The sequence below is a fragment of the Nocardiopsis sp. CC223A genome (assembly GCF_030766825.1).
Classification (GTDB): domain Bacteria; phylum Actinomycetota; class Actinomycetes; order Streptosporangiales; family Streptosporangiaceae; genus Nocardiopsis.
Map to the genome: position 1 here is coordinate 1 of NZ_JASFDV010000039.1, position 57,103 is coordinate 57,103.

Here is a 57,103-nt window from a genome sequence, read left to right on the forward strand (position 1 = left end):
CTATGACGGACGCCGGTTCGCCGTGTGCGGTGAAGGGGCCTCCCCGTGCGGCCGGAACACCAGTTGCACGTGGTCCCCGTCCTCCAGGACGCGTACCGAGATCCGGTAGACGGGTTCGAGTACCTCGGGGGTCAGGACTTCGTTGGTGGGCCCGGCCTCGACCACCCGGCCCTGGTCGAGCAGCACCAGGCGGTCGCAGTAGCGCGCGGCCAGGTTGAGGTCGTGCAGCACGACGACCGTGGTGATGTCGAGAGCACTCACCAACTGGAGGATCTCGTGCTGATACCGGATGTCCAGGTGGTTGGTCGGTTCGTCCAGGAGCAGGTGGCCGGTCTGCTGGGTGAGCGCACGGGCGATGAGGGTGCGCTGCTTCTCGCCTCCGGACAGGGCGGCGAAGTTGCGGTCGGCCAGGTGGCGGATCCCGACCCGCCGCAGCGCGGCGGCGGCGATGCGGTGGTCGTCGGCGGTGTACGCCTGGAGCGAAGAGCGATGGGGGGACCGTCCGAGCAGGACCATCTCGGCGACGGTGACCGGTAGTTCCGGTGGCGCTTCCTGGGCCACCACCGCGATGCGCCGGGGCAGCTCGCGCCCGGACAGTGCGCCCACCGCCTCGTCGTCGACGAGCACCGCTCCGTGCCTCGGGGACAGCGCGGCGTACAGGATGCGCAACAGGGTCGTCTTCCCGCTGCCGTTCGGGCCGATGAGCCCGAGGACACGGCCGGAGTCGGCGCGGAGCCCGACCCCGGCGAGCACGGGGGTTCCGTCGTAGGCGAACGTCACGTCGGCTGCGCTGATCATGATGGGAGACTCTCATGGGGCGTTGGCGGTGAAAGGTCCGCGGCTGTCACAGGGAGGGCTCGGACCGTGTGACGGCCCGGGGGTCGGCGAGGCGTCGGGTACCCGGCACGGCCAGCGCGCCCAGCGCCGCGGCCACGGTCAGCAGTCCGCACACCAGCAGCACCGGGGCCTGGCCGACCGTGGTCAGTGCGAGGGGCAGCAGGATCAGGCCCAGCGGCGCGGCACCGTGGGAGACCATGAAGTCGAAGGAGAAGAGCCGGCCCATCCGCTCCGGCGGCACCTCCCTCTGGATGGCGCTGAACCAGGGGATGTTGAACGCCTCGATCCCGACCCCGCCGGCGAAGTAGGCGAGCAGCACCAGGGCCGCGCCCCACTCCGGCGATACCGATGGCACGGTGAGGGCCAGCGGTACCAGGCCGTAGAGGCCGAGCCCGAGGAAGGCGACGGTCCCCGGCCGGCTCGGAGTCCACCGCGACAACAGCAGCGCCCCGGCCACGGCCCCGGCGGAGTAACAGCCGAGCGCGATCCCGAGGAACGTGTCGCCGCCCAGTTCGCTCCGGCTGACCACGGGCAGGGTCAGCTGCTGCACCGCGAACCCGAGCGCCAGCCAGACCACCAGTGCGCAGAGTCCGGCGACGAACCAGCGGTGTCTGCCCACCTCGCGGAGCACCTCGGCGTAGTCGGCGAACGGGCGCCGCCGCGCGTCGTTGGACGGCGGCCGCTCGCCGCGCGGAAGGAGGAACGCCAGCCCTGCCGAGCCGAGCCAGAGCAGGCCGGCGGCCGCGAGCGTGACCGAGCCGCCGACCGTCGCGTAGAGAAGGGCCGCCAGGGTCGGCCCGCCGACCAGCATCAGCCGATTGCTCAGTGTGGACAGCGCGTTGGCCCGCTGCCGGTCCGGTTCGGCCACCACCTCCCCGATCAGGGCCTGGTACGCGCCGCGGAAGACGCCCTCGCCGATCCCGGCCACCAGGATCGCGGCGCAGATCGCCGGCACCGACACGGTGAACGCGGCGACCGACGCCAGGATCGCCGTTCCGCGCACGGCGCTCGCCACGGTGAGCACGGTACGGCGCGGGTGGCCGTCGGTGATCATGCCGCCGATGATCGCGCCGACGACGAAGCCCGCCGTGCGCGAGCCGAGCACGAGCCCGAGGACGGCGACCCCGCCCTGTGTGTCGAGCAGGAACAGGGTGAGCGCCACCGGGGTCAACGAGGTGGCCGTGCTGGAGGCCGTGTAGCTCAGCCAGGCCAGCCGGAACCGGCGGTCGTCCAGGATCGAGAGCATCGCGGCGCCTCAGACCGTGACCGAGGGGCGCCAGCCGGTGCGCGCCCCGTGGAAGTCGCTGGCCGCGGAGACCAGGAAGGAGGCCAGTTCCAGCAGAGGCACCGGGTCCATGTCCAGCTCTCGGAAGGTGGCGGTACAGGTGGGGCAGGTGTTGACCTCGTAGACCCGCAGTTCGCCGGTCCGCTCGTCGCGGGCGACGTCCACACCGGCGAACAACGCGTCCATCGCCTCCGCCGCCTGCTCGGCGATCACGCGCAGCTCCTCGGTGAGCTCGGCGCGGTGCCGGGTGTTGCCGGGGGCGTTGGATATCCAGGTGCCCTGGGGTGCGACCCGCGTCACCGCGGCCACCGCCTGGTAGTTGACGCACAACACGCGGATGTCGCGATGCCCCGCCGGGACGAAGGGCTGGACGTAGTACTGCTCGGGCGCGGGGTCGAGCGAGCGGGTGTACTCGCGTACCGACGCCTCGTCGGCCAGCCGGTACATCCCGCGACCGCGGGAGCTCATCAGCGGTTTGGTCACCACCGGGTATCCGCGCTCGGCGGTCCAGGACACCAGGGTCTCCTCGTCCCGGCCCCACAGCACCGGCAGGTGCCGCACGCCGGCGCGGTGCAGCAGCGCGGAGTTCAGGTACTTCGACTGCCCGCGCAACAGCGTCATCGCCGAGTTCACCACGGGTATCCCGGCGAGCCGTGCGGTCTCCAGCTGGTTCATGCCCAGGATCAGGTAGTCCTCGTAGACCCAGCCGAACATCAGGTCGGGCGCCAGTTCGACGCCGTCGACCAGGAAGCGGGTGCCGTCCGCGGTCACCTCGGTGACCAGTTCGTCGGGGTGCACCCGTCGGGCGTCGCCGCCCAGGCGGCGGATCTCGGTGAACAGGGCACGGTGGTCGTCGTCGTCATCGTCGTTGCCGAGCAGGACGATCAGCGGCGTTTCGGCCATTGTGGACAGAGCCTTCCTCGTGGGGGTGCGGCAGTGCGATACGGGATCAGGCCGCCGACCTCATTCGGCGTACCAGGAACAGCAGGAACGGCGCGCCCACCACGGCGGTGACGATGCCGATCGGCAGCTCGCGGGGGACGAACGCCATCCGGGCCACCACGTCGGCCCAGATCAGGAAGGACGCCCCGAGCAGCGCGGCGACCGGCAGCAACCGCCGGTGCACGCCGCCGACGCAGAGCCGGGCCACGTGCGGGACGACCAGGCCGACGAATCCGATGCCGCCGGACACCGCGACCGCGGCGCCCACGCACAGGGCGACCACCAGCAGCACCTGAACGCGCAGCCGGGCCGGCGGGCTGCCCAACGCGTGCGCGGTGTCGTCACCGAGGGTGAGCGCGTCCAGCTTCCGCGACCAGAGCAGCAGGATCGCCAACGCGAGCACCATCGCCGCCCCGGCGGTCGCCACCCCGGACCACTGGGCCCTGGCCAGCGAGCCGAGCAGCCAGAACAGCACGGCTCGGGCGCCTTCCGGCGTGTCCGAGGCGAAGATCAGGAAGCTGGTGGCGGCGTGGAGCACGTAGCCGACCGAGACGCCCGCGAGCAGCAGGCGCACCGACGTGATCTTTCCTCCGATGGTCGCGAGCGCGAACACCACGGCGGTCGCGACCATCGCGCCGACGAACGCGCTGCCGGTGAGCGAACTCGCGCCGATCGAGGCGCCGACACCGAACAGGATGGTGAGCGCGGCGCCGGTGGAGGCCCCGTAGGTCACGCCCAGCAGGTAGGGCTCTGCCAGCACGTTGCGCACCAGGGCCTGTAGCGCCGCCCCGGAGATCGCCAGTGCCGCCCCGACCGCGGCGGCCAGCAGTACCCGGGGTGTGCGCACCAACCAGACGATGCTGTCCTCGGAGGCGTCCCACGTCGCCTCCGGCGTGCCGAGGACGTGGCCGCCGATGATGCGCGCGACGATGTCGGGCGTGATCGAGACCGGGCCGAGCCCGATCGCCACCGGGATGCTGACCAGCAGCAGCACGGTGAGGCCGCCGACCCACAGCAGCGTCCGCCGGGTGCGTCGGCCGTGGTCGAGATCGTCGGGTGGCACGTCGCCACTTCCGCCGAGCGTGTCGTCCTGGTCTGCGGTCAACGTCATCGCGGTACCTCTTCGCCGGCCGCCGGGCGGGTGGCCGGCACGCTCGGTCGGCGCCGGCCACCCGTCCGTCGGTGGTCACGGTGTGTCATTCGTTGATCAGTTCGGCCAACTGCTCCAGGCCGTCGACCGCGAGCGTTCCGTGCCCCGAGTAGTAGAAGTCGAGCACCATCACCTCGCCGGCCTCGATCGCCGGGACCGAGCCGAGCTCCGATCGGCCGGTGAGCGTGTCGCGCACCTCCTGCTCGGAGGTGTCCCCCGGTTCGTACAGCGCGATCAGCCGTTCCGGGGCGGCGTCGATCAGGGCTTCGGTGTTCGGCTCGAAGTACCGTTCGTCGGTGTCCTCGAAGACGTTCGACAGGCCCGCGTACTCCATCTGCTGGTGGATCATGCCGCGTCGGCCGTACGCGCCGAGCCCGCTGTCCGGACCCGCGACGAACAGCGCGGCGGCCGTCCCCCCGGGCGGCGGCGACTGCTCGGCCTGCTGACGCACCGCGTCGACCCGGCCGCGCAGGTCGGTCACCGCCTGTTCGGCGGTCTCCTCGGTCCCCAGGACCTCGCCCAGGGTGGTGATGTCGTCGTAGACGCCCTCCAACGGGTCTTCGACGTCGGACTGCCCGGCGCCGAAGCCGCCGCAGTATCCGCTGATGATCAGCGTCGGGATGCCGGCGTCCGCGAGGTCCTCCGGGCCGAACTCGTTGAGCCCGTAGGTGACCACCAGGTCGGGCCCGGCACCGATGATCACCTCGCGGGAGATGTCGTCCGAACTCTGGATGGGGGCCTGCTCGGCCTCGCCGAGCGGACCTTCCGCGTCGCCGAGCGGCTCCCCGATCAGGGGGGAGAACGTACCGATCCGGTCCGTGCCGCCGGCGGCGTGCACCAGCGTCCCGGCCTCGCCGCCGATCACGTACAGGTTCTCCGGCGGCGCCTCGATGGTGACCTCACGGCCACAGTTCTGCACCGTCAGCGGGAATCCCTCGCTGCCCGCGCCGGCGGCCGTTTCGTCACCGCCGCCGCCACCGCCACCGCACGCCGTGACGGCGATGATCCCGGTGGCGGCCACGAGGGCGAGACCGGGACGCCGGACGGGGCGCCGCATGGAGTGCTGCTCATCCTGCATGGAAGGGGGATCCTTTCGGTCGATCAATGGTCACGACGGACACGCGGTGCCGTCGCCTCGGCGCTGGGCCGGGAGAGAGGGAAGAGGGAACGGCTCCGCCGACGGGGGCCGCGGTCAGGTCGATCTGCTCGGGGCGTGAGCGGGTACCGGCACGGCGTCGTGCGGGGAAGGTGAGGGGGCCACCCAGTCGGTGACGGACCAGGGCAGCGCGATCCCGTCGCTGTCGGCCACCTCGTGCGGTGCCAGACCGGCGATGCCGGGAACGTGCGCGTGCGCCGCGAACGCCGCGCGGACGTAGCGGTGACCGGTGTCCGGAGCGAGGAACACCACGGTGCGCCCCTGCGTGCGCCCGCGCTCCCACTCCGCGGCGAGGTAGGCCGCTCCGGCGGACAACCCGGCGAACACGCCGCTGTCCCTCAGCAGGGCCACCGCGCCGGCCCGCGCGTACTCGAACGAGACCCAGTGGATGCGGTCGTACAGCTCGTGGCGCACGTTGCGGAACTCGATCGAGCTGCCGATGCCCGCGATGATCATGTCCGGGTCGGCGGTGTGCCCGGCGTCGAAGGTGACGCTGCCGAACGGCTGGATGCCGATCAGCTGCACGTCCCGGCCCGCCGCCCGCAGATAGCAGGCCAGGGCGCCGGTCGAGGAGCCGGTTCCCACACCGCTGACGATGGTCAGCGGTCCGGTCGGCACCTCTCGGTCGAGCTGTTCGGCCACCTCGCGGTAGCCGACGTAGTGGATCGCGTCGTGGTACTGGCGCATCCAGTGGAAACCGGGGTTCTCCAGCAACAGCTTCCCGACCCGCTCGACCCGCCGGTTCTGGTCCAGCATCAGGTCGTCCGACGGCGGCATCTGTTCGAGGGTCGCGCCCAGGATCTCCAGCTGTACGCGCAACGTCTCGTCCACCGTGGTGGAACCCACGATGTGGCAGCGCATCCCGTACCGGTGACAGGCCAGTGCGAGGGCCAGCGCGTAGATGCCGCTCGAACTGTCCACCAGGGTGTCGCCGGGGCGCACCGCCTCCGTGGCCAGCAGATGCCGCACGGCGCCCAGGGCCGAGCGCACCTTCATCACCTCGAACCGCAGGCACACCAGGTCCGGGGCGAGCCGAATGCAGTCGGGATCGGCGATGGCGTCCGCGTAGTGCTCGTGCACCGCGCTCAACCCTTCCCGCCGGGACGGCCGTCCGAGCGGCGCAGGGCGAACAGGTAGGTCTGCACGTCGTCGCCGGGCCAGTCCTCGACGTGCACGACCTCGGCGTCGAACCCGGCCTGTAGCGCCAGCGCCACGATGTCGCGCAGCGGTGCGGTGTTCGACACGATCAGGTACACGACCCCGTCGGCGGCGAGCAGGTCCCGGGCCACCAACTGGTCGAAGAACCGGGCCGCGATGTCGCGGCCCAGGCACAGGTTGCGCACGATCTCCGGGTCGTCCGACAGCGGCAGTTCGATGGCAGGCGGGTTGAACGTCACGACGTCCACCTGCTCGCCGTCGGGGAACCCCTCCCACACGTCGGCCACGAGCGGGACCAGCGTCGGCCCGTCCGCGCCGACGATCCGCTCGTAGTGCCGGGCGGCGGTGCGCACACTCTCCGGGTGTACGTCCAGCGCGTAGACGATGCTCGCACCGCGAACGCCGGCCACCACGGCCTCCACGCCCAGACCCGCGCCCATCGCGGCGTAGCGCAGTCCGGCGACCGGCAGCGTCCCGTCGAGCAACCGGGTGTGCACCAGTCGACTGGTCTCACCCGGGTGGAACACCCCCGGCGGCAGCTCGAAGTCCCAGCCGTTCCAGGTGTAGGTGCGGTGCTCGTGGATGGCACGGCCGGGGTTGTTGATCGCCCGGATCTCATCGGCGGACAGCGTCTGAGGCAGCAGCCCGTGCAGCTCCCAGCCGGTGGCGGTGCCCGGTTGGACCGGTGCGCGGGTCCTGCTGGCCGCAGAGGACGGTCGATGCACGGTGTCTTCCCTTCGTTCGGTCACCGGGGCCGCTGACGGCCCGGTGAGCCTCGCGTTCACACGATCCGCCCCGTCGGCATCCGCACACGGGGCGGGTGGGCAATGAACAATGAAAACGATTATCAGTATTAGCACACGGGGCGCGGACAGTGAATGCACCCGTGGTCACGCCTGTGGCACGCTCCGTGTTCATGCCCGGTGGCCAGGGGTGATGGCCGCTTCCCCTCGGTTCAAGAACGCGCCTCTCCCGACGATGTGACGGTCTTCGCGGACCGGACGGGGTCACCGTGGTCCGTTTGGTCGAGGGTGTCCTGCCGAGCGCTGTGGCGGTCCGGGTTCGCTCTCGGCCTTGGAGGCCATGGCACGGGTCCACGCTGCCGACCCGGACCCGATGGTGATGCGCAGCCGGGCGGGGTCACCGCGGTCCGTTTGGTCGGGGGTGTCCTGCCGGACGCTGTGGTGGTCCGGGTTCGCTCTCGGCCTTGGAGGCCATGGCACGGGTCCACACCGCCGACCCGGACCCGACGGTGGTGCGCATCGAGTCCACGGACGCGATCCGCGACCTCACAAGAGCGCCGACCACGGGCATGCCCGCGCTCCCGCGCCCCGACCCCGCCGCGCGGGGGCGTCAGGTGGCGACGGTGCGGTGGGGCACGATGACCGGGGCGCCGGTGCGCGGGTCGGTCAGCACCGACGCCTCCACCGAGAACACCTCCCGCAGCAGCTCCTCGGTCACCACCTGCGCCGGCTCGCCCTGGGCGACCACCTCCCCGGCCCGCATCGCCACGATGTGGTGCGCGTACCGGCAGGCCAGGTTGAGGTCGTGCAGCACCATGACCACGGTGCTGCCCCGGTCCCGGTTGAGCGCGGCGACCAGTTCCAGCACGTCCAGCTGGTGGGCCATGTCCAGGTAGGTGGTGGGCTCGTCCAGCAGCAGCAGGTCGGTGCGCTGGGCGACCGCCATCGCGATCCACACCCGCTGGCGTTGCCCGCCCGACAGCTCGTCCACGTCGCGTTCGGCCAGCTCCAGGGTCCCGGTGGCGCGCAGCGCGTCCTCCACCGCCGCGGCGTCCTCCCCGCCCCACTGCCGCCACCAGCTCTGGTGCGGGTGGCGCCCGCGCGAGACCAGGTCGCGCACGGTGATCCCCTCCGGCGCCACCGGCGACTGCGGCAGCATCCCCAGCACCCGGGCGACCTCGCGCGAGGGCGTCCGGGCGATGTCCGCGCCGTCCAGCAGCACGGCGCCGCCGCGCGGCGCCAGCAACCGGGCCAGCCCGCGCAGGAACGTGGACTTGCCGCAGGCGTTGGCGCCCACCACCACGGTCACCCGCCCGTCGGGCACGTCCAGGGACAGCCCCGGCACGACGGTCCGGTCGCCGTAACCCAGGGACAGGTCGAGCGCGCGCAGGCGCGCGGGCCCGGGGTCGGTCGCGGTCATGCGGCACCTCTCGTTCCACGGCGTCGCTGTAGCAGGTACAGCAGGTAGGGCGCGCCGACCAGGGCGGTGAGCACGCCGACGGGCAACTGGACCGGCAGCGCGGTGCGCGCCGCCGTGTCGGCGGCCAGCACGATCAGCGCCCCGGTCAGGGCGGACAGCAGGGGCGGGATGTCGGGGACCCGGGCCAGCCGCCGGGCCACCTGCCCCGACACCAGGGCGACGAACGCGATCGGCCCGCCCGCCGAGGTCGCCAGGGCGGCCAGGCACACCGCCACCGCCAGCAGCGTTCCGCGGGCCCGGCCGGTGCGCACGCCCCAGCCGGTGGCCACGTCGTCCCCGAACAGCAGCGCCCGGTTGGTGTGCGCCAGCGCCAGCGCCGCCGGGATCAGCAGGGCGCACCCCGCCAGGACGGGGGCCGCCTCCGCCCACCCGCGGGCGTTGAGGCTGCCGGTGAGCCACACCGCCGAACGCTGCGCGTCGTGCACGTCGATGAGTGTCAGCAGGTACTGCGTCACCCCGGTGAGCGCCGCGGACAACCCGATGCCGACCAGCAGCAGCCGCCGCCCGCGCACCGCCCCGTCCCGGGCGAGCAGGGCGATCAGCCCGGCCGCGCCCAGCCCCCCGGCCAGCGCGGCCACCGGGATCGGCACCAGGCCGATCGGGCCGCCCAGCGAGCCGACGGCGATGACGCCCACCGCCGCGGCCGACGCCCCGGCGCTGACCCCCAGCACGTCGGGGCTGGCCAGCGGGTTGCGCAGCACGCTCTGGCCGATCCCGCCCGCGACGCCGAACGCCGCGCCCACCGCCAGGGCCAGAACGATGCGGGGCAGCCGCACCTCGTGCACGGCGTACAGGGTGTTCTCCGCACCGTGCCCCCGCAAGGCCTGCCACAGCTCCCCGGGCGGGGTGGCCCGGTCGCCCAGGCTCAGCGCGGCCAGGGTGGTGAGCACCAGCACCAGCAGCGTCCCCAGCACGGCGACGGCCACACGCGGCCGGGGCCGGGGCCGGGGCAGCCACCGCAGCGGCGAGCGCGCGGGCGCGGGGGAGGGCGAGGGGGAAAGGGTCGCGGTCACAGGGCACGCTCCTTGGCCCGCCGGGTCAGCCAGATCAGGAACGGGGTGCCCACCAGCGCCGTCACCACGCCCACCTGAACCTCGGAGGGGCGGGCGATCAGTCGGCCCACCACGTCCGCGGTCAACAGCAGCAGGGGCCCCAGCAGGGCGGCGCAGGCCAGCATGCGGCGCACGTCGGCGCCCACCAGGGCCCGCGCGAGGTGCGGGATCACCAGCCCGACGAACGCGATCGGCCCGGCCAGGGACACCGCGGTCCCCGACAGCAGCACGACCGCCGCCCCGGCCAGCAGCCGGGTGCGGGTCACCCGCACGCCCAGGGCCGCCGCGGTGTCGTCGCCCAGCGCCAGGGCGTTGAGCGCCCCGGACACCACCAGCGCCACCACGGCGCCCGCGACCCCGAAGGGCAGCGCGGCGGGCAGCATCACGGGGTCGGGCAGGCTCAGCGCGCCCACCACCCAGAACCGGTACTGGTCCATGGTCGAGGCGCTGACCAGCACCACCCCGGACACGATCGCGCCGAGGAACGCCGTGACGGCGGCCCCGGCCAGGGTCATGGTGACGGGCGTGAGACCCTCGGGCGAGCGCCGGGCGAAGGTGTACACGACGGCGGTGGCCGCCGCGGCCCCGGCCAGTGCCAGCAGCACCCGGGGCGTCCCCGCGCCCAGGCCCAGCAGGGCGCTCCCGGCGACGACGGCCACGGCCGCTCCGGCGGAGATGCCGAGCAGGCCCGGGTCGGCCAACGGGTTGCGGGTCACCGACTGGGCGAGCACCCCGGCAGCGCCCAGGCAGGCGCCCACGAACAGGCCCAGCAGCGACCGCGGGAAGCGCATCTCCCAGATGACGGTCCCGGCGACGCCGTCCCCTGCGGCCAGCCCGGCCAGGGTCTCGGCGGGGGTCAGGACACGGGTGCCCACGGCGATGCTCACCAGCGTGACCGCGGCGAGGGCGGCGAAAGCGGTGAGGAGCACGGCGGAGGTGCCCGCCGCGCCCCTCACCGCGGTGGGGGAGGTGCTCAACTCAGGTCGTCGGCGATCGCGGCCAGGTCGTCCAGGACCAGGTCGGCGCCGGTGACGCCCAGGCCCAGGTACCAGACCTCGTCGTCGATCTCGCGGACCACGCCGCCGTCGGCGACCGCGGGCACCCGGTCCCACAGGGGCCCGTCGACCACCGCGGCCTGCTCGGTGGCGTCGGGGTCGCCGTAGGTGCCCCACAGCACCCACTCGCCCTCGGCCAGGGTGATCTCCTCGGCGGAGATCTCCACCGCGAGTTCGTCGATGTCCTCGGCCTCGGGCCGGGGCAGCCCGGCGTCGGCGAGCACGGTGCCGATGAAGGATTCGTTGCCGTACAGGCGGATGCGCCCGGCCATGAACCGCAGCATCGTCACGGTCGGCGCCTGTCCGCCGTTGGCCGCCACGACGGACCCGCCGATCTCGTCCGCCCGCTCCTCGTAGGCGTCCAGCAGCTCCTGCGCCCTCTCCTCCTCGCCGAGGGCGGCGGCGTTGAGCAGGAAGTTCTCCTTCCAGATCAGGCCGGGGCGGGGCGCCAGGACGGTGGGGGCGATCTCCTGGAGGCGCTGCTTGAGCGCGTCGTCGTCGATCCGCAGGGTGGTGCCCAGGATGAGGTCGGGTTCGAGGTTCTTGATCTGCTCCAGGTCCAGCGCGTCGTAGGCGCCCAGGTCCACGGCCTCGCCCGCCTCCAGGTATCCGGGGGCGATGGCGGCGTCGGCCGGGTGGGCGATGCCCACGGGCTCGATCCCCAGGGAGAGCACGTTGTCCAGCTCGCCGGTGTCGAGCACGATGACGCGCTCGGGCTTGGCGGGGATCTCGGTCTCGCCGACCTCGCCGTTGGCGACGAGGTTGCGCACGGTGCGGGGGAACTCGCCGGGGGCGGCGTCGGTGCCCAGCTGCGCGGCGAGCTCGCGGACGTCGTCGAAGCCCTCCTGGCCGGTGGCGACGTTGGACCGGTTCGAGCCGGTGTCGGTGGGCTCGTCTGCGCCGCAACCGGTGAGCAGGAGCGCTCCGGCGGCGAGCGCCGCGGTGAGGGTGGTGATGCGATTCACGGAAAGACCTCGGGGTGTGAGCGGGCGGTTCGCGGCCCTCGTGGCTGGTGAGAGGGGTGGGGTTGGAGAGTCGAACCTCCGGAGATCGTACACCGGATTTAGGCAAGCCTAACCTTCACGAACATCCTTGTTCGTGCCCCCCGCCACACCTTTCGGGACGCACGGCCGCCCCGGCGCGGGCGGTGCGCCGGGGCGGTCCGGGGCGGTAGGGCGGGGTCAGAAGAGCTGGCCCCGGACGGCCCCGTCGGGGAACTCGCCCGTGTGCAGGTTCAGGTAGTAGTCGTGCGGGGCCGCGCTGATCCGCTCGGTGACCGCCGGGTCCACGTGGGCCACCGTGCCCGACACCGCGAACACCGTGGCGGGCAGCTCGCCGGCGAACAGCTCCACCGCCACGTCGCCGTTCTCGCCCGCCACCCCCCGGTGCAGGTGGCCGATGGTGGGCGGCGCCACGTTGGTCCACGCCGTCGAGAACGCGACCGTGTCGCCCTCGGGCCGGAAGAACCCGGAGGCGCGCCCGTCGGGGTCGCCCACCTGCGGCTTCTCCTCGGTGAACACCTCCTGGGCGCCGTCGGCCACCGCCACCAGCCCCGACCCCTCGATGATGCCCAGCACGTTGAGCCGCTGCCCCGACGGCGTCAGCTGCCCGCGGACCGCCCCGCCGGGGAACTCCTCGGTGTGCAGGTTGACGTAGAACCCGGCCGGGTCGGTCAGCAGTCGCAGGGCCAGGTCCTCGTCGGTGATCGTGGTCTGCCCGGCCACCGCGGTGACGGTCTCGGGCAGCGCGGTGTCGAAGAAGGTCAGCCGCACGTCCCCGTTCTCACCCGCGGCCCCCTGGTGGATGTGGCCCAGAGTGGGCGCCTGCGTGCCCTCCCAGTCCAAGGCGAACGTCACCCGGTCGCCCTTGACCGAGATGATCGCCCGGCCGTGCCCCTCGGGGTCGCCGACCGAGGGGCCGTCCTCGACGGGTACCTCCTCGGCGCCGCTGAGCTCGGCGGTGAAGAACACGGCCTGCTCGCCCTTGGTGGAGTTCAGCGCCGGGGTCTTGTTCCCGCCCCCCGCCGGGGCCGCCCCGTCCCCGTGGCCGCCGTGCTCGTCCGCGTGCGCGGTCCCGGCGGCGGCGATCATGGCGGCCGCGGCGGCGACCGCGAGAATTCGTGTGCGCATGGAGGTTTCCGTCCCCGTTCGTCTGCGTTCGGGCCGCCGCTCCGCGTGGGTGCGGCGGCGATCAGTGACGGATACGGCGGCCGGTCCCCGACGGTTCACCCGCTCCCTCCGCGAATCCGGGGTGAACCGCGGACGGTTCCCCCGCGTATCCGCGTGGGTGCGGCGGCGATCAGTGACGGATACGGCGGCCGGTCCCCGATGGTTCACCCGCTCCCTCCGCGAATCCGGGGTGAACCGCGGACGGTTCCCCCGCGTATCCGCATCCGAACGACGCACGACGAACACGACGGGGAGAACCTGACCATGCGCATCCGAGTGACCCTGGCGGCCGCCGGCACCCTGCTCGCCCTCACCGCCTGCTCCGCCGACGGCTCCGGCGGCGCGGCCGGAGACGGGGCCGAGGACGCGGCGCCCACCGCCCCGGCCCAGGCCGGACCGGTCGAGATCACCCTGGTGGAGAGCGAGGTCGGCACGGCCCTGGCCGACGCCGAGGGCCGTGTCCTCTACGGGTTCACCAAGGACAAGGACGCCGAGAGTGTCTGCGAGGCCGGCTGCATCGCCACCTGGCCCGCCCTGACCGGCGCCGACGGGGTCGAACTCGGGGAGGGGCTGGACGAGTCGCTGCTGGGCGCCACCGAGCGGACCGACGGCGTCACCCAGGTCGTCTACAACGACTGGCCGCTGTACTACTACGTCGGTGACGCGCTGCCGGAGGAGAGCAACGGCCAGGGTCTGGACGACGAGTGGTTCCTCGTCGCCCCGGACGGCACCCTCATCAAGGACGTTCCGTAACCCGCCGGGCCGCCGGTGCCCTCCGGACGGGGGTACCCGCGGCCCGGTCCGCGGTGGTACATGTACAACGGCAACGGTGACGGCCCCCGGATCCGGGCGGGAGAGACGATGTTCGAGGAAGGCTGCGGTGCGGACGCGGTCGGCGCCCACCTGCTCGGCGCCGGCATGCCGGGCGCCCTGGACCCCGGCGAGCGGGCCGCCGCCGAAGCCCACCTGGCCTCCTGCCCCTCCTGCCGGGACGAGGCGGGGGAGCTGGCGGTCGTCCCCCGAGCCCTCGCCGACCTGCCGCTGGACGCGTACCTGACGGACTTCCTGCTCACCCCCGGCCGGATGGGGGACCTCGCCCTCCGGGTACTGGAACGCGCGGCGGACGAGGACCCCGCGGCGGGCGGCCCCCGCGTTCAGCCCGGGTAGCCGCGGGCGATCAGCTTCTCCCGCAGGGCCCGCACCGCCTTGTGGGTGCGCGACTTGACCGTGCCCTCCGGGATGCCCAGGAGCTCTGCGGTCTCGTGGACGCTGAGCCCCAGGTAATGGACGTGCACCAGGATCTCCCGCTGCCTCGGGGGCAGGTCGCGCATGGCCTGCGCGACCACCTGGGCGTTGACCACCCGCTCCGACTCGTCGGCGATCGGCGCGTCCTGGGCGTCGCCCGGGGGGACCTCCGCCGGACGGACGCTGCGGGCCCGGTGGGCGTCGATGGCCAGCCGCCGCACCACCGTGAACAGCCACGGCCGCAGCCTCCCGGGGTCGGCGTCCAGGTTCTCCCGACCGCGCCAGGCGCGCAGGACGGCCTCCTGGACCAGGTCCTCGGCCCGGTGCAGGTCCCGGTCCACCAGGGTCAGGGTGTACCGCAGCAGGACGGGGCCGTGCAGGTCGCACACGGCGCGTACGAACTCCGCGCCGGGCGCGGGCGCCCCCGCCCCGCGGGGGGCGGCGTCCACGGTCGCGGTCGCTGTCGCTCGCTGCGGTTCGGTGATCGTCGTCATGGCGGTTCGCGGCTCCGGATTCCGGGTGACGTGTCGGGTGGACGTCAGCCATGAAACCGGTCGCGTACTAAGGTGTCTGCGTACTCTTCTACACAAGGCGCCCGCTTCACCCGATGTGTCGCACCGCACACCGCGGGCCGGGGCGCCCGCCCCTCCCGGAGCGACAGAGATCCCCTCCATGGCTGAGACCCCCCTCCCGGTCCGCACCCCACCGCCCGGGCCCCCGCGCTCGGCCCGCCCGGTGCGCTTCCTCGTCTGGTTCCTGCACCTGGCCGCGCCCCTGGCCGGCCTGTGGCTGCTGCTGGCGCGCCCGCACCTGGACGTGGAGTGGCACCACAACCCGAGCCACTTCTGGCTGGTGCTGGTCGTGTCCCTGCTCAACGTGGCCATGGGCCTGTGGATGGGGGTGGCCGCCCGCCGCCGCGACGACGGCCGCCTGTTCCTGGTGTCGCTGGCGTTCCTGTCGTCGGCCGGGTTCCTGGCCGTCCACGCGCTGCTCACCCCCGGCATGATCACCGCCGACGCCGGGATCGGCTTCGACCTGTCCCACCCGGTGGGGCTGGTCATCGCCTCCGTTTTCGCGTTCGCGTCCTCCCTGGACCTGACGGCCGAGCGCGGCGCGCGGGTCATCCGGTTCGAGCGCCTGCTGTGGATCCTGCTCGTGGCCCTGATGGTCGCCTGGACCGTCGCCGGACTGCTGGAGATCCCGCCCCTGCACCTGCCCGCCCAACAGCGCGACGTCGAGGGTGTGATGGTGCCGATCGCGGCCGCCTCGGCCCTGCTGTACATCGTCGCCGCGGTCCGCTACTTCCTCATGTTCCGGCGCTCGGCCTCCGCCGTGCTGCTCAGCCTGGTCACGGCGTTCGTGCTGCTGGCCGAGGCGATGGTCACGGTCATCCTCGCCGACAAGTGGCACCTGTCCTGGTGGCACTGGCACGTGCTGCTGGTGGCGGCGTTCGGGTTCATCGCCTACAGCGCCTACGTCCAGTACCGGCGCGAGGGCGCCACCGCCGGGGTGTTCGACGCGATCGTGCTGGAGGAGACCGCCCGCCGCATCCGCGCCGAGTACGAGGAGGCCATCGAGGAGTTCGTGGCCCTGCTCGGCGAGGGGGAGCGGGGCGACACCGCGCCCAAGGGGGCCGACTTCGCCGCGTTCGCGGAGCGCTTCCGGCTCTCGGAGGGGCAGGTCGCCGTGGTCGAGCGGGCCGCCGCCGCCCTGGCCGCCGAACGCGACACCTCCCGGCGCCTGGCGGCGCTGGCCGAGGTCGCCCGCCGCACCCGGGTCGGCGACCAGGACGAGGACGCGTTCGTGCGGTCGGTGCTGGAGGCCGTCCGCCCCGCCTACGGCGACGTGAACGTGGGCCTGGCCTCCGACGGGCGGGTCCGCATCGAGGACCGCGTCTACCCGGTCGACCCCCGCCCGCAGGCCGGGACCGTGTTCGAGGGCCGGTCGGTGCGCCCCCTGGTGGTGCGCGGCGGGACGGCGGGCATCCTGGAGGGTCCGCTCCAGGGGCGGGAGGACGACCCCGCGTCCCTGGCGGCCCTGGCCGGACAGCTGTCCATCTCCCTGGAGAACGTCCGGCTCTACCGCGAGCTGGGCACCCTGTTCCGCCAGTACATGTCGCCGGACGTGGCCGCCTCCCTGCTGGCCGACCCCGACCAGGCGGCGCTGGGCGGCCGGGTCGTGGAGGTGAGCGCCCTCTTCGCGGACCTGCGCGGGTTCACGACCTTCTCCGAGGCGGTGGAGCCCGCCGAGATCGTGCGCATGCTCAACCGCTACCACGGCGCCGCCGTCCCGGCGATCCTCTCCGACGGCGGCACCATCGTGCAGTTCGTCGGCGACGCCCTGCTGGCCCTGTTCAACGCCCCCGCCCGCCAGGCCGACCACGAGGTCCGGGCGGTGCGGGCCGCGCTGGCCATGCGCGACGCCTCCGAGCGCATCGCGGACCAGAACCCCGGCTGGCCCCGGTTCCGCATCGGCGTCAACACCGGGCCCGCCCTGGTGGGCAACATCGGCAGCGAGCAGCTGCGCGGCTTCAACGCCATGGGCGACGCCGTCAACGTGGCCGCCCGGCTGCAATCACTGGCCGAACCGGGCCGGGTGGTGGTCGGCGACGCCACGCTCCGGGGGCTGGGGGAGGGCGTCCGCTCCCGTTCCCTGGGCGACCTGCCGGTCAAGGGCAGACAGGGCACGGTGACGGCGCACGAGATCCTCTCCCTGGGCGACGGAACGGCGGTGCACCCGTGGTGAACGACGAGGACCGTGCCGTGGAGCGGACCGAGTTCTGGCACCAGCTCACCGAGGAGGAGCGTGCGGACCTGCGTGTCTCGGGCGCGCTGCGCCGCTGGTCGCGCCGGGAGATCCTCTTCCACGAGGGCGGGGCCTCCGACCAGGTGCTGATCGTGCTCACCGGGCGGTGCAAGGTGTCCTCCCACACCGCGGGCGGAACCGAGGCGGTGCTGGCGGTGCGCGGGCCGGGGACCCTGGTCGGGGAGCTGGGCGTCATCGACGGCAGCCCCCGGTCGGCGACCGTGCAGGCCCTGGACGACCTGACCGCGCTGGCCCTGACCCCGGACCGGTTCGAGGCCTACCTGCGGCGGTGGCCGCGGGTGTCGCTGCTCCTGCTGCGCATGGTCACCTCCCGGCTGCGCGACGCCGACCGCAAGCGGGTCGAGTTCGGCGCCCTGGACGCGGGGCGCCGCGTGGCCTCGCGCCTGGTGGAGCTGGCCGAGAAGTTCGGCCGCACCGAGGAGGGCGACGACGTGCGCCTGGACCTGCCGGTGTCCCAGGACGAGCTGGCGTCCTGGACGGGGGTGTCGCGGGCGGCGGTCAACAAGGCCCTGTCCCTGCTGCGCGCCCGCGGGTGGATCAGCACCGGCCGGATGAGCATCACCCTGCACGACGTCGCCGCCCTGCGCGGCTACGCCGAGGACGCCTGACCGGCACGGGTGCGCACCGCCCCGTCGCCGCCGATGGCGGGCGGGGCGGAAGGCCGACCGGGTCCACCCGGCCCACCCGGTCGTAGCCGTGTCCGAGCATGGACAGCGGCACCGGGCGCACGATCCCCCACAGGGGCGAGCGCGGCCAGGTGCCCGGGGCCTGCTGCGGCGGCCCCCGGAACGCGTACTCCTCGGCCGCGCACCGCAACGGGACCGGTGCGAGGCGGACCGCGATCCCGGCGAGGAGCAGGGGCTCCGGCCGCGGCACGGAGGCGTCGGCGGGCGGGTCGAGCAGGAAGGCGCCCCGGTACACGATCGCGTAGAGCGGTACGAGACCCTGTACGCGAAGCCGCACGTCACCAACCGGGTGCAGTCGGCGATCCGGGTGCTCGGACTGATCGCCCGCACCCCGGAGGACGGCGCGACGCGCTGACGGCCCGTCCGGGTGGGACACGGCGGGCCCCCGGACCCCGGTCCCGATCAGAGCACGTCCCACTCAGAGCACGTCCCACTCCCGGGTCGACCGCACCGGGCGCCCGGCCGTGTGCCGGAGCGCCGTGCCCGCAGGGGTTCCGCTCCCGGCCGGCCCCTGTTGCGCGAGCGTGGAACACCTTGACGGCACATGCAGAACATTCATAAAATCAACTGAACCAAAAGTAAACGGATACATTCCAACATCCACATGGTGGAGGGGCGCCCGGGAACCCGCGGTGCGCCGCCTCGCGGTGCGCGGTCCCCGCCCCGGAACCACCACCCCCCATGGGCCTTCCCCTGCTCCGGAGAGGCCGTCCCGCCGTGCTCGCCGGTATCCCCGGCACCTCGACGGGGCGCCCGAACCGGGTCGCGGCGGACCCCCGGCGCCGGCGGTCGCTCCCGAGCGCCGGGCGGCCTCGCCCGGCCGGCGCCCCCGCACCGCCGTTCTCCCCCTCGTCCCGGCGGGCGGGCGGCGCCGACCCCGCTCCAGCGACCCCCGACCACGCCCGGGCCCCGCCGGGCCCTTCGCCGTGCGTGCGACCGCCCCACCCCCCTCGGGCCCAGGCCGTCCCCCGGGCCCCGACACGTCGTCCCCTGGAGAGAACGTGGCACATATCGCCTCCCCCCTTCCGGCCGGCCACGCCCCGACGCCGACGGGATCGGTCCTCGAACCGGCACCCGACGCCGGGGACACGGCGGTCCGGCTGCTCCTCGACGTCAGCGGGGAGGCCCTGGAGTCGACCGCGGTCGACGAAGGCGACGGCGTGGGGCTGCTCCGCACCGAGTTCCTGTTCCGCGACCGCGCGGAGCCGCCCACGCGGGACGAGCAGACCGCCGCCTACGCCGGGATGTTCGCGGCGGTCCCGGGACGCCCCCTCACGGTGCGCGTGCTCAATCCCGGTGCGGGCGGTCCGGTGCCCGCGCGGCCGCGGCACCGGGCGGGCACCCGGTCCGCGGGACACCGGGACGGCGGTACCGTCCACCTGTGCCGGGAACTGCTGGTGGACCAGCTCGCCGCCATCGCCGCGGCGGCCAGGGAGACCGGGGCCGACGTCGGGGTGATGGCGCCGATGGTGTCCACACCCGGGGAGGCGGGGGAGTTCGCCGACCTCGCCCGTGCCCAGGGCGTGACCCGTGCCGGGGTGATGATCCAGGTCCCGGCGGCTGCCCTGCTCGCCGACCGGCTGCTGTACGAGGTGGACTTCGTGACGGTCTGCGCCACCGACCTCGCCCGGTACACGATGGCCGTCGACCGGGCGGCGGACTTCCCCCCGGGCCTCCTGGACCCCTGGCAGCCCGCCCTGCTGTCGCTGATCGGCGCGGTCGGGCTCGCGGGCCGGAGCCTGCACGTTCCGGTGGGGGTGTGCGGGGACGCCGTCACCGATCCGCTGCTGGCCCTGGTGCTGGTGGGCCTGGGGGCCACCGGTCTCTCGATGGCCGCCCCGGCCCTGCCCGCGGTGCGCGATGCCCTGAGCCGCCACACCCCCGGGGAATGCCGGCGCCTGGCAGGCCTGGCCCTGGGGGCCGGCTCGGCCCGTGCCCGACAGGCGGTCCGGGCGGCCGCCCGGACCGCGGCCGCGGGTGCCCGATCCCGCGGTTCAACGGCCGGGGGACGGACCGTGACGGGGGGACCGCGCCACGCCCGCTGACCGGCCCCGCGGTGCTCCCACCGCCCGCCCGCCACCGGACCGCGCCGTCCCGGCACGGGATCCGCGGACGGCGGCACCCCCGTCACGGGATGTCGGCCGGCAGCAGCGAGGTGAAGTCCTCCCGCGTCGGGGAGCCGCCCACCTCCATCAGGCGTCCGGCCTGCCGGGTGATCATGCGCTCCAGGATCTGGCGCGCGTAGCGCGCGTTGCCGAACGACGCGTTCCGCTCCACCGTCGAGAAGTGCCGCCGCAGCGCCGCCCGGGTGTCCGGGACGCACTCGTACCCCGAGGAGGCGGCCATCCGCGCGACGATGGTGACCAGTTCCTCGTCGCTGTAGGACGGGAACTCCACCCGGTGGTTGAACCGGGAGGCCAGGCCGGGGTTGGAGTCCATGAAGCGGTCCATCTCCGTCGGGTACCCGGCGACGATGACGGCGACCTCGTCGCGGTGGTCCTCCATCAGCTTGAGCAGGGTGTCCACGGCCTCCTGCCCGAAGTCGTTGCCCTCCCCGCGCGGGGTCAGGGTGTACGCCTCGTCGACGAAGAGGACGCCGCCCCGGGCACGCTCGAACACCTCCGCCGTGAGCTGCGCGGTGTGGCCGATGTAGCGGCCGACGAGGTCGGAGCGGGCGGCCTCCACCACGTGGTCGGCCGGCAGCACGCCCAGGGCGTGCAGCAGGCGGCCGTAGAGCCGCGCCACCGTGGTCTTACCGGTACCGGGAGGGCCGGTGAACACCAGGTGGTGGCTCATCGGCGACACCGGAAGGCCCATGGACCGCCGCTGCTCCGCCATGAGCAGCAGGTTGGTGAGGTCGTTGACGGTGTCCTTCACCTGCCCCAGCCCCACCAGGGCGTCCAGCTCCCCGCGCAGGTCGATGATCTGCTGCCGGCGGTCGTCCGCGGTGGGGGGAGCGTCCGCCGCCGCTCCCAGGTCCTCCGGGAGCAGCAGGCTGAAGGAATCGGGGTCCTCGTGCGACGAGGAGCCGAGCCGGGCCGCCTGCCGGTCGATCATCTCCTCGAACAGCTTGCGGGCCTCGCGGGCGTTGCCGAAGGTCGGCCCCTTCGGGATCTGCGCGAAGTGCCGCAGCACCGCCTCCTCGGTCTCCGGGGCCAGCCGGTAGCTGTTCCCCTCGCAGAGCCCGCGGACGATCTCCACCAGTTCGGCGTCCTCGTAGTTGAGGAACTCGATGGTCTTGCTGAACCGCGAGGCCAGCCCGGGGTTCGCGGCCAGGAACCGCTCCATGTCGTCGGTGTAGCCCGCCACGATGACGGCGACCTCGTCCCGGTGGTCCTCCATGAGCTTCACCAGGGTGTCGATGGCCTCCCGCCCGAAGTCGGGACCCTTGCCCGAGTCGCCTCCGCTGGACAGGGTGTACGCCTCGTCGATGAACAGCACGCCGCCCTTGGCGCTCTCGAACACCTCGGTGGTCTTGATGGCCGTACCGCCGACGTACTGGGAGACGAGGTCCGCGCGGGCGACCTCCACCACGTGGCCGTACTTGAGCACGCCCAGCTCGGAGAGGACGCGCCCGTACAGGCGGGCGACCGTGGTCTTGCCCGTGCCCGGCGCGCCCCCGAAGACGAGGTGGCGGCTCATCGGCGGTGTCGGCAGGCCCATCTCCGCCCGGCGCTGCGCCATTCGGTTCCGGGTCATCAGTGTGCGGACCTCGTGCTTGACGTTGGCGAGACCGATCAGGCCGTCCAGCTCCGCGAGCGGACCCGCCCCCTCCTCCCCGGCCCCGGCCTCGTCCTCGTCGTCGAGCGGCGCGAGCGGTACCGCGGTGCCCGCCGTCTCCCCGTAGGCGTCGGGGGAGCCGTTCCCCTGGCTGTACAGGTCCTCGGTGCGGGCGTTCTCGCTGGCCACGGTCTGGCGCAGACCCGAGCGGCCGTTGTCGCGCACCGTGCAGTTCTCCACCACCACCTCCTCCGCGGAGTGGACCAGGACGCCGTCCGTCCGGTTCCCGAACACCTCGCAGCGCCGCAGGACGGCGCTCGCGTTCGCGGCCACCAGCACGCCGTTGCGCCGGCCCTCGCGCACCCGGGACCTGAGCACGGTGGCGCGGCCTCCCCCCTGGACCGAGACGCCGTCGCCCGAGGACTCCGCGATCTCGCAGTCCCGCACGTCGGCCTCGCCCCCCGAGCCCACGATCACGCCCGCGTCCCGGCTCTGGACGATCCGCGCGCCCTCCAGCTCGACCCGGCCCCCCTCGTGCACGGCCACGGAAGCGTTCTTGGTGCGTTCGAAGGTCATCTCCTCCAACCTGCCCCGGGCGGAGCCCTCCAGGAGCACCCCGTGGCCGCCGGTGTCCTCCACCGCCATCCCCCGCAGGAACGGCGCTCCCCCCGTGACGACGATGCCGTGCCCGCGGGTCTCGCGCACGGTCCCGCGGTCGAACTCCGCCACGCTGTCCCCGGCCAGCAGGAGTCCTCCGCCGCCGCTCACGGTCAACTGGAGGAAGGTGGTCGAGGCCCGGCCGCCCGAGCGCAGCGCGTCCCCGCCCGCCTCCTCCACCGCGCACGAGTCGAACAGGCCCTGCGCGCGTTCGGTGACATGGATCCCGGTGCCCTTGGCCCTGACCACGCGGAGGCCGCTCACCTGGGGGTCGCAGCCGGCGCGGACCAGCACGCCGTCGCCCCCGGTCTCCTCGACGACGCAGTCCTCCACCACCGGGCGCGCCTGGCTGGAGAGCGCGATCCCCTCCTTCTCCGTGCGGTGCACGCGAAGCCGCCGCAGGGTGGTGGCCGCCCCGTCCTCCAGGGCCACACCGGGCTTGCCCGTGGCCGTGATCTCGCAGTCCTCCAGCGTGCCGCCCGCGCCCCCGCTCGCGAACAGCCCGTTGCCCCCGGCGTCCCGGAGCACGCTGGAGCGCACCCACGGCCGCCCCTGCTCACCGATCACCAGGGCACTGGTCTTGACGTCCTCGACCACACAGTCCTCGATGGTCGTGCTCCCGGCGGACACGACGACCACGCCCGCCCCCTCGGAACAGCAGACGCGGCTGTCCCGCATGGCGAGCCCGCCGCCGCCCCTGACGGCGACGGCGGCCCACGCCGTCCCGTAGACCTCGCAGCCCGCCATCTCGACCTCTCCGGCGGGCACGTCCACGGCGGGGCGCTCCTCGTCCCGGCAGCGCAGCACGAGGCCGTCGAGCTTGACCGCCTCGGCCCCGGAGAGCACCGTGCTGCCCGAAGCGCTGGTGATCTCCACGCTTCCGCGTCCGTCGCGCGCCACCAGGGTGACGACCTCGCGCAGGACGAGGTTCTCCTCGTAACGCCCCGGCGCGATGGTGATGACCGCATCGCCGACCGCCGCGTCCAGAGCGGACGTGATCGTGTCGTGCGCTCCCTGGACGTCGGGGTTGACGGTGAGGAGCTGCCTGCTCATCGGTTGCCTTCCTTGTGTTCTGCGGGCTGTGGCCGCGAAGGCGGGAGGGCGGCCGGGGCCGCCCTCCCGCGGGGGATGTCAGGAGCAGTCGGCGCGCATGGCCGAAGCGGCCACGTGGGCGTTCTGGTGCTCGTCGTCGGGGAACGGGTCTCCGCCCGCGTTGGTGAGGCGCACCGTGAACACCTCCGAGGGGGACACGAAGCCCGTCACCTGGACCCACCCGCCCCGCACCTGGGACTGGTCGAACCCGAAGACGGCGACCGCCGCGTCCTCGGTGCGGTCCCCGGGGTGGAGCCGGTAGCGGGCCTCCCCGGACGCGACCCACAGCGGGCTCTCGTCGTCGGGGACGTGGACGTAGATCTCGCAGACCGCGCCCTGCCTGCCGGGGGTGAACGTCCAGGAGGCGGACTGGTGGTCGCCCCGCTCGGGGTCGCCCGACACGGGGACCGCGTCGTAGGACCCCTGGCAGCCCTCCTGGTCGTAGCCGCCGGGGCGCGTCGCCCAGCTCGCCGAGCCCTCGGCGCTCTCCCACCTGCCCTCGCCGGTGTAGGAGGCCCCCTCCGAACCCGCGCAGCCGGGGCCGGCGAGTGCGATGTAGCGGTCCTCCACGGCGACGGTCCGTTCGGTGGCGTCCTGGAGGATCGAGGAGGACTCCGGGGGGTCGGACCCGGTCAGCGGGGGTTCGGGGGGAGCGTCCTCGGCGGAGAAGGCCGTGCCGTCCGGAGAACCGGTGCCCTCCGGGGAGCCGGTGCCGTCCGGGGAGCCGGTGCCGTCGGCGTCCGCCCCCTCCGACGCGCCCGTGCCTTCTGACGTGTCCGTGCCCTCCGACGCGCCCGTGCCCTCTGATGCGTCCGTGCCCTCGGACGCGTCCGACGCGGCGGCGGTGTCCGCGGTGTCCTCCGGTGCCGTGTCGCCGGTCTGCGACCCGGTGTCCTCGGGGGGCTGCGACCCCGCGCTGGAATCGGTCCCCTCAGGTGCGGTGTCGGCATCCCCGGACCCGGCGCCGGTGTCCTGGGTCCCTTGTGCGCCCTGGGCTTCCGTGTCGGCGGTCCCGACCCCTTCGGCGGTCCCCTCCGGAGCGCCGTCCCCGGCAGCCCCCTCGGTCCCGCCCGCCTCGTCCCCGTCCGGGCCCTCCTGGGCGGCCGGCGCGGAGGTCTCGACCGATCCGTTGCCCCCGACGGTCCCCGGGTCCGGCAGGGAGGGGTCGGCGCTCCCCGAGCGCACCTCCGGAACGAATCCCGGATCGGCGGCGCTCTCGGTCACGGGCGAGCCGTTGCCCCCCTCCGGGACCCCGGCGGCGCTGTCCGCCGTCACCTGCGACGACCGCCCCTCGCTCTGCCCGCCGACCGCGTCCGTCAGGAGGGTCTGCTGGGACGCGGTGTCCAGACCCACCGTCGACGCGCCCGTGGTCACGGCGAAGGGCGCGATGACCAGGAGCGCCCCCGCGATGGCGGCACCGGCCAGCACGGGCGCCCCCGGCCGGTCCAGGGCGGGTCCGGCCTGCTCCTCGTCCCGCGCGCCGCTCCCCACGACCCCGCCCAGGGTCCGGGGCGGCTCCGGTTCGGCGACCGCTTCCGCTTCCGCTTCCGCGCCAGCGGGCTCCGGACGGTGCTCCACCTCGGGCAGCGCGTCCGCCGCCGCACCGGGATCCGGCCGCTCGGGGGCCTGCTCCGACAGGGCGGTACGGAACGCGTGGGCGGTGTCCTGCCCCGCGGCTTCCCGGGAGGCGTCCTCGGAACCGACGGGGCCGATCCCGTCCGCGGCGGGCCCGGTCACCGCCTGCCTCCGTGGGTACGCGGGTCGAACGAACCGGACACGTCGACGTTCACGCCCTCGGCGTTGGTGAAGTTCCGTGCGGTCTGGAGCGTTCCGTCGGCGGCCTGGCGCTGGGCTATGGCGATGTAGCGGAGCAGTTCCCACAGGAAGATCTCGGCCACGCCGAGGATCTCCTGCATCTGCTTCGAGTAGTCCCCCTTCTCACCCCAGGGCACCCCCAGGGCATCGCGGCCGGTGCGCGCGTGGGTCACGATCTGGTCCGTGTAGTCGGCGGCCTCGTAGATCCGCCTACCGTCCTGGTTGATCCCGTCGGGGTTGACGGAGAGGTGGTCACCCGGTCCGGACATCGTCCTCCTCCTTCGGTCTGGCCTCGGTCTGGTCGCTGCGAACGGGTGGTCACCGGAAGTCGTCGAGGGAGACGCCCATGGAGCGGAGGGTCTGTTCGACGTCCACTTCCCCGCGCATCACCGCAGCCGTGTCGACACCCTCGGGGGCGAAGGCGTCGTACGCCTCCGCGACCCGGTCCGACATCTTCCGCTGCGCGCGGTCGATCACCTCGACCAGCGTCGCACCCAGCTCCGCCGGGGCCATGCCCCGGTAGCCGTCGGTGTGGAACTTGAGCTCAGTCAGACGACCGGTCGCGTCGACCGTCGCCGTCACCAGCCTGTTCTTGGCCGTGACCTCTTCTGTTGCCGATTCCAGGCTTGCGCTTGCGTCCTCGATTTCCCTCATCGTCGTGTGAAGCCGTTCCAGTTCGGCCTCCATCTGCTCCCGCATCGATGAACTCATGCCGCTGGGCCTCCTTCTTGGGCTGTCCCGGTACCGGCCGCCCGAGGACGGACCGCTGTTGACTGTTGTCGGTTCCCCAGACCTTCTCGTCCTCGGAGAGCCATGTGGTCCTGTTGCGGTCGCGGTTCTCGCCACCGCCACCGCCGCCCATACCGCCCGGCGGCATCATGGGCGGCATCATCGGTGAACCCATGCCGCCGGCGCCGTAGCCGCCCGCTCCGCCGGTGCCTCCCGCCGCCCCGCCCGCGCCGGCCTGGGCCTGCGTGCCGCCCGCGCCGGTGGGCGACGCGAACATGGCCGTGCGGTCGGAGGAGCCGCCACCGCCGCCGGACCCCGATCCGCCGCCGTCCGATCCGCCGTCCCCCTCGTACCGGGGGTAGTTGAGCCCGTTCGGCCCGCCGCTCTCGTACCGGGGGTAGTTCAGGCCCTCGGGCGGGGCGTCGAAACCGGTCTTGATCGCCTCGCCGGTCTCGGGGTCCACGGGATAGGGCAGACCGGTGTCGGGGTGGACCTCCGCAGGCCCCCCGGTGACGGGGTTGATCGGGTCGATGTCCTCCCAGGACGGGAAGTTGGTGTCCAGCCCGGGGGACCTGGGCGGGGTGAAGTCGGGTGTGACGGCTTCCCCGGTGATGGGGTCGATGGGGGCGACCTGGCCGGTGACCGGGTCGTAGTTGACGGGGAGCCCGGTGTCGGGGTTGTAGGGCCGCCCGGTGTCGGGGTCCACCGGGTAGGGCTGCCCGGTGTCGGGGTCGATCGGCAGACCCGTCGCCGGGTCCATGTCCAGCCGTGTCCCCCCACCGTCGGTGATCGGCTCCCCGGTCACCGGGTCGATCGGGTAGGGCAGGCCCGTCTCCGGGTCGTAGGTGATGGGCAGCCCGGCCTCCGGGGAGGCCGGCTGTCCGGTGATGGGGTCGATCGGCGCGACCTCTCCCGTCCCGGGGTCGAAGTTGATGGGGAGCCCGGTGTCGGGGTCGTAGGGCTGCCCGGTGTCGGGGTCCACCGGGTAGGGCTGCCCGGTGTCGGGGTCGATCGGCAGACCCGTCTCGGGGTCGATCTCCAGGCGTGTGGCCCCGTCGGGCGAGACGGGTTCGCCGGTGACGGGGTCGATCGGGGTGACCCGGCCCGTCTCGGGGTCGAAGTTGATGGGGAGCCCGGTGTCGGGGTCGTAGGGCTGCCCGGTCCCGGGGTCCACGGGGAAGGGACGGCCGGTGTCGGGGTTGATCGGCAGACCCGTCTCGGGGTCCACCGTGAGGCCCGTGGGGGGCGGGAAGTCCGTGCCGGTGCCGTTCCCCCTGCCGCGGCCGTTGCCGGACCCGCCCGACCCGGGGCCGTTGAAGCCCAGGGGCGGCGGGACCACCCCGTTCGGTCCGTTCTCGCCCGTGACCGGGAAGTCGGTGTCCATACCCGGGGGAGGGGAGACGCCATCGTTCCCCGACCCGGGGCCGGTGAGGTCGAGCGGCGGATTGGAGAATCCGCCGGGCGGGATCTCGCTGCCGGGAGGCGGGTCGCCCGCCCCCGGGAAGTCCGTGCTGAGCACGGGCGGGTTCTCGACGACGTCCTCCGGCCCACCGATGATCTCGGGGCCGGGACCGCCGCCGCCGTAGTTCGTCTCGTCCTCGGGACCGCCGGTGTACGTTTCGGGGCCGTCGCCGGGGTCCTCGTAGTTCAGCTCGGGCGGGCCCTCGCCGGAGGGTCCGTCGCCCCAGTCGAAGTCGATCTCCTGTGGGCCGGGCGGGCCGTCGCCCCAGTCGAAGTCGATCTCCAGCGGATCGGGCGGGCCGTCGCCCCCGCCGCCGTAGGGATTGTCGATGTCGTTGATGTCGGGGATCATCTCGAAGGGGATGTCCCCCTCGGGCGTCTCGATCGGGTCCAGGCTGGTGAACGCGCCCCCGTACCTGGCGTTCATGCTGTTGTACAGGTCGTTGGCGGCGTCGATGACCCCCTGGAAACCTTTCTGCCAGCGGTGCTTCAGCTCCTGGTTGACGTTGTAGTCGGTGATGGAGTCCCCGACGATCCCCATGACCGAGTCGTTGATGCGGATACGGAACTGGCCGCGCGGGGAGTACCACTCCTCGCTGCCCGCGGACACGTGGAAATACCAGTCGTCCAGGATCCGGCCCATCCCGGTCGCGGGGTTGCCGAGTGCCTGTTCCACCGCCAGTTGCAGCTTCTCGGCCGCGCTCTTCACCGGGGCCAGGATGTCGTCGATGGCGTCGTGGTTGTTCTTGACGTCGTCCCTGAGCTGCTCCAGCCGGGCCCCGAAGTCGTACAGGCGCGCCGCGTAGGCCGAGGCCGCGGCCCCCGTCATGGGGCCCTCGGGGACGTCGAGCTCGTTGTACGCCTTGTACATGTTCTCGCTCTGGTCCCCCAGGACCGTGATGAGGCTGTTGAGGTTGCCGATGAGTTCGCCGACGGGCTGCCAGTGGAAGGTGGACGATCCCGCGCCGTTGATGGAGTTGGGGATGACGGTCGCCAGTTTGGCCAGCGCCTCCCGGAACTTCCACTCAACGGATCCGGGGCCGCTCCAGAGCTCCTCCTGCATGGTGTATCCGGCGTAGTCCCAGCCGTCCCAGGCCCAGAACCCCGGGTCGGGCGACAGGTAGCGCCACCAGCGGTTCATCTCCCCGAACTCGAAGCCGACGAACCATTTCGTGGTCCTCGCGAAGTGGTACCGGCCCCCGTCCACCCATTTCACATCGGGGCCGATGATGGTGTTGACGCTGGGCATCGGGGGATAGGTACCGTCTTCGTCGGCGTCTGCGACGATGTTCATGATCTGGTGAAGCGGTGGCACGAGTCCTCCTTCGATCCGGGGGCCGACAACACGGGGCGGGGTTCAGGGGGTAGGTGTGTCGGATCCCCCGGCGGAGGGGCTTCCGATGAGGTAGATGACCTGGCTGGCGGTCAGCGCCTGGCCCTCCTCCAGCTCCTTGAACGCCTCCGCGTTCCTTTCGAGGCGTTCGATGATCTTGTCGAGTTCGTCCTGGAGGTCGTCGAGGATCCCGTACAGCTGGCCCATGGAGCCGTCGAGCTTGGCAGGCAGCCCGTTCCCCGGTGTCGGCAGGAGGGAGGTGTCGCCCAAGCGCGTGACGCTGGCCCCCTGCCCACCCGAGCTCTCGTAGGCGGCGTACTTGGGGCGGTGCGTCTTCAGGGCGTTGCGCAGTGGGAGGACGTAGTTCGACTGGAACTGGTTCAGCTTGTCGACGTCGATCCGGGTGCCCTCTTCCGAGGAGTTCCCGCTGCCGCCGCTCTGGTCTCCGGAGTCCTCGCCTCCGTCGCCTCCGGTCCCCTCGTCCTCTTCGTCCTCGTCCTCGCCCTCTTCATCCTCGTCCTCTTCGTCCTCCTCGTCTTCGCTCCCTTCTCCGCCGCCTCCGGACTCTTCGTCCTCGTCCTCGTCCGTGTCTTCTTCGTCCGTGTCCTCCTCGTCCTCCTCGTCTCCGCCGCCGCCGTTCCCCTGGCCTTGGGTGCCCTCGGGTTCGGGTGCGGGGCGTGGGTGGTATTCGGAGGTGTGGTCGTCGGTGATGAGGTCGTCGGGTGTGTCCTCGTTCTCGGTGTCCTCTCCGCTGCCTTCGCCGCCGCCTCCGCCGCCGTTCCCCTGACCTTGGGTGTCCTCGGGTTCGGGTACAAGGCGTCTGTGGGGCTTGGAGGTGTGGTCGTCGTCCTCGGTGTCCTCTCCGTTGCCTTCGCCGCCGCCTCCGCCGCCGTTCCCTTGGCCTTGGGTGTCCTCGGGTTCGGGTGCGGGGCGTGGGTGGTGCTCGGAGGTGTGGTCGTCGGGGATGAGGTCGTCGGGTGCGTCGTCGTCCTCGGTGTCCTCTCCGTTGCCTTCGCCGTCTCCTCCGCCGCCGTTCCCTTGGCCTTGGGTGTCCTCGGGTTCGGGTGCGGGGCGTGGGTGGTGCTCGGAGGTGTGGTCGTCGGGGATGAGGTCGTCGGGTGTGTCCTCGTCCTCGGTTCCCGCCTCGTCCCGGTCCGTGCCCCCGGGTACCGAGCCGACCGGCACGCCTCCGGAACCACCCGAGTCGCCGCCCGGGCGGTCGTGCTCACCCTCCTGGTCCGGACCGGTGCCCTCTTCGTCTCCGGCGGGGCGGTCGGTGTCCTCCTCGCCGTCCTCCTCCCCGGCGGGGCGGTCGGACCCCTCTTCGTCCTCCTCGTCTCCTGCGGGGTGGTCGGCGTCCTCCTCGCCCTCTTGGTCCTCGTCCACCGGCTCGATGGTGATCAGGCCGGTCTCGGGGTCGACCGAGACGGTGCCGTCCCCGGGGTCGACCGAGACCTCCCCGGTCTCGCCGTCCATGACGATGTTCAGGTCGCCGATCTCGATGGTCACGTCCGCGAACTCGCCCTTGACGGGGTTCACGTCCAGAGTGCCCGTGGCCGGGTCGATCACCATCGTCAGGCCGCCGGCCTCGACGGTGATCGGCGGCGAGTCGGGGCCGAGGGGGACGTTCTCGTCGGACGGCTCGATCCGGATCGCACCGTTCTCGGGGCCGACCGTGATGTGCAGGTCCTCGGCGAGGATGACGGTCTCGCCCGTCTCGGGGTCCACGGTGACCACCGGGCCGACGGCGCCCGCGGCGTCCCCGGTACCGGTGTTGACGAGTTCGCCCTCGACCGGGGCCGAGATCGGCATCGCTTCGATGGGCTCGATCCCCTCCTGGACCGGTTCCAGGGTCGCGGGCAGCGACTCGGCGAGGGGGATCCCCTCCGACACCGGCATGGGCTCGGCGAGATCGGAGGGCTCGGGATCGCGGACGGACACGACGTGCACCACGGGCTGGAGGGGCTCCGAGAGCGGTTCGGTGACCACACCCTCGGTGGAGCCCTCCACGGACGCCGGCACGTTCTCGCCGGCCGGTTCGATCAGGCGCTCCTGCACCCTCTGGCCCACCAGGAGCGGGGAGCCCTCCGTCGAGGCCCCCATCACCACGACCCCGTCCCGGACGGCCACGGAGGAGGGCGCCTCGGGGTCGATGAGGACCCGCTCGTCCGAGGTGTCGACCTCCATCGTCCCGGACCGGTTGGTCATCGTGAGGAGACCGGTCGCCAGGTTGAGGCTGAGCGGTGCCCCCACCGAACCGGTCGTCGAGGTGCTCTCCTGCGCGGTCAGTGTGGTGAGGAGTTCCGCCTGCTCCTCCTCACCCTCGGCGGGGTCCTCCGGCTCACCGGAGAGTGCTGAACGGAAGTCGTACTGCGATGCGGACACGTTCACTGTCTCCTTGCCGCCCGTACGGGGGCGTCAATCCGAACTCGGGAGAGGGGCCGGACCCGGTGACGGTCGGGCCCGGCCCCGGGACGGGGCAGGGGACGGGGCCTGCCCCGCCGACAGGAGGGGCCTCGCCGGGCCGACGGTCGCATCCGTACCGGTCCGGCTCACGGCCGGGGGGTCACAGGAGCGCGGACCAGTTCATCGCCTCGTTGCGGTCCGTCCCCGAGTAGTTGTTGCGGATGTCGTTCAGGGCGTTCTGCGCCTTGCCCAGCAGGAGGCGCATGTCGGCGACGTTGAGGCGCCAGGACTTCACCTTCGCCTCGTAGCTCTCCTTGGCGGCACCTTCGAGGTCGTCGAGGACGACGCGCATCTTGGCGTCGAGTTCCTCGATCCGCCGGGCGACCGCCTCGGTCTGCTGCCCCAGCTCCATGGTCGCGTCGTCGACAAGGCCGTAGCTGACATCGAATCCGTTCATGGATCCACCTCTTCCCTGTGGGGGTTCGTCTGGGGGACTGCTCCGCCCGCGCGCCGTCTCGCGCGCGGGCCGCCCCGCGGCCGCGGCCGTCCGGTCCGGCACGGCCCGCGGCCCGGGGTCATCCGGCCTGGTTCGGGTTCAGGTCGTCCATCCAGCGCGAGCCGGTCAGGACGGCCTCGTCCTCGACGTTGTGCATGGCCTGCACGGTGCCGCCGAAGGTGCCGATCATCTGGTTCATGTCGTTGGTGATGAGCCGCAGCTCCTCCAGCCAGCCCACCAGCGCCTCGCTGTAGCGGTTGGAGGCGGCGCCCTGCCAGGAGCCGCGGAGCTGGTCACGGGTGTTGTCGACGTTCTGGTAGATGCTGTTGCACCCGGTGTGGGCCTCCTGCATCGCCTCCTGGGCGATCCGGTTGGCCTCGTCTGTACTCCGTGTTCTCGACATGTTCCTCTCCTTGGTGATGGGGTCGTCAGGGGCAGGAGCTGCCCCCGCTCGGTGGGGAGGCCGCCAGGGGGAGCGATGCCGCCTCCTGGCTCAGCAGGGGTCCGGTGGGCAGCAGCCTGAGCAGCGAGGTCGGCAGCGGGGCCGCCTCCTCCTCCGTGTAGCCCAGCGCCGCCAGCGCCTCGGTGTCCGCGACCGGGTACTTGGCCGCGTTGTCGGTCACGACGTAATAGGTGGGGGTGGTCGCGGTTCCGGAGACCGGGACCGCGGCCACCACCCCGCCCTGCCCGGCGGGGATGCCCACGAGGTCGGGGGTGGGGCAGCCCGCCTGCACGAAGGGGCGGTCCGCAACGGGCCACGCCGCGATCCCGGCCGGGGGCTCCATGGTCATGTCCATCGATCCGTCCCGGTCCCAGCGCAGGCAGGGCACCCCCGGCCCCACCTCCAGGGGCTCGGGCGGGGCCGCGGGGAGTCCTTCGGCCTCGGCCGCCATGACCGGTTCCGGGGCGAGGTTGTCGTGCACCTCGGCCGCGGGGAGCGCGACGGCCTCGGGGGGCGAGCCGTCGTAGGCGGGGCCCGACACCTCCTTGTCGCCGAGCAGCAGCAGGGACTGGGTGAGCGTCAGGGCTTCGAGCCCGTCCCGGGTGAGGAGGTAGTGCTGGTCCTCCTGGCCGGGGGTGGAGACGGCGAAGACCTGGCCCACGGTCCGCGGGGCGCCCGCCAGTTCGGGGCCCTGCTCACCGGCACCGGACACGGCCGGGGCCACCAGGTCCGGCCCCTCGGGGACGGCGTTGAGGAAGGAGGGGTTCACCGGCAGCGCGGGGGTCGTGCCGTAGCCCAGGGCCTGGAGGCCGCCGGCCTCCTCGTCGAGGCGCAGCCGCGTGCCCATCCACAGCAGGTGCTCCGTTCCGTCCGGGGCGACCAGGAGGACGCCGTCGCGGGGTCCGGTGGTCCACGGCTCGGGCGCCTCGCCCACCACCAGGGCGGTCCTGCCCCTGCGGTCCTCGCCGTCCCCGGAGGGTTCCACGGCGCACAGCCGCCACGTCCCCCACGTCCCGCTCTCGGGAAGGGCGTCGGGGGCCCCGGAGATCCCGATGGGCCCGCCCATGGGGACCCCCTCCAGGGACCGGGGGGAGACGAGGCTGGTCGTGGCCCCCTCGCCGAGCACCAGCCGCGCCGACGCGAGGTTGGCCACGGGGCGCAGCTCGCCGCCGGAGTACAGGTACGTCGCGCCGCCGTCGCGGGCGACCACGATGCGCCCCTCCTGCCGCCAGGACGTGGCCCCGCCGGGGAAGATCAGGCCGAAGACGAGGAATCCGATGCACAGCAGCGCGCCGATGGCCAGGCCGATGTAGGAGCCCGTGCGCGTGCGGCGCATCGGGGCGTCCACCGCGTCGGGGTCCGCTTCCAGCATCGCCGTGCCCAGACGGCCCACGGTGAAGTTGTAGGCCATCACCCGGTCGCGTCGCGACTGCATGTCAGCCCCCGATCCCGCGCAGCAGGCCGAACACCCCGAACTCGGCCAGCACCAGCGGTATCAGGGCCGTGGACAGGATCAGCTGGATGATCTCCGCGGCCCGCCCCCAGTGCGGCAGGGCGCGCCGCCCGGGCAGGCTCCACGAGAGGACCGCCAGGATCGTCGTGGCCGCGAACAGGCCCAGCACGGCGAGGAGGCGGCCCAGGGGGTCCGAACTCCAGGCGAGGGCGATCGCCAGCACGGCGAGGCCGATCCAGGGCGGTGCGACCATGAGGTAGCGCTGCCAGGCGCTGCCCAGACCGCGGGCCTGGAGCAGCATCACGAGGCAGAGGACGACCACCAGCGTCCGGGGGATCCAGCCCGGCGCCAGGGCCAGGACCGCCGCGCACAGGGTGAGCACGGCACCGGTCGAGGCGTACAGGGCCGTCTGGAACCGGTCGGCCAGGGCGGTCCGGTCCAGGACCCGGCGTGCCGGGAACGGGTCGATCTCCTCCTGGAGCTGGTCGGTGTTGGACGGCAGCGCCGGGAGTTTCAGACCCGCGAGCCGGAACGCCAGCTGGGGGGCGTAGGTACCGGTGAACAGCGCGATCATCCCCACCAGCGCCGCGGTGCTCGGGAGGTCGGCCCCCGGCAGGAACATGAGGGTCAGGCCGCCGATGGCGCCGAGCACCTCGACCACGAACAGGCCGGTGAAGAACGGCATCGAGCCCGCCACCGCCGCCACGCCGAGCACGCTGGCGCCCGCCGCGGTCACCGACGCCGTCAGGATCACGGCCCCCGAGAACACGGTTCCCGGTTCCCCCGACGGGACCAGCGCCCCGGCCAGCCCCATGGCCAGGGTCGCGCAGCCCGCCAGCCCGGTGGCCGCGGTCAGGTCGGACATGGCGCGGGAGGCCGCCCAGGCCGACACCAGCATCAGGACCGCCGACGCCGCGCAGCCCAGCGCGGTGAACAGGTTCCGGCCACCGCCGACCATCACGCCCAGTCCGACCAGCAGGACCGTGATCCCCAGCACCTGGAGCAGGACGCGTGTACGGTCCGCGGACCACAGGTCGGGCCGTTCGGCCATGCCGGTGGAGACCCCGTCGACGATGTCGTCGAAGTGGACCGGCGGGAGCTGCGCCCTCCGGGGCCTGAGATAGAGGGTCTCCCCGTGGCACAGCCCCAGCGACGCCGGGGTCTCGTCCTCGTCCAGGGCCTCGTCGCCCAGCCGCTGGAGGATCCAGCCGTCGTGCTCCAGGCCGCTCTCGTCCAGGTCCTCGCCGTCGTCGCCCTCGGCGTACAGCACGAGGGTGGGGATGATCTCGGACAGGGGGACCTCGACCGGGGCCGCCACCTCGAAAGCGCGCCCGGGGGCGCGGATCAGGAGCCGGCATTGGTCGACGGCGGTGGAGTCGTTCATCCGAAGCCGTTCGACGGGGGGTAGCGGAACGCAAGCGAGACTAACACTCAGATATCGGTTTCTGGTGTTGTGTGGGTTCAAATATCCGAATCTGTGATCTTGTTTTGCTCCGGTAGCTTTTTTCGTGATCTGTTGATAACCCTGGCGAGGTTCGCTTGTCGCGGTGGCCACCGGTGGCCGTGCCCGAGATCCCGATCCTGGAGGTCCCCCTACAGTGAGCATCATCCGCGTGCGGCGCCCTCCGAGGCGCCCCGGCCCCGACCTGCCCTCGGGGGAGATCTCCCTCCAGGAACCGCCGGAGCTGACCGAGCAGCAGTCCAGCATGTCCTCGGTCTTCATGTACATGCCGATGGCCCTCACTTCACTGGCCATGCTCATGATGTTCATCCGCCCCGGGAACATGGGGAACAGCGTCATGCCCTTCATCGCCGGTGGCATGATGCTCGCCGGCGCCGTCCTGATGCTCGGCGGCCAGTACCTGCGCACGGTCCTGGAACGGCGCCGCAAGCTCAACGACGACCGCCGGGACTACCTGCGCTACCTGCGGCAGATGCGCACCCGGCTCCGTGACGTCGTCACCGAGCAGCGGGACGCGATGCTCTGGCGCGCGCCCCACCCCCAGGCCCTGTGGTCCATCGTCCGCACCTCGCGCCTGTGGGAGCGCAGGGCCGACGACGTGGACTTCGGCGAGGTGCGCATCGCGGTCGGGGAGCGGGCGCTCTCGATGAAGATCTCCCCGGTCTCCTCCAAGCCCGTGGAGGACCTCGAACCCCTCAGCGCCCACAACCTGCGCCGCTTCATCCGCGCCTACGGCACGGTCGAGGACCAGCCGGTCGAGGTCTACCTCCGCGGCTACGCCCGGATCACCCTCCGGGGGGACGTGGCCGCCTCCCGAGCCATGACCCGGGCCCTCCTCGGACAGCTCGCGGTCTTCCACTCCCATGACGAGCTGCGCGTCGCCGTCTGCGCCTCGGCCGCCGCCATGCCCCACTGGTCCTGGGTGAAGTGGCTGCCGCACAACCAGCACCCGCTGGCCCGCGACGGGGCCGGGGAGGCGCGCATGCTCTGCACCGACGCGATGGAACTCGAACAGCTCCTCGGTGAGGAGCTCTCCGATCGGCCGCGCTTCGATCCCTCCGCCGCGCCGGGCCGGGAGGAGCCCTTCATCGTCGTGGTCGTCGACGGCGGCAGCATCCCGCCGGGCTCCCGCCTGCTCGGGGGCGGCTACCGCAACGCCGTGGTCGTGGACGTCGCCGACCCCATGCCGCCCGAGGACGACCCCTACACCCTCGCGCTGAGGGTGGAGCCCTCCCGCCTGGTCAAGCTGGGCAGGGACCACTCCGGGCGTGACACCGAGGAGGAGCTCGGCCGCCCCGACGCGCTCAGCCGGACGCGCGCGGCCTCCCTCGCCCGGCTCATCGCCCCCTACCGGTCCAGCGGTGTCACCACGGAGGTGACGGAGCCCCTGACCACCGACTTCGAGCTGACCACGCTGCTGGGGGTGCGGGACCTGCGCGCGCACGACCCGGAACGCATGTGGGGGGAGCTCCACCCCAAGAACCGGCTCCGGGTACCGATCGGGATGACCTCGGACGGGGCCCCGCTGGAGCTGGACCTCAAGGAGTCGGCTCTGGGCGGCATGGGCCCGCACGGCATGCTGATCGGTGCCACCGGGTCGGGCAAGAGCGAGCTGCTGCGCACCCTGGTCCTGGCGCTGGCGCTGACGCACACCCCCGAGACCCTGAACTTCATCCTCGTGGACTTCAAGGGCGGTGCGACCTTCCTGGGCCTGGACGGGCTCAAGCACACCTCCGCCCTCATCACCAACCTCGCCGACGAGGCGATCCTGGTGGAGCGCATGCAGGACGCCCTGCACGGGGAGCTGGTGCGCCGCCAGGAGCACCTGCGGGCGGCGGGCGGCTACAGCTCGGTGCACGAGTACGAGAAGGCGCGTGAGACCGACCCCGGGATGGAGCCGCTGCCGACGCTCTTCGTGGTCGTGGACGAGTTCAGCGAGCTGCTGGCCGCGCACCGGGACTTCATGGACCTGTTCGTCATGATCGGACGGCTGGGCCGCAGCCTCGGCGTCCACCTGCTGCTGGCCTCCCAGCGCCTGGACGAGGGCCGCATGCACCAGCTGGAGAGCCACCTGTCCTACCGCATCGCGCTGCGGACGTTCTCCGCGATCGAGAGCCGCGGCGTGCTCGGGGTGCCCGACGCACACCGGCTGCCGTCCGCGCCGGGCAACGGGTTCCTCAAGATCGACACGGAGACGCTGATCCGCTTCAAGGCGGCCTACGTCTCGGGGCCCTACCGGGTCAGTCGGCGCGCCGTCCGCAGTTCCGTCGCGGGCCGGGCGGTCACGGTGCTGTTCACCGACGCACCCGTGCGGATGCCCGAGGCGCCCGTCGAGGAGGTCGTGGAGGAGCAGCCCCAGGAGGCGCAGCCCTCACTCCTGGAGATCGCGCTCGACCGCCTGTCGGAGCACGGGCCCGCGGCGCGCGACGTGTGGCTGCCCCCGCTCGGCGTGCCCCCGCTGCTCGACGAGCTGCACGGCATGATCGGGAGCGCGATCCCCGAGGGCGGCGTGCTCTGGGACGACCGCGGATCCCTCAAGGTCGCCGTCGGCATCGTCGACCGGCCGTTCGAGCACCGGCGCACGCCCCTGCTCGCCGACCTCACCGGGGCCGGCGGCCATGTCGGGATCGCGGGCGGTCCCCAGAGCGGCAAGAGCACGCTCCTGGCGTCGCTCATCCTGGGACTCGCCCTGCGCAACACCCCCGCCCAGGTGCAGTTCTACGGCATCGACTGCGGTGGCGGACTGCTCCAGGCCCTCAAGGGCCTGCCGCACGTGGGCAGCGTGACGGCGCGCACCGACGAGCGGCGCATCGTGCGCACGATCATGGAGATGCACGAGATCCTCACCCACCGCGAGACGTTCTTCGCGGAGCACGGGATCGACTCCATGGCCACGTACCGGGCACGGCGCGCGGCGGGCGAGTTCGCCGACGAGCGCCACGGCGACGTGTTCCTCGTCGTGGACGGCTGGGGCACCATCCGGCAGGACAACATGGACCTGGTCGCCTCCATCGTCCAGCTCGTCCAGCGCGGTCTCAACTACGGCATCCACGTCATGGTGGCCTCGCCCCGGTGGGCCGACTTCAACACCAGCGTCCGCGACCTCATGGGCACCCGCTTCGAGCTGCGCCTGGGCGACCCGGTCGACTCGCTCGTGCACATGAGGGCCGCCCAGACCGTGCCCCGCGTCCCGGGCCGCGGCATCACCGAGGACAAGCACCACTTCCTCACCGGCCTGCCCCGGGCCGACGGGAACCCGGACGCGGTGACGGTCTCCGCGGGCACCGGCGAACTCATCACCCGGGTCAAGGACGCCTGGGACGGCCCGGCCGCCCCGCCCGTGCGCACCCTCCCGGCGATGCTCCGGGCCGCCGAACTGCCCGCCTCCGACCTGGAGGGGACCAGCGGCGTCCTGCGCGTGCCGCTGGGCCTGGAGAGCCGCCGCATGCAGCCCTTCTGGCACGATTTCGGCGCCACCCCCCACCTCCTGGTGGTGGGCGACACCGAGTCGGGCAAGACCAACCTCGTCCGGCACATCACCAACGCGATCCGGCGCCACTACGGCCCCTCGGAGGCCCGGGTCGTCCTGGGCGACCAGCGGCGCCGGCTCTACGACGCCGTCCCCAAGGAGATGCAGCTGGGGTACGCGGTGACCGGTGACAGCGTTCGCGAGATGATGCAGGCCGCCGCCCAGGCCATGCAGGTCCGCATGCCCGGCCCCGAGATCACCCCCGACCGCATCCGGCTCCGCGACTGGTGGACCGGCCCCGAGCTGTTCGTCATCGTGGACGACTTCGAGCTCGTCGCGGGCAGCGGGGCCAGCCCCATGGCCCCGCTGGCGCCCATGCTCGCCCAGGGGGCGGAGATCGGGCTGCACGTCATCCTCGTGCACGCCGCGGGCGGGTTCGGCCGGGCGAGCGGAGAGCCGTTCATCCGCTCGCTCATCGACCTCAACACGCCGAGCATCATGCTCTCCACCCCGCCCTCGGAGGGCATGCTCTTCGGCAGCGTCCGCGCCCGCCGCATGGCTCCGGGCCGGGCCCTGTGGATCTCCCGCCGGGACCCGGTCGAGGTCCAGCTGGCCATGGCCGAGGGAACCGACTGACCGGAGACGGCACACGCCGGGTCGGGCCCGGGGGACGCCCCCGGGCCCGACCCGGGTTCAGCTCGGCCGCGGCTCCGCGTCCGGACCGGACACCGGGCCCGTCGGCACCGGTTCCCCGGGGGCCGCGGGGCGCCAGCCCCGGGAACGGCCGTTGCGCACCACCGCGGCGCCCAGCACGCACACCACCAGCAGCAGTGAGAACCCGCCCACCACCGCCCAGGTCGGCAGGGCGTCCAGCGATCCCCGCGGCGAGGGGTCGGGCACGAACGCCGCCCCGGCCACCGGGGCGCGCTCCTCCACCGGGCCGGTGACCAGGGCGGCCACGGGGTCCACCCGCCCGCTACCGCTCACCGGGTCCTTGTCGCCCGCCGGAGCCGCGTAGGCGGTGGCGAGCAGCCGGTCCCGCAACTCCTCGGCGGTCAGCTCGGGCCGGCTCGCGGCGAGCAGCGCCGCGGCCCCCGCGGCGAAGGCGGAGGCCGCACCGGCACCGGAGCCGATCACGTGGCCGCCCCCCGGGCCGGGGGCCACGGTCAGGTCCCCCGGGGCGAGGAGGCCGACCCGCACCAGTTCACCGTCGGGCCGCAGCAGCGGGGCGGCCACCAGGGGCGTCCCCTCGGGGCCGTGCGCCGCGACGCTCAGCACCTGGGGGTGCTGGGCCGGGTAGGCCGCGATCGGGCCGCGCACCGTGTTCACGGTCGCCGGGGCCACCACCAGGGAGCCCGCGGCGGTCGCGTCCTCCACCGCACCGTCCAGGGCCTCCGAGCCCAGCCACGTCGACGTCCCCACCAGGATGACGGCGGCCCCCTCGTCCGCCGCCTCCGCCACACCGGCGGCGATCTCCTCGGGTGAGGCCACGCCCGTGTTCGGCGATCCGGTGGGCAGGAACAGCAGGTCCGCCCCGGGGGCCACCCCCACGGTGCCGCTCCCCTCGACCGGGCGCCCCACGGCGGCACCCGCCAGGAAGGTTCCGTACCCGAGGCAGTCCGACGTGCCCGCGCTTCCCCGCACGGCGCCCTCCAGCGCGGGACCGGTGGCGTCCAGCTCCGGGGCCAGCAGGGCGATGGTCACCCCTTCACCTGTGCTCAGGCGGTGCGCCTCGTCCAGGCCCAGCGTCGCGTGCGTCCACGGGCGGCGCTCCACGACGTCGGTGCCCATCGAACCGCACGCCTGGTTCTCGGCTTTGAACTCGTGGACCTGCGGGAGCGGAGGCGGGGGCTCCGGGGCGTCCGCCCGCGCGGCCGGGGCGAAGGCGAACTGCCCCAGGAGGAGGGCGAGGACGGCGGCGCGGCCGATGCGCACGCGCGTGGCCGGGGAGTCGGTCAACGGGCTCTCCTGTCGTGCGGGAGGGGGGCGGTACGCGCGGAGAGGGCGGGGGCGGAGGCGGGTCCCCCGCTTCCGGCGGATCCCCGGGGAGGGGGAGCGGTCCCCGGGGGCGGGCGTTCGCGCGCCCGCGGCGGGTCGGGGCCGGAGAGGGCCAGCGCCACTGTACTACTCCGGTCCCGGCGGTCCCCTTGCGGCGCCGCCCGTCCCCGGGGACCGGCGGTCTCCGAGCTTCAGCGGTGCGCCGCGCTCCGCAGCTCTGCGAGGCTCCCGGCACGGGATTCGGCGGCGTCGGCGTCCACCCGGCCGCCGTCCGGGTCGTCGACCTTCCCGACACAGGACCGCAGGGCCTCCAGGGGGGACAACCCCTTCCCGCGCAGGCGCACGTGCTCCATCGTCCACCAGCCGCGGGCGACGTTGCCCTCGGCGTCGGGCGGGAGCAGAGGCTGGAAGTCGCTCGCGTCGTCGGCCTCGGAGGCCCAGAGGTAGCCGATGAGGGCGCCGCCCCTGGTGACGGGGACGTAGACCACCGGTCCGTCGGTGACGGGGGTGTAGGACCTGCCGACCAGGACCGGGGCGAGCGCCTCGTCGCTCCACCGGTCGAACGCCCCCGGTGAACCGGTCCCGGCCTCCCGGAACGGCCCTTCGGCGGTGTCGGCCTCGCGCACGGGGGAGCCCTCGGGGACCCCGCCGTCCTCCGGTCCGGCGGGGCTCCCGCTCTCCGACGAGCTCTCAGTGTTCACGGCCGTTCTCCTCTCCCATCGTTTCCGGCGGTCTCCTCGGTGTCGGGCAGGTGGGCCCGGACAGCGTCCGGGCCTTCCGCGTGCTCGGCTGCGGTCCCCGGGGGGATGGCCCCGGCCCGGTCGTCCGGCGGGGCACCGGTCCACCGCCGCAGGGCCTGGACCGCGTCCAGGCCCTCCGCCCTGGCCTGGATCAGGCGGCGCACCCAGGCACCCTTGGCGTTGAGCCCCGCTGCCCCGGCCGCGGGCAGGAAGCCGGCCGCGGTCCCGTCCCGCGACACCCAGAGGCGGCCCAGGGCGGTCCCGTCCTCCCGTACCACGGGGACGTGCAGGACCGGCCCGTCGGTGTCGGCGGCGTACCGGGGGTCGGCGCCCGCGAAGTCCGGCCGGAACGCGTCCTGGCCGGGTCCTTCCCGGTCGGGTGCCTGTTCGTCGGTCAACTCTCCTCCGTCACGGCGTCGGGGTGAAGGGCGGCACGGTGACCCGCAGGGTCCACCGGCGCGTCTCGGGGTCCAGGACCGCGTCGTCGATCCTGAACCGCGTACCGCGCGGGAGGATGACCTCCCGCTCCGACCGGTGCACGCTATTGTCGCCCACCCACAGGGCGGGGTGCCCGGCGGGCACGTCCAGGCGGAACTGGAACTCGGCGGTCCTGTTCACGGTCTCCGACCCCAGCGACCCCGAGAGGAACCCCCGCTCCACGAACTCCGTGCCGATCAGGTCGGTCGGGTCGGTGTAGGGCCGCCCGGGCGGGGCCATGAAGCCCACACTGAAGGCCGAGCGCCGGACCTCGATCCGCTCGGGGACCGGTTCCATCGCCCGGTCGAGCAGCGACATCGCCTCGCGCAGCACCGCCAGGGTCTCGGCGGCGTTGTCCGGGGTCGCGGTGTGGCCGAACCACTTCTGGACCCAGGAGGTGAAGAACGGCGCGCTGCTGAGCCGCCGCACCTCGGCCTCGGGGTCGCCGTGCCGGGAGAAGTCGTTGTAGAACTGCGCGTTCTTCGTGTACGCGCGGGCGGAGTTCTGCTGCTCGTCGGTCAGGGACGGGAACCGGTGCCCGAGGACGAGGTCCCCGTAGGCCTGGCCGTCCGCGTCGGTCTCGAACCGGCGCACGCCGTCGGGGCCGGTGTGTCCGGAGCGGTCCTCGGGAAGGGGCGTGCGGGCGCCGTCGGCGTCGGCTTCGGGCGGGGCCGGATCCGTCCCGGTGCCCGGCCGCGGCGGCACGACCACCTCGGCCTCGATGTAGAACCCCGGCAGCCCGAAGGACCCGCCCCAGCCGGCGCGGGTGATCCGGTAGGCGGTGCCCCGGGCGAGGACGACCTCGCGCTCCTCCGGGTGTTCGCTCCTCTCACCGACCCACAGGCCGCGGGCGCCCGCGGGCACGGTCAGGTGGACGACGTGCCGGGATTCGGCCTGGTGGTGCCCGGCCAGCCGGTTGCCCAGCGACACGGACATGAACCCGGGCTCGGTCTGGACGGTGCCCACCAGCGAGTAGGGGTCCAGGTCCCGGAACCCGTCGAGGAACGAGACCTCGTGCAGGCCGCGGACCATCTCGACCGTCTCCGGCAGGGGGCGGTCGACGGTTCGCCCGAGTCGGTCCAGGAGCGCGGTCACCTCGGCCGCGGTGGGGTACGCGCCGCCGTTGGACCGCGCCACGGTACCGGCGTTCCCGGCGTTCGCGTACCAGCCCGCCAGTTCCGACTCCGGATCCGGTGCGTCGAGGATGTACCTGACGAAGCCCGCGGTGTGCTCGGGGACCCGGTCCTGCGCGAGCAGCTCCCGCAGGCGCCCGACGGTGGGCCAGGACAGGCCGTTCAGCTCGTACAGGCTCCAGCCGCGGGCCGCCATCGGGTCCGTGTCGGCCTGGAGGAGGGTCGACCGCCGCACCCTGTCCAGGGAGTCCTGGATCTGCTCGGCCGAGAGGTCGTCGCGGACGACCTTGTTGAGCCATCCGTCGGTCGTGTACCCGCGCACGTCGTCGCGCTGGCGCGCGTCGAGGGTGTCGAAGGCGTGCGGGTTGTTCGCCGGCTCGTGGAGCCAGCGGCCGTAGGCGTCGGCCTCCTCCACGGAGCGGAACCGTCGCACGCCCCGGTCGTCGACGTACCCCCTGCCGCCGTCGGCGGGAGCGGTGCCGACGGGGATCCCGGTCTCGGCGGCGGAGGCGTCCGCGGAGGTGGCCGTGTGCCCTGTCGCCTCGCCGGGAGCCGCCGTGTCCTGACCGGTCCCGCCGGTCGGGGGAGGGGCGTCCTCCGCGGTCGGCGGCCGTGCCCCGGACCCGGTGCGGACCACCCGTTCCGGCAGGACGGCCTCGGCGGACAGCAGCAGGCCCCGGGAGGTGTTCTCCGCACCGGTGACGCGGTACGACATCCCGCGGGGCAGGACGATCTCGTGGTTCGACGGCCGGGGGCCGTCCGCCCCGAGCCAGAGCCCGTGCGCGCCCTCGGGCAGGGTCAGCCGGACGGTCGCCGCGGGGTGCCCCAGGCCCACCGGGTCCGGGTTCGCGGAGACCGTGGTGTACCCCGGGCTGCTCTGGACCGTGCCCACCAGGGCGGAGGGGTCCGCCGCGTCGTACCCCTCCGGGAACCGGAGGTCGCGGGTATGGGTCAGCACCCACGTCGTCTCGATCGCCTCGGGGAGCGGGCGCCCCACCGCCGCGTCGTAGGTTCCGAGCAGTTCCCGGACACCCTCGGCGGAGGGGTAGGTCCCCCCGTTGGCCGCGGCCAGCGCCCCGGCCATGCCGCTCCTGCGGTACAGCCCGGCCAGCCGCTCCTCGGGGGACCCCAGTGTGAGGACCATCCGCAGGAAGTGCGTCCTCGGGGTCTCCTCCTCCGCGGCGTCCACGATCTCCCGCAGCCGCTCCGCGGTGGGCCAGGAGAGGCCGTTGGCCTCGTAGAGTTCCCAGCCGCTGCTCCCGTGGGGCTCCACGATCGAGGGCCGCTCGGTACGGCTCATCGAGCGCAGCCGGTCGAGTTGCGTCCGCACGTCGCCCGGGGGCACCAGGGCCAGGTCCGCCAGCCACGGCGTGTCCGAGAACGCCCGGGCGACGCGGCGCGCCCGCGCGGGGAGCGTGTCCGGCGTCGGCATGCCGCGCTCCGCGCGGGCGGCCCGGTGCGCGTACCAGTCGGCCTCTCCGGGCGTCCGGAACCGGCGGACGCCGGACGCGTCCACCCGTCCGTCCGAGAGCGGGTCCGCGAAGGCCTCCGGAGCCAGGACCACCTCCGCGGAGAGCACGGTCACGATCCCGCCCGCGTTCGGGTCGACGGTCTCCCGGACACCGGTGATCCGGTAGGTGGAGCCGCGGGCGAGGGTGAGTTCGCGCTGTTCGGGGTCGTGGCTGCGGGAGCCGATCCAGAGGCCGTGCGCGCCTTGCGGGACGTTGAGGCGGAGCAGGTACCGGAAGGGGGCGGCGTCGGTCTTGAAGGCCTGGTCGCCCAGGGTGGTGGACATGTACCCGGGCTCGGTGTGGACCGTGCCTTCGAGGTCGTCGGCGTCGTACCCGCCGACCGCGTGCAGCAGGTGGTCGATGGAGTGCATGCCGCGGGAGACGACCAGGCCTTCGGGCACGGGGCGGCCGGTGGCGTCGTCGAGGAGGCGGAAGAGTTCCAGGACGCGGTCCACGTCGGGATAGGTCCCGCCGTTGCGGCGGGCGATGACCCCGGCGTAGCCGGCGTTGTGGAACCAGTGGCGCAGCTCCGCGGCGGGGTCGCGGGCGGTGAGGATGTTGTCGATGAGTCCGACGGTGCGCGGGGGGAGACCGTCCGGGTTCGCCCGGATCTCGCGCAGCCGGTCGAGGGTGGGCCAGGTGAGTCCGTTGGCCTCGTACAGGTCCCAGCCGTGCGCGGTCGCCACGGTCGCCGCCTGCCCGGCCTCGTGCCGGGCCCCGGCCCGCACCAGTGCCAGCTGGCCCGCCACACCGGTCGGGGACAGGGGCCGGATCCGGGCCAGCCGGGTGATCCAGGCGGACCTGGTGTAGGCGTCGACCATCCTCCGCTGGTCGGCGGGCAGGGTGTCGAAGGCGTGGGGGTTGCCGGCCGGGTCCTGGAGCCAGAGGTCGTAGGCGTCCAGTTCCTCCGGGGAGCGGAAGCGCCGGTAGCCGTCGTCGCCGACGTGTCCGCGGCCGTCGCCCTCCGGAAGGCGCGACTCCTCGTCGACGACCGTGGAGGCGTCCGAGTCACCGTCCCGGACCTGCGCGGACGGCCCCTCCACCGGCGTCCGCGCGGGGACCGGCTCGGCGTCGATCTCCATCCCGTCGGCCGTGATCCGGACACCGGTGATCCGGTAGCCGAAGTCCCGGGGCAGGACCAGCGCGTACCGGTCGCCCGTCGCGCCGCGGTCGCCGACCCACAGGCCCCGGGCGTCCTCGGGAAGGACCATGCGGACGACCGCCACGGTGTCGCGCGGCTCGGTGGTGAAGGGCGATCCGCCCAGGGTGGCGGTGGTGTACCCCCGTGCGCGCTGGTCCCTGCCCACCATGGCGGACAGGTCCTCCCAGTCGTATCCGTCGAGTTCGGTGAGGTCCCGGTCGACGTCCAGTGCGAAGGAGACCTCGATCGGGCCGGGCAGCGGCCGGTCCACGGCCGCGTCCATGTCCCGGATGATCTCCAGCACCCTGTCCCCGGTGGGGTAGACACCGCCGTCGGCCCGGGCGACGGCCCCCGCCTGGCCCGCTTTGCCGTACCAGTGGTCCAACCGCAGCCGCGGGTCGGAGGACCTGAAGATGTCCGCCGCGATCACTCCGAACGCCGGGGAGTGCCCTCCCCCGGCGTACAGTTCCCGCACCCGGCCGAGCGAGGGCCACGACAGGCCGTTCGCCTCGTAGAGCACCCACCCGTTGGGGTCGTCGGGGTCGTCGGCGTTCCCGAGGCTGGTCCTGCCCCAGTCGTCGAGCCTGCTCTGGACGACCGCCGGGTCGGAGGTTCCGAGCCGGGCGAGGTCGCTGAGCCACGGGTTCGCGGTGTGCGCGCCGACGAGGGCGCGCAGCTTCGGAGGGAGGGCGTCGTAGGTGTGCGGGTGGGCGGCGGGGTCCTCCATCCGTTCCGCGTAGGCGTCCATTTCCTCCCGGGTGCGGAACCCGCGGACCCCCTCCCCGCCCGCCTCGGGGCCCGCGGCCGGGGCCGCCGGCGCCTCGTCGTCCGAGTCGTCCCAGCGCTCCAGCAGGGGCCGGTCGTCGTCGGAGTCGTAACGGTCGAGGAGGGGCCGGTCGTCGTACGCGCCGTCCTCGGAACCCCCGTCGTGCCCGGAGTCCGCCACCCCCAGGAGCGCGGCCAGTCCGGCCTCCGCCTCCGCGTCGGGCTCGTCGGGGCCGGTGACGGTGGCGTCCGTCTCGGTCTCCGCGGTGAACACGTGCAGGTCCGCGGAGTCCTCGACCCGCGGCGGGGCCGGGTCGGCACCCGGCCGCGGCGGCACGATCACCTCGGCCTCGATGTACAGGCCCTCCAGCCCGCGGGAGCCTCCCCAGCCCGCCCGGGTGATCCGGTAGGTCGTGCCCGGGGGGAGGATCAGCTCGCGCTCCCCGGGGTACCTGCTCTTGGAACCGATCCAGATGCCCCGGGAACCGCGGGGGAGGACCAGGTGCACCGTGTGCGCGTACCTGGCCGTGACCCCGGCCGGCTCGTTGCCCAGCGACGTGGACATGAACCCGCGCTCGGTGTGGACGGTGCCCACGAGGGAGTAGGGGTCCCGGCCGTCGAAGCCCTCGAAGTGGCCCAGTTCCTCCAGGCCGCGGATCACCTCGATCCCCTCGGGCAGGGGCCTGTCGATGGCCTCCGCCAGGATCCGGAGGTGTTCGAGCGCGCGTTCCGGGGTCGGGAACACGTCGCCGCTCGACCTGGCGATCTCCCCGGCCTCACCGGCGTGCACGTACCAGTGGTCGAGTTCCTCCTGCGGGTCCGGTGCGTCCAGGATGTACCGGACGAAGCCCTCGGCCCTCTCCGGGACGCGCCCCTGGGCCAGGAGTTCCCGCAGCCGGTCCAGGGTCGGCCACGCGAGGTCGTTCATCTCGTACAGTTCCCAGCCGCGCGAGCCCATGGGGTTGGTCTCGAACGCCGCGACGGTGTCCCGGCGCATCAGGTCCAGCACGGTCGCGACCCGCTCCGCGTTCATCGAATCGCGGGCCACGGTGTTGAGCCAGCCGTCGACCGTGTAGCCGATGATCCGGTCCCGGTGCTCCGGGCTCAGGGCGTCGAAGGCGTGCGGGTTGTGGGCCGGGTCGTGGAGCCACCGGTCGTAGGCGTCGAGTTCCTCCTCGGTGCGGAACCTCCGGATCCCGTTCCCGTCGACGTACCCCCGCCCGTCGCCGGGCCCGTGCCCGGTGCGGGGGGTGTCCGGACCGGTGGCGGCGTCGTTCGTCCCGTGGGCCGCCGCCCCGGCGGAGGCGGGCGGCGCGCTCGCCACCGCGGGCGGTGCACTGGCCACCGCGGGCGGGGCGGTGCCGCCCGTCGGCGCGTGCACCCGCGCGGTGATCACGGGGCGGCCGTCGGAGGTGTCCACGGAGTCGATCCGGAACGCGGTCCCCGGAGGCAGGACGATCTCCTGGTTCTGGGGGTGGGTGCCCGCGTTGCCCAGCCAGAGGCCGTGCGCCCCCGCCGGCAGGACGAGCCGGACGACCGCGGCCGCCCCGTCGCCCCTGCCGGTCGGCCGCGGGTTGAGCGCGACCGCGGTGTAGCCCCGGGTGGCCTGCTCGGTCCCGGCCAGCGCGGAGGGGTCGTGCGGGTCGTATCCGGGCAGCTGCGCCCGCGCCGTCGCGTGGTCCAGGTACCAGGTGGTCTCGACCGCCTCCGGCAGCGGGCGGCGGACGGCGCCCTCGTAGGAGGCGAGCATGTCCAGCAGCCTCTCGGGCGAGGGGTAGGCGCCCCCGTTCGCACGGGCCAGGGTCCCGGCGTCCCCGGCCGTGTTGTACAGCCTTTCCAGCCTGCGGGCCGCCTCCTGGGGGCCGTGCCTGAGGATGTCGGTGATGAACCGCGCCCGCGCGGGGTTGCGCCCCTGCTCCACGGGCAGGAGCTGGAGCAGCCGGTCGGGGGTGGGCCAGGTGAGGCCGTTCGCCTCGTACAGCTCCCATCCGAGGATCCGCTGCCGCTCCGCCGGGGTGGAGGCGGGGGTGACGCGGCTCGCGGCACGCAGGGAGTCCAGCAGCTCCCGGGCGCCGTCCGGGTCCGTCGGGGCGGGGTCGAACCTGCCCGCGAGCGCGCTGAGGGCGCGGGCGAGGTCGTGCCGGGCGCGGGGGAGCGCGTTGACGGCGTGCGGGTTGTGCGCCGGGTCGTGGAGGCGGTGGCCGTACCAGTGGGCCTCCTCCGTGTTCCAGAACCTCCGGACGCCGTCCTCGCCCGTGCTCCCCTCGGAGAAGAGGTCGGGGAAGGCCCGGGGCAGGGGGACCACGGTCGCCGTGACCACGGTCTGAGGACCGCCCGACTCGGGGTCGATCCTGTCCTCCACCCCGGTGATCCGGTACGAGGTGCCGCGGGCGAGGGTGAGCTCCATCTGCTCGGGGTCGTGGCTGCGCGTGCCGATCCAGAGGCCGCGGGTCCCCTGGGGCAGGTCCAGGCGCAGGAGGTAGGGGAAGCCGTCGGTGTCGGTCTTGAAGGCCTGGTCGCCCAGGGTGGTGGACATGTAGCCGGGTTCGGTGTGGACGGTGCCCACCAGTCGGCGGGGGTCCGTGCCGCCCGTCGTGCGCAGGAGGTGGTCGATCGTCTGCATGCCGCGGGACACGGCCATGCCCTCGGGGAGCGGGTGGTCGACCGCGCTGTCCAGGAGGCGGAACAGCTCCCGGGTCCCGGCGGCGTCGGGGTAGGTGCCGCCGTTGAGCCGGGCGATGACCCCCGCGTACCCGGCGTTGTGGAACCAGTGATCGAGTTCGGCGCGGGGGTCGGGGGCGCCGAGGATGTACCGGATCAGGCCCCGGGTGCGCGAGGGGAGCGGCTGCGGCGAGGCCGCGATCTGCCGCAGCCGCTCCACGGACGGCCAGGTCAGCCCGTTGGCCTCGTACAGGTCCCAGCCGTGGGCCGTCTGCGCGGTGTCGGGGTCGGCGGCCTCCGCCCGGGACTGCGAGCGCCACTCCATCAGTTGGCGTGCGACGGTCTGCGGCAGGAAGGGCCGGATGCGGGCGACGCGGGTGATCCAGGCGGACCTGGTGTAGGTGTCGACCATTTTGCGCTGGCCGGGGGTGAGGGTGTCGAAGGCGTGGGGGTTGTTGGCCGGGTCCTGGAGCCACCGGTCCTGCCCGTCGATGTCCCCGGGTGAGGCGAAGCGGCGGATGCCGTCCTCGTCGAGGGTGCCCCTGCCGTCGGTGTCCGCCTCCGAGTCCGTGTCCGAGGAGTCCGAGGCGACACTGCTCCTGTCGTCGTCCTCCCCGTCCGGGCGGTCCTCGCCGTCGCGGACGGCGGCGGTCTCCTCGGCGGGGGCCGCCGGCGGTCGCGGTTCCGCGGGCAGCGCCACGGCGGTGATCTCCACGATCCCGTCCGACTCCGTGACGCCGGTGACGCGGTAGCCGGTGCCGCGGGGGAGGAGGAGCGTGTACGGGTCGGAGGTGCCCGCCCTGTCGCCCACCCACAGGCCCCGCCCGCCCTCGGGCACGGTCAGGCGGACCAGGGCCGTACCGTCGCGGTCGCCTCCGGCGTCCGGTGAGCGGTCCAGGGAGGTGCGCAGGTACCCCGCCTCCCGCTGCTCGGTGCCGACGAGTGAGGACGGGTCGCCCTCGACGTACCCGTCCAGGCCGTGGAGGCCCTCGTCCCCGTTCAGCGCGAAGGTCACCTCCACGGGGCCGGGAAGCGGCCGGTCGGTCGCGGCGTCCAGGGTGCGCAGGGTGTCCAGGACCTCGGCGGCCGTCGGGTAGGCGCCGCCGTTGGCCTTGGCCAGGGCCCCGGCCTCGTCCGCGTTGTCGTACCAGTGGCGCAGCCGCCGGCCGGGGTCGGGCGCCTTGAAGATGTCGCTGACGAGCCGGTTGAAGGTGTGGGTCAACCCGCCGCGGGAGTGGGACTCCCGGATCTCGGTGAGCGTCGGCCACCGGTTCCCGTTCCTCTCGTAGAGGGGCCAGCCGTTGAGGTCGTCTCCGCTGGCGTTGTCGTCCGCGTCGTACGTGAGATCCTCCAGCCTGCTCTGAATGGAGGCGGTGTCCAGCGAGGGGATCCAGGTGAGGGACGCGAGCCAGCCGGTGTCCGCCTGCGCGGCGACGGCCTCGCGCTGGTCCCGGGGCAGCGCGTCGAAGGTGTGCGGGTTGACGCCCGGGTCGTCGAGCTCCGCGGCGCGGGCGGCCGGGTCCTCCAGCCCCAGGAAGCCGGCCATCTCGGTCTCCTGCTCGCGGGTCCACGTCGGCTCGGGGAGGTGTCCGTCCCCCTCTGCCGGGTCCTGGTCCGCCTGCTCCATCAGGAACACGGTGATCTCGTCGCCCGTACCCGGCGGGGGCTGCGTGTTGAGTGCGCTGCGGAACGTGTCCAGCAGTGAGGCGGCCGCGGGGCGCGCCCCCAGCTCCCGTTCCATCCGGTCGCTCAGGGGTGTGCCGGTCGGGGGGCCGGGAGGCGGCGGTGGCGGTGCGTCGGACCGGGTGAGGCCGTCGAGGTGGGTGCGGGTGGCGTTGGTCGCGGTGGTCCAGGCGGTGACGGCGTTGTTGTAGGTGTCCAGGGCGGTCCGGTAGGCGGTGTCCTGGGTCTGGTAGGCGGTGCGGGCGGCGTCGAGGGCGGTGCGGTTCTCGGGGGTGGGGTCCGCGGTGTGGGCCGCGTGCGCGTCGAGATAGGCGTCGACCAGGGCGGGGAGCTTGGCGCGCTCCTCGACGTAGGAGGCCTCGGCGTCGGCCATGGCCTTGGCGGCGTTGTGCTCGGCGGTGATCGGTGCGTCCGCCGCGGTGGCCTGTTCGGGGGTGATGATGCCCAGGGCGATGGCGTCGGCCTGGGAGATCCACGCGCTGGTCTTGTTGGTGTGGTCGGCGGTGAACTGCTGGACGCCCTTGCCGAAGGGGGTCTTGTTCTCGGTCCGGGCGCCGATGGTCCAGGTGGTGTCGAACTCCACCAGGTAGGCGGTGCCGAGCCGCTGGCGCTCCAGGTCGGAGGGCTCGCCCGTCACCAGGCCGTTGGCGGTGGCAGAGCTTCCCCTGGTGGTGCGGGCCGCCGCGTCCCCGGAACCGGTGAGGAACGCGGTGCGGTCGCTGTTGTCCGGGTCGACGGTGTGGTGGCCGGTGGGGCGGAAGGCCGCGGTGGCGGTGGTGGTCCCGCCCTGGGAGCGGCTGTGCGAGAGGGCCTGTCCCTCGGCCTCCTTGTGGACGAGCCGGGCGTCGGGGCGGGCGGTGAGGATGCGGGCGCCGGTGAAGTCGGGGGTGGCGGCGGCGCGCCACCGGGTGCGCCCGATCCGCAGGATGTCGACGCCCGCGCTCCGGCCGACGGTCCGGGAGAAGAGCCCCTTGAGTGCGACGGGGTTGAGGGAGTTGTCGATGGGCGTGTAGCGGGGGTCGAGTTCGAGGTGGTCGGCGATGTGGCGGCGGGCGTCGTCGGTCGCCTTCCTGTGGTGTTCCCTGAGCTCACCGAGCTGCTCGGCCGTCGGGTCGTCTCCGAAGTCGGGGGCGGCGGGGGGCTGCCAGCCGAGTGACGCGGCGACGGTGCGCACGGCGGTGTCGCGCAGGTCGGGGCCGTGGACGGCGGTGGGCATGATGACGGAGTCGCGGATCCGGGGGGCGAGTGCGGGGTCGCCGAGCGCTTCGGTGGCGGTGGTGACGGCGGCCGCGAGGGTGTCGCCCGCGCGGGGTGTGGCGGCGGGCGGCGCGGGCGCCGTGTCCAGGGCCGCGGCGGGCGTCGCCGGCGGGGTGAAGTCCAGCGACGAGCCCAGGTGGAACGTCTGGACGGTGCCGCTGTCGGCCTGCGCCCGGACCGGGGGCCGCCCGCCGGTCTCCAGGGTCAGGGTGAGGGACGTGTCGTGCGTGACCCTGGCGTAGGGGCCGGACGACTCCATGACGACGGTGTGGGTCTCCTCCTCCGCGGAGGAGTCCGTCTCCGTGGTCGAACGGGCGGCGGTGGCCCCCGCGGCGGGTGAGGCGTAGGCGAGGTGGCTCTCGGGCGGTCTGCCGCTCCCGCCGTTCTCGCCGCTGGGCTGCCACGGGGTGAAGGCCGCCCCGGAGGTGTGGCCCGTCCCCCGCGACTGCGCCTGCGCCGACTCGGTCTGCCAGGAGTGGGTCTCGACGGTGGCCACGGCGGAGGTGACGTAGTCGACCCGGGGGTTGGTCCTGTCCAGCTCCACCAGGACCCGGGCGGGCTTGGACCGGTGGAGGAAACGGGAGGTCCCGGCGGCCCGGACCACCTTGACCGGGACCGGCGGGAGCACCCCCGGCGCGTTGCCCAGGCGGCGGGTCAGGTGGGCGAGGAGCCGTTCCCGGCCGCCCCGGGTCAGCTTGAGCCCCTGCCCCCGGAGCCGCACCTCCAGTTCGCGGACCGCGGCGGTCGGGTCCGCCGGCCGCCGCTGCTGTCCGGCGCCGTCGAATCCGGTGCGGACGCGGGCGTGGGGCGGCGGTGCGGGGTTGTCCTGGGTGGCGGGTGCGGGGGTGCCGTCGTCTCCGTGGGTGACGGCGTCGGTGATGATGCCGGCCTGTTCGGCGTCGCGGGCGGTGATGTGGCCGGAGACGAGGTCGTCGACGCGGGTCTTCCAACCGGCGTACTTGTGGGACCACCAGTTGGGGAGGTTGAGGCCGCGGTGCTTCTTGAACTCCCAGGCCTGGGAGATCGTCCCGGCCATCCGGAACGTGTAGACCGTCGCCGCCTTGGACAGCAGGAACAGCCCCGAGGCGGAGGAGACGCCGGAGTCCGTGATCTCGCCGCGGCGGAAGAAGTTCCAGTTGTGGGAGGGGCCGGCCATGGGGACGATGCCGTCGGCGGTGGACCGGTCGGCGCCGGAGGCGGCCCCGCCCTCCTCGATGGGGTTGCCGGTCCCGCCCGCGAAACCGGTGGCCCCGAGGGTGGCGCTGGTGAGCTTCAACTCCCCCGCGGAGGCGGTGGAGGTGGTGTCACCCGCCACCGCCACCTGGGCCTTGACCGCGTGCATGTCCACGATCCGCTCGGGCTGCACGGAGGTGGCCCCGGTGGCGCGCATGTCGTTCGGGGAGCGCCACGTGCCGCCCAGGTCGACGCGGCCCCGGTGCCCGGAGGGCGAGAAGGTGGCGGGGTCGGTGGCCAGGGAGACGGGGGAGAGGAAGTCGGTGAAGAAGTGCCGCCCGCCGACCGTGTCCAGGAACCCCCGCAGCTTGCCCCGGCGGCCGTCCGACACCGGGCGCCGGTCCGTGAAGGCATCGAAGGCCCGGCGGAGCACACCGCCGGAGGAACGGGTGGCGTCGCCTCCGGGCACGGCGAGCGAGACCCGTTCGACGGTCGCGCCGTTCTCGATCACCGCCCGTGCTCTGCGCCCGTCCGCGTCCGCCGGGTCGGGCGCGGCGAGGTCCTCGGGCCGCGGGTCGATGAGGGCGCGGGCGTCCTGCGCGGTGAAGGGGAGGTCGCCGGCCGGTTTCGCCTCGCCCCCGCGCAGCGGGACCCCGGCCGTGTCCTTGGGGGCGATCAGGGAGTAGCGGGCCCGGACCGGTTCTCCGAGCAGGTCGGCGCCGCCGTCCGGCCGGCCCGACAGGGACGGATCCTGCGTGTGCAGGCGGGCGGTGAAGTCGACCGTGCCGCCCCAGCGGTCCGAGCCCCCGGGGAAGATGAACCGCTGGTTCGAGCTGTGGGAGACGCCGTGGGCGGCCTCCCCGTGGTTCAGCCGACTCAGTCCGAGGGAGGCCATGAAGCCGCCGAGCAGCCGGGCCAGGCCCCGGGCGTCCGATTCGGCCGAGCGCACCATACCCGACCCCGCGGACAGGGCGAGGGTGTGCGACGACCCCCGGCCCGACTCCGCCGCCAGGGTCGATTCTCCCCCCGTGCGCAGCCCGGTCTCGGCGGTCGTCGTCCCCTGGTGCGACAGCCCGGAGAAGTCCGCCTTCAGGGACAGGGTCAGCACGTCGGGGCGCAGGAACTCGGGGTTCTTCACCATGAGCGTCGGGTCGATGCTCGCGGTCTCCCTGAGCACGACGGTCAGGCCCTCGGAGGAGGCGAGCCTGTCGCGGTTGGCGCCGTGCATGGCGTCGCGCACCGTGTTCGCCACGTCGATCGTGTTCTGGTAGGCGGTCCGGTAGTCGCGGCGCAGCCCCCAGTGCTCGCGGAAGGACCGCTCGAAGTAGGGGGCGTTCTCCCGTCCGGGCCTGCGGGCGTAGGTGCGCTGGTCGCGGGCCAGCTCCGGGATGACCAGGCCCGGGTGCTCGCGCGCGATGCCCGCCAGGACGCGGTCCGTGATCTCCTCCAGGACACCGCGGTCGTCGGCCGCCGCCGTGTCCCGGGGGGCGGTGCCCCCCGGGGCCTCGCCCGGTGCCGCGGCGGCGGTCTCCCGGGGGATCCGGGTGAGCGTGTCGTGGTGGGTGCCGGAGAAGTCCGTGACGCGGGTGCCGCGCAGGTGGGGGAGGGGCGGGGTCCGCCCGGCGTCGGCGCCGCCGGGCTCGTTCTCGCCCGAGGCCGCGCGTCGGAGGGCGGCGGAGCCCTCTCCGGGGAGGAGTTCCACGGCGCGCGCGTCGAACGTGTGGGCCGTCGTCTCCCCCTGGACCCGCACCGACAGGGTGCTCTCGGAGTCGAACGCGGTGAACGTCTCGGTGCCGGACACGTAGCGTGCGAGCGAGCGGTTGTGCCCGGCCTCGGAGCCGGATTCGGCCTGGGAGGACAGCGAGCGCCAGTAGGTGTACTCCAGGTGGGGCATGTTGAGGCGGATGGACCCGCCGGTGGACAGGGGGATGAGGACGCCGAAGCCCCCTCCCACGGTCGCGGTGAAGCCGCTGTTGCGGCTCAGCCCCAGGGCCGTGCCCGTCTCGACGGTGTGCTTCAGGGTCGCGTCGTCGATCAGGGGGGTGTGCGCCTTGGCGGTGTACCTGTCGGGGGTCGAGGACAGCCGCAGCATGACCTCCCCCAGGACCGGGTGCGTGACGCTGACGGTCATGGGCTCCGAGCCCAGGAAGGGGAGGTACTCCTGGACCGAGTCGTTGTTGAAGAAGGCCCGGATCTCCGCCTGCCACTCGCGGATCCTCGCCTCGGTGCTCTTCCTCGCCAGCCTCATGACGGGGGAGTCCATGGCCTCGCGGTGCGGAGCGTAGTCCCGGGAGACGAGGTACTCGGCGAGCCAGGAGCCCAGCTCGCGGTGCCCGCCCGCACCGTCCCCGCGCGGCGTGACCGAGGTGACCGAGATCGGGAGGGCGCCGATCGGACGGTCCGGTGTCCGTGCGTGCGCGCCGTCGCCGCCGGTGCGGTCGGCCGTCAGGTCGATGCGGGCGGGAGTCCCGTCCGGTCTCGCCTTCACCTCGCCGGCCAGCACGAGGGCCACACCGCTCTGGACCACGCCGCTCTGGAACCCGTCGTCCGGGTCCGCGGGGGGAGCGCCCCCGGGTGCGGTGCCGGTGTCCGGCTCCCCGTCGGCGGTCCCGGTGTCCTCGGTGACCTTCACCCGGACGCGCAGGTCGCCCAGGTAGACCTCGGGCGGGCTGAAGGTCGTGTACTCCAGGTCGGAGCCCACCTTCTCGTTCCCCCCGAAGGACGCGCCGCGCTGCCCCCTCGCGTAGCCGCCGCCGGCGGTCAGCCAGGGTCCGGCCGCGAAACTGCCGGTGACGTCCCCCAGGAGCAGGGGGCTCGCGGTGAACCGGCCGCTGATGCCCCGGCGCGGGTCATGGGAGGAGGTCCCGCTCGTCTTCGTGGAATGGGAGCGTTCCTCCTCCCGCGACTCCAGTGGTGCCCCGGCCTCGCGGTGGGGCAGGGCGAGGTGGCGGTACCCGTTCGGTTCGGCCGACTCCAGGGCGACGCGGACCGTCCAGGTGCGGGCGCCGTCCCCGGTGCCGTCGGTGACCGTCACGTCGACGCCCTCGGGGGAGAAGAAGACCGCCATCCCGTGCTCGCGGGCGATGTGGTCGATCTGCGAGGCCACGTTCGCGTGCAGGGCCGCGGGCATGTCGGGTGCCTGGGCGGTGATCAGGTGGCCGACCACCTCGGGGACCCGTTCGGTGTAGAGGCGGTCCGGGCCGATGATCCGCGACCGGACCAGGTAGTCCAGGTCGTAGGTGTCGGCGGACTCGTCCTTGCGCACCGTCCCCGGGTACACGCGGGGGTGCTCCGCCTGTTCGCGGGCGCCATCGGCGGACCTGCGCGCCTCCGCGGCCAGTGCCTCGATCCGGTTGACGGCCTCCTCCGCCCGGTGCAGGTCTTCTTCGGCGCGTTCCAGGCGTTCCACGTCGGCTTCCATCCGCGCCTCCGCGGCGCGGACCGCCGTTCGCGTTCGATAGGCGGTTTCGGCCGCCACCGTGCTGCCGGGGGCGAGAGCGGCGATCCGCCGCACCACGTCCGCGTCCGCGCGCGCCGAGTCGAGCACGGTGTCGTACCGCCCGGAGGCCGCGGCCAGGGCGGCACGGGCGTCGGTGAGCGCCGAGCGGGCCGCACGGGCCAGCCCCTCCGCGCGGCCCGCGGCGGTGGCGGCCTCGTCCCGGGCGGTGTTCGCCCCGGCCCGGTCTCCCGCGGCGCGTGTCCGGCCCAGCGCCGAACGGGCGTTCCCGGCGGCCGCGGCGGCCTCCTCCTGCTGCCGTCGCGCGTCGGTGACCAGGGCGTCGGCGTTTCGCACGGCCCGCTCCGCGGACTCCCGGGCCTCGCGGACGTGCAGGCGTACGGAGTCCAGGGGCAGGGAGAGGGCCGCACGGGAGGCCGCCTGCGCCGTGTGCACCGCCGCGTCGGCCCGGGTCCGGGCGTCGGCCGTGGAACCGCCCGCGTCGGCCGGGTCGGAGGGCGGTGCCGTGCGCGTGCCCAGGTCCGTGCGTGCCGCGGAGCCCGGGGAGGACAGGTCGGCGATGGACCGCGCCCGATCCAGGGCGGCCGTCGCCGCGGCGGACTCCCGCTCGGCGATCCCGGCCTGCCTGACCATCTCGTCCCTGGCGTCCCGGGCGGTGTCGGCCTCCCGCAGGGCCCGCACCGCCTCGGTGACGGCCGTGTCCCGGTCACCCGACGCGACGGCCCCTCCCACGAGGTTCCGCGCGGCGGTCGCCTCCGCGGCCGCGGTGACGGCCCCGTCCCGGCCGCG

34 protein-coding genes are annotated in these 57,103 nt (G+C 73.7%); 6 read left to right on the forward strand and 28 right to left on the reverse strand.

What is annotated here, in order from left to right; translation table 11 throughout:
- The 12 genes from QJS33_RS16815 to QJS33_RS16870 all read right to left on the reverse strand — a co-directional run bounded on the left by QJS33_RS16815 (position 1) and on the right by QJS33_RS16870 (position 12,987).
- Positions 1-798: an ABC transporter ATP-binding protein gene (locus QJS33_RS16815; RefSeq protein ID WP_306368935.1), complete on the reverse strand. Its 798-nt coding sequence runs from the start codon at positions 796-798 to the stop codon at positions 1-3.
- Between the two features lie 46 nt (positions 799-844).
- Positions 845-2,083 carry an MFS transporter gene (locus QJS33_RS16820; RefSeq protein WP_306368936.1) on the reverse strand — a complete coding sequence of 413 codons (1,239 nt, stop codon included), beginning with the start codon at positions 2,081-2,083 and terminating at the stop codon, positions 845-847.
- Positions 2,084-2,092: 9 nt separating this feature from the next.
- Positions 2,093-3,025 (reverse strand): RimK family alpha-L-glutamate ligase, encoded by a 933-nt coding sequence (locus QJS33_RS16825; protein WP_306368937.1) that lies wholly within the window; start codon positions 3,023-3,025, stop codon positions 2,093-2,095.
- A gap of 46 nt (positions 3,026-3,071) precedes the next feature.
- Positions 3,072-4,175: an iron ABC transporter permease gene (locus tag QJS33_RS16830; RefSeq protein ID WP_306368938.1), complete on the reverse strand. Its 1,104-nt coding sequence runs from the start codon at positions 4,173-4,175 to the stop codon at positions 3,072-3,074.
- Positions 4,176-4,260: 85 nt separating this feature from the next.
- On the reverse strand, positions 4,261-5,292 hold the full coding sequence (locus QJS33_RS16835; RefSeq protein ID WP_306368939.1) for an ABC transporter substrate-binding protein: 1,032 nt from the start codon (positions 5,290-5,292) through the stop codon (positions 4,261-4,263).
- A 114-nt stretch (positions 5,293-5,406) separates the two neighbouring features.
- A complete protein-coding gene (locus tag QJS33_RS16840) occupies positions 5,407-6,450 on the reverse strand; it encodes a pyridoxal-phosphate dependent enzyme (protein WP_306368940.1) in 1,044 nt (347 codons plus the stop codon).
- A 5-nt stretch (positions 6,451-6,455) separates the two neighbouring features.
- Complete coding sequence (locus QJS33_RS16845; RefSeq protein WP_372339674.1) at positions 6,456-7,253, reverse strand: methyltransferase; 798 nt, start codon at positions 7,251-7,253, stop codon at positions 6,456-6,458.
- A 628-nt stretch (positions 7,254-7,881) separates the two neighbouring features.
- A complete protein-coding gene (locus QJS33_RS16850; protein WP_306368941.1) occupies positions 7,882-8,691 on the reverse strand; it encodes an ABC transporter ATP-binding protein in 810 nt (269 codons plus the stop codon).
- Positions 8,688-9,764 carry an iron chelate uptake ABC transporter family permease subunit gene (locus tag QJS33_RS16855; RefSeq protein ID WP_306368942.1) on the reverse strand — a complete coding sequence of 359 codons (1,077 nt, stop codon included), beginning with the start codon at positions 9,762-9,764 and terminating at the stop codon, positions 8,688-8,690. Before QJS33_RS16855 ends, QJS33_RS16850 begins: the two co-directional genes overlap by 4 nt.
- Positions 9,761-10,780 carry an iron ABC transporter permease gene (locus QJS33_RS16860; RefSeq protein WP_306368943.1) on the reverse strand — a complete coding sequence of 340 codons (1,020 nt, stop codon included), beginning with the start codon at positions 10,778-10,780 and terminating at the stop codon, positions 9,761-9,763. The genes QJS33_RS16855 and QJS33_RS16860 overlap by 4 nt, the downstream gene beginning before the upstream one ends.
- Complete coding sequence (locus QJS33_RS16865; protein ID WP_306368944.1) at positions 10,777-11,823, reverse strand: iron-siderophore ABC transporter substrate-binding protein; 1,047 nt, start codon at positions 11,821-11,823, stop codon at positions 10,777-10,779. The genes QJS33_RS16860 and QJS33_RS16865 overlap by 4 nt, the downstream gene beginning before the upstream one ends.
- A gap of 216 nt (positions 11,824-12,039) precedes the next feature.
- The gene (locus tag QJS33_RS16870; protein ID WP_306368945.1) at positions 12,040-12,987 is read right to left on the reverse strand and encodes a CHRD domain-containing protein; all 948 of its coding nucleotides are present in this window, start codon (positions 12,985-12,987) and stop codon (positions 12,040-12,042) included.
- Positions 12,988-13,290: 303 nt separating this feature from the next.
- On the opposite strand from QJS33_RS16870, the gene QJS33_RS16875 reads away from it, so the two are divergent.
- Positions 13,291-13,779: a hypothetical protein gene (locus QJS33_RS16875; RefSeq protein ID WP_306368946.1), complete on the forward strand. Its 489-nt coding sequence runs from the start codon at positions 13,291-13,293 to the stop codon at positions 13,777-13,779.
- A gap of 60 nt (positions 13,780-13,839) precedes the next feature.
- Positions 13,840-14,193, forward strand: coding sequence for a zf-HC2 domain-containing protein (locus QJS33_RS16880; RefSeq protein ID WP_306368947.1), 354 nt, complete (start codon positions 13,840-13,842; stop codon positions 14,191-14,193).
- On the opposite strand, the gene QJS33_RS16885 is transcribed toward QJS33_RS16880, so the two are convergent.
- Complete coding sequence (locus tag QJS33_RS16885; protein WP_306368948.1) at positions 14,181-14,765, reverse strand: sigma-70 family RNA polymerase sigma factor; 585 nt, start codon at positions 14,763-14,765, stop codon at positions 14,181-14,183. The genes QJS33_RS16880 and QJS33_RS16885 overlap by 13 nt on opposite strands.
- A 178-nt stretch (positions 14,766-14,943) precedes the next feature.
- On the opposite strand from QJS33_RS16885, the gene QJS33_RS16890 reads away from it, so the two are divergent.
- On the forward strand, positions 14,944-17,016 hold the full coding sequence (locus QJS33_RS16890) for an adenylate/guanylate cyclase domain-containing protein (protein ID WP_306368949.1): 2,073 nt from the start codon (positions 14,944-14,946) through the stop codon (positions 17,014-17,016).
- Positions 17,010-17,705 (forward strand): Crp/Fnr family transcriptional regulator, encoded by a 696-nt coding sequence (locus QJS33_RS16895; RefSeq protein ID WP_306368950.1) that lies wholly within the window; start codon positions 17,010-17,012, stop codon positions 17,703-17,705. Before QJS33_RS16890 ends, QJS33_RS16895 begins: the two co-directional genes overlap by 7 nt.
- Here QJS33_RS16895 and QJS33_RS16900 read toward each other — a convergent pair.
- The gene (locus QJS33_RS16900) at positions 17,656-18,060 is read right to left on the reverse strand and encodes a hypothetical protein (protein WP_306368951.1); all 405 of its coding nucleotides are present in this window, start codon (positions 18,058-18,060) and stop codon (positions 17,656-17,658) included. The genes QJS33_RS16895 and QJS33_RS16900 overlap by 50 nt on opposite strands.
- Before the next feature lie 724 nt (positions 18,061-18,784).
- Here QJS33_RS16900 and QJS33_RS16905 point away from each other — a divergent pair.
- Positions 18,785-19,828: a putative PEP-binding protein gene (locus QJS33_RS16905; protein WP_306368952.1), complete on the forward strand. Its 1,044-nt coding sequence runs from the start codon at positions 18,785-18,787 to the stop codon at positions 19,826-19,828.
- A gap of 82 nt (positions 19,829-19,910) precedes the next feature.
- Here QJS33_RS16905 and QJS33_RS16910 read toward each other — a convergent pair whose 3' ends face one another.
- The 10 genes from QJS33_RS16910 to eccD form a co-directional block, all read right to left on the reverse strand.
- Positions 19,911-23,213: a right-handed parallel beta-helix repeat-containing protein gene (locus tag QJS33_RS16910; RefSeq protein WP_306368953.1), complete on the reverse strand. Its 3,303-nt coding sequence runs from the start codon at positions 23,211-23,213 to the stop codon at positions 19,911-19,913.
- Between the two features lie 78 nt (positions 23,214-23,291).
- Complete coding sequence (locus QJS33_RS16915) at positions 23,292-24,989, reverse strand: hypothetical protein (protein WP_306368954.1); 1,698 nt, start codon at positions 24,987-24,989, stop codon at positions 23,292-23,294.
- Positions 24,986-25,336, reverse strand: a complete 351-nt coding sequence (locus QJS33_RS16920) for a hypothetical protein (protein ID WP_306368955.1) — start codon at positions 25,334-25,336, stop codon at positions 24,986-24,988. The genes QJS33_RS16915 and QJS33_RS16920 overlap by 4 nt, the downstream gene beginning before the upstream one ends.
- Before the next feature lie 49 nt (positions 25,337-25,385).
- Positions 25,386-25,721, reverse strand: coding sequence for a YbaB/EbfC family nucleoid-associated protein (locus tag QJS33_RS16925; protein WP_306368956.1), 336 nt, complete (start codon positions 25,719-25,721; stop codon positions 25,386-25,388).
- On the reverse strand, positions 25,612-28,572 hold the full coding sequence (locus QJS33_RS16930) for a hypothetical protein (protein ID WP_306368957.1): 2,961 nt from the start codon (positions 28,570-28,572) through the stop codon (positions 25,612-25,614). The genes QJS33_RS16925 and QJS33_RS16930 overlap by 110 nt, the downstream gene beginning before the upstream one ends.
- Positions 28,573-28,614: 42 nt before the next feature.
- Positions 28,615-30,975 carry a hypothetical protein gene (locus QJS33_RS16935; protein WP_306368958.1) on the reverse strand — a complete coding sequence of 787 codons (2,361 nt, stop codon included), beginning with the start codon at positions 30,973-30,975 and terminating at the stop codon, positions 28,615-28,617.
- Positions 30,976-31,156: 181 nt separating this feature from the next.
- Positions 31,157-31,453 (reverse strand): WXG100 family type VII secretion target, encoded by a 297-nt coding sequence (locus tag QJS33_RS16940; protein ID WP_306368959.1) that lies wholly within the window; start codon positions 31,451-31,453, stop codon positions 31,157-31,159.
- Positions 31,454-31,571: 118 nt separating this feature from the next.
- Entirely contained in the window at positions 31,572-31,895 is a 324-nt protein-coding gene (locus QJS33_RS16945) for a WXG100 family type VII secretion target (protein WP_306368960.1), read from the reverse strand.
- A 25-nt stretch (positions 31,896-31,920) separates the two neighbouring features.
- Positions 31,921-33,369, reverse strand: a complete 1,449-nt coding sequence (gene eccB, locus QJS33_RS16950; protein ID WP_306368961.1) for a type VII secretion protein EccB — start codon at positions 33,367-33,369, stop codon at positions 31,921-31,923.
- 1 nt (position 33,370) lies between these two features.
- Complete coding sequence (gene eccD / locus QJS33_RS16955; RefSeq protein ID WP_306368962.1) at positions 33,371-34,771, reverse strand: type VII secretion integral membrane protein EccD; 1,401 nt, start codon at positions 34,769-34,771, stop codon at positions 33,371-33,373.
- Positions 34,772-34,985: 214 nt separating this feature from the next.
- Between eccD and eccCa the strand changes: the two genes are divergently transcribed.
- Positions 34,986-38,954: a type VII secretion protein EccCa gene (gene eccCa, locus QJS33_RS16960; protein WP_306368963.1), complete on the forward strand. Its 3,969-nt coding sequence runs from the start codon at positions 34,986-34,988 to the stop codon at positions 38,952-38,954.
- Positions 38,955-39,011: 57 nt separating this feature from the next.
- On the opposite strand, the gene QJS33_RS16965 is transcribed toward eccCa, so the two are convergent.
- The 4 genes from QJS33_RS16965 to QJS33_RS16980 form a co-directional block, all read right to left on the reverse strand.
- Complete coding sequence (locus QJS33_RS16965; RefSeq protein ID WP_306368964.1) at positions 39,012-40,277, reverse strand: S8 family serine peptidase; 1,266 nt, start codon at positions 40,275-40,277, stop codon at positions 39,012-39,014.
- Positions 40,278-40,507: 230 nt separating this feature from the next.
- Positions 40,508-41,017 carry a hypothetical protein gene (locus QJS33_RS16970; protein ID WP_306368965.1) on the reverse strand — a complete coding sequence of 170 codons (510 nt, stop codon included), beginning with the start codon at positions 41,015-41,017 and terminating at the stop codon, positions 40,508-40,510.
- Positions 41,014-41,454: a hypothetical protein gene (locus tag QJS33_RS16975; protein ID WP_306368966.1), complete on the reverse strand. Its 441-nt coding sequence runs from the start codon at positions 41,452-41,454 to the stop codon at positions 41,014-41,016. The genes QJS33_RS16970 and QJS33_RS16975 overlap by 4 nt, the downstream gene beginning before the upstream one ends.
- 10 nt (positions 41,455-41,464) lie before the next feature.
- On the reverse strand, positions 41,465-57,046 hold the full coding sequence (locus tag QJS33_RS16980) for an ADP-ribosyltransferase (RefSeq protein ID WP_306368967.1): 15,582 nt from the start codon (positions 57,044-57,046) through the stop codon (positions 41,465-41,467).
- Between the last annotated feature and the right edge of the window lie 57 nt (positions 57,047-57,103).

Excerpts from the sequence above, each read along its gene's own strand:
- QJS33_RS16815 (WP_306368935.1), bottom strand. The coding sequence starts at position 798 with ATGATCAGCGCAGCCGACGTGACGTTCGCCTACGACGGAACCCCCGTG.
- QJS33_RS16820 (WP_306368936.1), bottom strand. The coding sequence starts at position 2,083 with ATGCTCTCGATCCTGGACGACCGCCGGTTCCGGCTGGCCTGGCTGAGC.
- QJS33_RS16825 (WP_306368937.1), bottom strand. The coding sequence starts at position 3,025 with ATGGCCGAAACGCCGCTGATCGTCCTGCTCGGCAACGACGATGACGAC.
- QJS33_RS16830 (WP_306368938.1), bottom strand. The coding sequence starts at position 4,175 with ATGACGTTGACCGCAGACCAGGACGACACGCTCGGCGGAAGTGGCGAC.
- QJS33_RS16835 (WP_306368939.1), bottom strand. The coding sequence starts at position 5,292 with ATGCAGGATGAGCAGCACTCCATGCGGCGCCCCGTCCGGCGTCCCGGT.
- QJS33_RS16850 (WP_306368941.1), bottom strand. The coding sequence starts at position 8,691 with ATGACCGCGACCGACCCCGGGCCCGCGCGCCTGCGCGCGCTCGACCTG.
- QJS33_RS16870 (WP_306368945.1), bottom strand. The coding sequence starts at position 12,987 with ATGCGCACACGAATTCTCGCGGTCGCCGCCGCGGCCGCCATGATCGCC.
- QJS33_RS16875 (WP_306368946.1), top strand. The coding sequence starts at position 13,291 with ATGCGCATCCGAGTGACCCTGGCGGCCGCCGGCACCCTGCTCGCCCTC.
- QJS33_RS16880 (WP_306368947.1), top strand. The coding sequence starts at position 13,840 with ATGTACAACGGCAACGGTGACGGCCCCCGGATCCGGGCGGGAGAGACG.
- QJS33_RS16885 (WP_306368948.1), bottom strand. The coding sequence starts at position 14,765 with ATGACGACGATCACCGAACCGCAGCGAGCGACAGCGACCGCGACCGTG.
- QJS33_RS16890 (WP_306368949.1), top strand. The coding sequence starts at position 14,944 with ATGGCTGAGACCCCCCTCCCGGTCCGCACCCCACCGCCCGGGCCCCCG.
- QJS33_RS16910 (WP_306368953.1), bottom strand. The coding sequence starts at position 23,213 with ATGAGCAGGCAGCTCCTCACCGTCAACCCCGACGTCCAGGGAGCGCAC.
- QJS33_RS16920 (WP_306368955.1), bottom strand. The coding sequence starts at position 25,336 with ATGTCCGGACCGGGTGACCACCTCTCCGTCAACCCCGACGGGATCAAC.
- QJS33_RS16925 (WP_306368956.1), bottom strand. The coding sequence starts at position 25,721 with ATGAGGGAAATCGAGGACGCAAGCGCAAGCCTGGAATCGGCAACAGAA.
- QJS33_RS16940 (WP_306368959.1), bottom strand. The coding sequence starts at position 31,453 with ATGAACGGATTCGATGTCAGCTACGGCCTTGTCGACGACGCGACCATG.
- QJS33_RS16945 (WP_306368960.1), bottom strand. The coding sequence starts at position 31,895 with ATGTCGAGAACACGGAGTACAGACGAGGCCAACCGGATCGCCCAGGAG.
- eccB (WP_306368961.1), bottom strand. The coding sequence starts at position 33,369 with ATGCAGTCGCGACGCGACCGGGTGATGGCCTACAACTTCACCGTGGGC.
- eccD (WP_306368962.1), bottom strand. The coding sequence starts at position 34,771 with ATGAACGACTCCACCGCCGTCGACCAATGCCGGCTCCTGATCCGCGCC.